This is a genomic window from Escherichia sp. E4930 (genome assembly GCF_005845405.1).
GTDB lineage: Bacteria > Pseudomonadota > Gammaproteobacteria > Enterobacterales > Enterobacteriaceae > Escherichia.
In genome coordinates, this window is the sequence record NZ_VCDZ01000007.1 from 1 (window position 1) to 57671 (window position 57671).

Annotated in this window: 56 protein-coding genes and 2 pseudogenes (1 of these 58 running past the window's edge); 16 read left to right on the forward strand and 42 right to left on the reverse strand. The window is 50.7% G+C overall.

Translation table 11 applies throughout. From position 1 onward, the window contains the following. From FFT88_RS25405 to yobA, 4 genes are all read right to left on the reverse strand, one after another. On the reverse strand, nucleotides 1–254 hold a 254-nt coding region (locus FFT88_RS25405; protein ID WP_205714157.1), incomplete at its 3' end, for a hypothetical protein. 118 nt (nucleotides 255–372) lie between these two features. Beyond that, the gene (locus FFT88_RS10220; RefSeq protein ID WP_130208467.1) at nucleotides 373–714 is read right to left on the reverse strand and encodes a YebY family protein; all 342 of its coding nucleotides are present in this window, start codon (nucleotides 712–714) and stop codon (nucleotides 373–375) included. 13 nt (nucleotides 715–727) lie between these two features. Next, a complete protein-coding gene (gene copD / locus FFT88_RS10225; RefSeq protein WP_130223529.1) occupies nucleotides 728–1600 on the reverse strand; it encodes a copper homeostasis membrane protein CopD in 873 nt (290 codons plus the stop codon). 3 nt (nucleotides 1601–1603) lie between these two features. Continuing rightward, a complete protein-coding gene (gene yobA / locus FFT88_RS10230) occupies nucleotides 1604–1978 on the reverse strand; it encodes a CopC domain-containing protein YobA (protein ID WP_130218726.1) in 375 nt (124 codons plus the stop codon). 138 nt (nucleotides 1979–2116) lie between these two features. Between yobA and holE the strand changes: the two genes are divergently transcribed. The 3 genes from holE (at nucleotide 2117) to exoX (ending at nucleotide 3791) form a co-directional block, all read left to right on the forward strand. After that, on the forward strand, nucleotides 2117–2347 hold the full coding sequence (holE, locus tag FFT88_RS10235; RefSeq protein WP_135405188.1) for a DNA polymerase III subunit theta: 231 nt from the start codon (nucleotides 2117–2119) through the stop codon (nucleotides 2345–2347). A 100-nt stretch (nucleotides 2348–2447) separates the two neighbouring features. Further along, nucleotides 2448–3104, forward strand: a complete 657-nt coding sequence (gene yobB / locus FFT88_RS10240; protein ID WP_135405186.1) for a carbon-nitrogen hydrolase family protein YobB — start codon at nucleotides 2448–2450, stop codon at nucleotides 3102–3104. 24 nt (nucleotides 3105–3128) lie between these two features. Continuing rightward, the gene (exoX, locus tag FFT88_RS10245) at nucleotides 3129–3791 is read left to right on the forward strand and encodes an exodeoxyribonuclease X (RefSeq protein WP_130208475.1); all 663 of its coding nucleotides are present in this window, start codon (nucleotides 3129–3131) and stop codon (nucleotides 3789–3791) included. On the opposite strand, the gene ptrB is transcribed toward exoX, so the two are convergent. The 4 genes from ptrB to yebG form a co-directional block, all read right to left on the reverse strand. Further along, a complete protein-coding gene (gene ptrB / locus FFT88_RS10250) occupies nucleotides 3788–5848 on the reverse strand; it encodes an oligopeptidase B (RefSeq protein WP_135405184.1) in 2061 nt (686 codons plus the stop codon). The two genes, exoX and ptrB, sit on opposite strands and share 4 nt — an antisense overlap. Nucleotides 5849–6056: 208 nt before the next feature. Further along, on the reverse strand, nucleotides 6057–6713 hold the full coding sequence (locus tag FFT88_RS10255) for a tellurite resistance TerB family protein (protein WP_064529265.1): 657 nt from the start codon (nucleotides 6711–6713) through the stop codon (nucleotides 6057–6059). 295 nt (nucleotides 6714–7008) lie between these two features. Further along, nucleotides 7009–7365 carry a protein YebF gene (gene yebF, locus FFT88_RS10265; RefSeq protein WP_135405181.1) on the reverse strand — a complete coding sequence of 119 codons (357 nt, stop codon included), beginning with the start codon at nucleotides 7363–7365 and terminating at the stop codon, nucleotides 7009–7011. A gap of 66 nt (nucleotides 7366–7431) precedes the next feature. Next, entirely contained in the window at nucleotides 7432–7722 is a 291-nt protein-coding gene (yebG, locus tag FFT88_RS10270) for a DNA damage-inducible protein YebG (protein WP_130208483.1), read from the reverse strand. Nucleotides 7723–7863: 141 nt separating this feature from the next. On the opposite strand from yebG, the gene purT reads away from it, so the two are divergent. Beyond that, nucleotides 7864–9042, forward strand: coding sequence for a formate-dependent phosphoribosylglycinamide formyltransferase (gene purT / locus FFT88_RS10275; RefSeq protein ID WP_135405178.1), 1179 nt, complete (start codon nucleotides 7864–7866; stop codon nucleotides 9040–9042). Nucleotides 9043–9095: 53 nt separating this feature from the next. On the opposite strand, the gene kdgA is transcribed toward purT, so the two are convergent. The 3 genes and pseudogenes from kdgA to zwf form a co-directional block, all read right to left on the reverse strand. Beyond that, a complete protein-coding gene (kdgA, locus tag FFT88_RS10280) occupies nucleotides 9096–9737 on the reverse strand; it encodes a bifunctional 4-hydroxy-2-oxoglutarate aldolase/2-dehydro-3-deoxy-phosphogluconate aldolase (RefSeq protein ID WP_130257657.1) in 642 nt (213 codons plus the stop codon). 37 nt (nucleotides 9738–9774) lie between these two features. Beyond that, on the reverse strand, nucleotides 9775–11586 hold the full coding sequence (edd, locus tag FFT88_RS10285; RefSeq protein ID WP_130208487.1) for a phosphogluconate dehydratase: 1812 nt from the start codon (nucleotides 11584–11586) through the stop codon (nucleotides 9775–9777). A 234-nt stretch (nucleotides 11587–11820) separates the two neighbouring features. Continuing rightward, nucleotides 11821–13295 (reverse strand): annotated as a pseudogene (gene zwf / locus FFT88_RS10290) (glucose-6-phosphate dehydrogenase). Nucleotides 13296–13631: 336 nt separating this feature from the next. Between zwf and hexR the strand changes: the two are divergent. Both hexR and pyk read left to right on the forward strand, forming a co-directional pair. Then, complete coding sequence (hexR, locus tag FFT88_RS10295) at nucleotides 13632–14501, forward strand: DNA-binding transcriptional regulator HexR (protein ID WP_105289041.1); 870 nt, start codon at nucleotides 13632–13634, stop codon at nucleotides 14499–14501. 125 nt (nucleotides 14502–14626) lie between these two features. Beyond that, complete coding sequence (gene pyk, locus FFT88_RS10300) at nucleotides 14627–16069, forward strand: pyruvate kinase (RefSeq protein ID WP_130218706.1); 1443 nt, start codon at nucleotides 14627–14629, stop codon at nucleotides 16067–16069. A gap of 131 nt (nucleotides 16070–16200) precedes the next feature. Here the strand turns inward: pyk and lpxM are convergent, their stop codons facing one another. From lpxM to znuA, 3 genes are all read right to left on the reverse strand, one after another. After that, nucleotides 16201–17172: a lauroyl-Kdo(2)-lipid IV(A) myristoyltransferase gene (gene lpxM, locus FFT88_RS10305; protein ID WP_130208491.1), complete on the reverse strand. Its 972-nt coding sequence runs from the start codon at nucleotides 17170–17172 to the stop codon at nucleotides 16201–16203. 118 nt (nucleotides 17173–17290) lie between these two features. Then, on the reverse strand, nucleotides 17291–18613 hold the full coding sequence (gene mepM, locus FFT88_RS10310; RefSeq protein WP_130218704.1) for a murein DD-endopeptidase MepM: 1323 nt from the start codon (nucleotides 18611–18613) through the stop codon (nucleotides 17291–17293). A gap of 15 nt (nucleotides 18614–18628) precedes the next feature. Further along, nucleotides 18629–19561 carry a zinc ABC transporter substrate-binding protein ZnuA gene (znuA, locus tag FFT88_RS10315; RefSeq protein ID WP_074399578.1) on the reverse strand — a complete coding sequence of 311 codons (933 nt, stop codon included), beginning with the start codon at nucleotides 19559–19561 and terminating at the stop codon, nucleotides 18629–18631. 78 nt (nucleotides 19562–19639) lie between these two features. Here znuA and znuC point away from each other — a divergent pair, with 78 nt between their 5' ends. After that, nucleotides 19640–20395: a zinc ABC transporter ATP-binding protein ZnuC gene (gene znuC, locus FFT88_RS10320; protein WP_130208493.1), complete on the forward strand. Its 756-nt coding sequence runs from the start codon at nucleotides 19640–19642 to the stop codon at nucleotides 20393–20395. Then, nucleotides 20392–21177: a zinc ABC transporter permease subunit ZnuB gene (gene znuB / locus FFT88_RS10325; RefSeq protein ID WP_130208494.1), complete on the forward strand. Its 786-nt coding sequence runs from the start codon at nucleotides 20392–20394 to the stop codon at nucleotides 21175–21177. Before znuC ends, znuB begins: the two co-directional genes overlap by 4 nt. A 285-nt stretch (nucleotides 21178–21462) precedes the next feature. Here znuB and ruvB read toward each other — a convergent pair whose 3' ends face one another. Both ruvB and ruvA read right to left on the reverse strand, forming a co-directional pair. Beyond that, a complete protein-coding gene (gene ruvB, locus FFT88_RS10330) occupies nucleotides 21463–22473 on the reverse strand; it encodes a Holliday junction branch migration DNA helicase RuvB (protein WP_000568522.1) in 1011 nt (336 codons plus the stop codon). Between the two features lie 8 nt (nucleotides 22474–22481). Beyond that, entirely contained in the window at nucleotides 22482–23093 is a 612-nt protein-coding gene (gene ruvA / locus FFT88_RS10335; RefSeq protein WP_130223547.1) for a Holliday junction branch migration protein RuvA, read from the reverse strand. 273 nt (nucleotides 23094–23366) lie between these two features. On the opposite strand from ruvA, the gene FFT88_RS10345 reads away from it, so the two are divergent. Next, nucleotides 23367–23966, forward strand: a complete 600-nt coding sequence (locus tag FFT88_RS10345) for a YebB family permuted papain-like enzyme (protein WP_130218702.1) — start codon at nucleotides 23367–23369, stop codon at nucleotides 23964–23966. Between the two features lie 4 nt (nucleotides 23967–23970). On the opposite strand, the gene ruvC is transcribed toward FFT88_RS10345, so the two are convergent. From ruvC to aspS, 4 genes and pseudogenes are all read right to left on the reverse strand, one after another. Further along, nucleotides 23971–24492: a crossover junction endodeoxyribonuclease RuvC gene (ruvC, locus tag FFT88_RS10350; protein ID WP_010350951.1), complete on the reverse strand. Its 522-nt coding sequence runs from the start codon at nucleotides 24490–24492 to the stop codon at nucleotides 23971–23973. Between the two features lie 34 nt (nucleotides 24493–24526). Beyond that, the gene (locus tag FFT88_RS10355) at nucleotides 24527–25267 is read right to left on the reverse strand and encodes a YebC/PmpR family DNA-binding transcriptional regulator (protein WP_000907234.1); all 741 of its coding nucleotides are present in this window, start codon (nucleotides 25265–25267) and stop codon (nucleotides 24527–24529) included. 28 nt (nucleotides 25268–25295) lie between these two features. Continuing rightward, a complete protein-coding gene (nudB, locus tag FFT88_RS10360; RefSeq protein ID WP_001300367.1) occupies nucleotides 25296–25748 on the reverse strand; it encodes a dihydroneopterin triphosphate diphosphatase in 453 nt (150 codons plus the stop codon). Between the two features lie 117 nt (nucleotides 25749–25865). After that, nucleotides 25866–27637 (reverse strand): annotated as a pseudogene (gene aspS / locus FFT88_RS10365) (aspartate--tRNA ligase). Between the two features lie 310 nt (nucleotides 27638–27947). On the opposite strand from aspS, the gene FFT88_RS10375 reads away from it, so the two are divergent. Genes FFT88_RS10375 through cmoB form a run of 5 tightly spaced genes read left to right on the forward strand, consistent with a single transcriptional unit; the run spans nucleotide 27948 to nucleotide 31529 of the window. Continuing rightward, nucleotides 27948–28514: a hydrolase gene (locus FFT88_RS10375; RefSeq protein WP_135405173.1), complete on the forward strand. Its 567-nt coding sequence runs from the start codon at nucleotides 27948–27950 to the stop codon at nucleotides 28512–28514. Then, nucleotides 28511–29329 carry a DUF72 domain-containing protein gene (locus FFT88_RS10380; protein WP_135405171.1) on the forward strand — a complete coding sequence of 273 codons (819 nt, stop codon included), beginning with the start codon at nucleotides 28511–28513 and terminating at the stop codon, nucleotides 29327–29329. Before FFT88_RS10375 ends, FFT88_RS10380 begins: the two co-directional genes overlap by 4 nt. A gap of 52 nt (nucleotides 29330–29381) precedes the next feature. Next, entirely contained in the window at nucleotides 29382–29777 is a 396-nt protein-coding gene (locus FFT88_RS10385; protein ID WP_130218694.1) for an MAPEG family protein, read from the forward strand. Nucleotides 29778–29817: 40 nt separating this feature from the next. Further along, on the forward strand, nucleotides 29818–30561 hold the full coding sequence (cmoA, locus tag FFT88_RS10390; protein ID WP_135405168.1) for a carboxy-S-adenosyl-L-methionine synthase CmoA: 744 nt from the start codon (nucleotides 29818–29820) through the stop codon (nucleotides 30559–30561). Beyond that, entirely contained in the window at nucleotides 30558–31529 is a 972-nt protein-coding gene (gene cmoB / locus FFT88_RS10395) for a tRNA 5-methoxyuridine(34)/uridine 5-oxyacetic acid(34) synthase CmoB (protein WP_119457715.1), read from the forward strand. Before cmoA ends, cmoB begins: the two co-directional genes overlap by 4 nt. A 164-nt stretch (nucleotides 31530–31693) precedes the next feature. Here cmoB and torZ read toward each other — a convergent pair whose 3' ends face one another. The 4 genes from torZ to FFT88_RS10415 form a co-directional block, all read right to left on the reverse strand. Continuing rightward, complete coding sequence (gene torZ / locus FFT88_RS10400; protein WP_135405166.1) at nucleotides 31694–34123, reverse strand: trimethylamine N-oxide reductase TorZ; 2430 nt, start codon at nucleotides 34121–34123, stop codon at nucleotides 31694–31696. A gap of 24 nt (nucleotides 34124–34147) precedes the next feature. Then, nucleotides 34148–35248 carry a NapC/NirT family cytochrome c gene (locus FFT88_RS10405; RefSeq protein ID WP_135405164.1) on the reverse strand — a complete coding sequence of 367 codons (1101 nt, stop codon included), beginning with the start codon at nucleotides 35246–35248 and terminating at the stop codon, nucleotides 34148–34150. 387 nt (nucleotides 35249–35635) lie between these two features. Next, nucleotides 35636–36382, reverse strand: a complete 747-nt coding sequence (cutC, locus tag FFT88_RS10410) for a copper homeostasis protein CutC (protein ID WP_130218688.1) — start codon at nucleotides 36380–36382, stop codon at nucleotides 35636–35638. 13 nt (nucleotides 36383–36395) lie between these two features. After that, on the reverse strand, nucleotides 36396–36962 hold the full coding sequence (locus FFT88_RS10415; protein ID WP_130218686.1) for a VOC family protein: 567 nt from the start codon (nucleotides 36960–36962) through the stop codon (nucleotides 36396–36398). 215 nt (nucleotides 36963–37177) lie between these two features. On the opposite strand from FFT88_RS10415, the gene argS reads away from it, so the two are divergent. Continuing rightward, a complete protein-coding gene (gene argS / locus FFT88_RS10420; RefSeq protein ID WP_135405161.1) occupies nucleotides 37178–38911 on the forward strand; it encodes an arginine--tRNA ligase in 1734 nt (577 codons plus the stop codon). 52 nt (nucleotides 38912–38963) lie between these two features. Here the strand turns inward: argS and flhe are convergent, their stop codons facing one another. From flhe to flhD, 14 genes are all read right to left on the reverse strand, one after another. After that, nucleotides 38964–39359, reverse strand: coding sequence for a flagellar protein FlhE (gene flhe / locus FFT88_RS10425; protein WP_135405222.1), 396 nt, complete (start codon nucleotides 39357–39359; stop codon nucleotides 38964–38966). Further along, on the reverse strand, nucleotides 39359–41437 hold the full coding sequence (flhA, locus tag FFT88_RS10430; protein WP_130218682.1) for a flagellar biosynthesis protein FlhA: 2079 nt from the start codon (nucleotides 41435–41437) through the stop codon (nucleotides 39359–39361). The genes flhe and flhA overlap by 1 nt, the downstream gene beginning before the upstream one ends. Beyond that, nucleotides 41430–42578 carry a flagellar biosynthesis protein FlhB gene (gene flhB, locus FFT88_RS10435; RefSeq protein ID WP_135405158.1) on the reverse strand — a complete coding sequence of 383 codons (1149 nt, stop codon included), beginning with the start codon at nucleotides 42576–42578 and terminating at the stop codon, nucleotides 41430–41432. Before flhB ends, flhA begins: the two co-directional genes overlap by 8 nt. Nucleotides 42579–42771: 193 nt before the next feature. After that, nucleotides 42772–43416 (reverse strand): protein phosphatase CheZ, encoded by a 645-nt coding sequence (gene cheZ, locus FFT88_RS10440; protein WP_135405156.1) that lies wholly within the window; start codon nucleotides 43414–43416, stop codon nucleotides 42772–42774. A 10-nt stretch (nucleotides 43417–43426) separates the two neighbouring features. Then, nucleotides 43427–43816: a chemotaxis response regulator CheY gene (cheY, locus tag FFT88_RS10445; RefSeq protein WP_000763855.1), complete on the reverse strand. Its 390-nt coding sequence runs from the start codon at nucleotides 43814–43816 to the stop codon at nucleotides 43427–43429. Between the two features lie 14 nt (nucleotides 43817–43830). Further along, entirely contained in the window at nucleotides 43831–44880 is a 1050-nt protein-coding gene (gene cheB, locus FFT88_RS10450; protein WP_135405153.1) for a protein-glutamate methylesterase/protein glutamine deamidase, read from the reverse strand. A 2-nt stretch (nucleotides 44881–44882) separates the two neighbouring features. After that, complete coding sequence (gene cheR, locus FFT88_RS10455; protein WP_135405151.1) at nucleotides 44883–45743, reverse strand: protein-glutamate O-methyltransferase CheR; 861 nt, start codon at nucleotides 45741–45743, stop codon at nucleotides 44883–44885. 162 nt (nucleotides 45744–45905) lie between these two features. After that, nucleotides 45906–47567, reverse strand: a complete 1662-nt coding sequence (gene tar, locus FFT88_RS10460) for a methyl-accepting chemotaxis protein II (RefSeq protein WP_135405149.1) — start codon at nucleotides 47565–47567, stop codon at nucleotides 45906–45908. Between the two features lie 145 nt (nucleotides 47568–47712). Beyond that, nucleotides 47713–48216: a chemotaxis protein CheW gene (gene cheW / locus FFT88_RS10465; RefSeq protein WP_130218676.1), complete on the reverse strand. Its 504-nt coding sequence runs from the start codon at nucleotides 48214–48216 to the stop codon at nucleotides 47713–47715. Nucleotides 48217–48237: 21 nt separating this feature from the next. Continuing rightward, nucleotides 48238–50202, reverse strand: a complete 1965-nt coding sequence (gene cheA, locus FFT88_RS10470; RefSeq protein WP_135405146.1) for a chemotaxis protein CheA — start codon at nucleotides 50200–50202, stop codon at nucleotides 48238–48240. Between the two features lie 4 nt (nucleotides 50203–50206). Continuing rightward, nucleotides 50207–51133: a flagellar motor protein MotB gene (gene motB / locus FFT88_RS10475; RefSeq protein ID WP_130208525.1), complete on the reverse strand. Its 927-nt coding sequence runs from the start codon at nucleotides 51131–51133 to the stop codon at nucleotides 50207–50209. Further along, on the reverse strand, nucleotides 51130–52017 hold the full coding sequence (gene motA / locus FFT88_RS10480; protein ID WP_130208527.1) for a flagellar motor stator protein MotA: 888 nt from the start codon (nucleotides 52015–52017) through the stop codon (nucleotides 51130–51132). Before motA ends, motB begins: the two co-directional genes overlap by 4 nt. 125 nt (nucleotides 52018–52142) lie before the next feature. After that, nucleotides 52143–52721 (reverse strand): flagellar transcriptional regulator FlhC, encoded by a 579-nt coding sequence (gene flhC, locus FFT88_RS10485; protein WP_064529301.1) that lies wholly within the window; start codon nucleotides 52719–52721, stop codon nucleotides 52143–52145. Nucleotides 52722–52723: 2 nt separating this feature from the next. Beyond that, nucleotides 52724–53074, reverse strand: a complete 351-nt coding sequence (gene flhD, locus FFT88_RS10490) for a flagellar transcriptional regulator FlhD (protein WP_130218670.1) — start codon at nucleotides 53072–53074, stop codon at nucleotides 52724–52726. 780 nt (nucleotides 53075–53854) lie between these two features. Between flhD and uspC the strand changes: the two genes are divergently transcribed. Beyond that, nucleotides 53855–54283, forward strand: coding sequence for a universal stress protein UspC (gene uspC / locus FFT88_RS10495; RefSeq protein ID WP_130208531.1), 429 nt, complete (start codon nucleotides 53855–53857; stop codon nucleotides 54281–54283). A gap of 6 nt (nucleotides 54284–54289) precedes the next feature. On the opposite strand, the gene otsA is transcribed toward uspC, so the two are convergent. The 4 genes from otsA to araG form a co-directional block, all read right to left on the reverse strand. Then, a complete protein-coding gene (gene otsA / locus FFT88_RS10500) occupies nucleotides 54290–55714 on the reverse strand; it encodes an alpha,alpha-trehalose-phosphate synthase (RefSeq protein ID WP_135405144.1) in 1425 nt (474 codons plus the stop codon). After that, a complete protein-coding gene (gene otsB, locus FFT88_RS10505) occupies nucleotides 55689–56492 on the reverse strand; it encodes a trehalose-phosphatase (RefSeq protein ID WP_130218666.1) in 804 nt (267 codons plus the stop codon). The genes otsA and otsB overlap by 26 nt, the downstream gene beginning before the upstream one ends. Before the next feature lie 162 nt (nucleotides 56493–56654). Further along, nucleotides 56655–57641 (reverse strand): arabinose ABC transporter permease AraH, encoded by a 987-nt coding sequence (gene araH / locus FFT88_RS10510; RefSeq protein ID WP_130208537.1) that lies wholly within the window; start codon nucleotides 57639–57641, stop codon nucleotides 56655–56657. Nucleotides 57642–57655: 14 nt separating this feature from the next. Beyond that, nucleotides 57656–57671, reverse strand: partial view of an arabinose ABC transporter ATP-binding protein AraG gene (gene araG / locus FFT88_RS10515; RefSeq protein ID WP_130218664.1) — the 3' end only. The gene runs 1499 nt beyond the window's last position; 16 of the gene's 1515 nt are visible here — the last part of the coding sequence; its start codon lies off the right edge, out of view; the stop codon is at nucleotides 57656–57658.

Genomic DNA, 57671 nt, shown 5'->3' on the forward strand with positions numbered 1-57671 from the left:
TTAACATAAATGTTAAAAAGGCTGGACTGAAGCAGTAGAGTGTGTGTTATGGTTGATTGTGAAGTCAGCACAGGGAAAACAGTGATGTATTCATCCGCTGGCTTAATAGATAAAAAGAGACCGAATACGATTCCTGTATTCGGTCCAGGGAAATGGCTCTTGGGAGAGAGCCGTGCGCTAAAAGTTGGCATTAATGCAGGCTTAGTTGCCTTGCCCTTTAAGAATAGATGACGACGCCAGGTTTTCCAGTCCACACGAAAAGTGGTCAGAAAAAAGCGTCTTTATCATCGTTTTAAAAGTAAAAAAAAACGCCCGATCTGATAAAAGATCCTGGGCGTTTTTTTTGGCAAATCAAAAAGCTAACTCAGGTAACTAGCAGAGTTTTTCAGCTCGTTCTATAAATGGCATCAAGCTCATTTTTTCACCGGGTTTGTTGGGATCTTCAATCTGGATCACCGAAATAGGCTGGGCCTTAGTCTTCCCACTGGAAACTTCTTTTTGCGCAACATCGTTCAAAGGGTATTGCACCAGGGTGCTGGGGTTGATGACATACAGCGCATTACCCGGTCGGCATGTCAACATCACTTCTTCGCGATTAAACGCCCATTTGTCTTTGCCAATTTCAAAACGGCTGACGGTAATCACCTGAGGAGCCGCCAGCGCCGCAGTGGAACTGGTGAGCAACAAAAACGCCAATATACTTTTTTTCATCATTTATCGTAATCCATCAAAACGGTTCCAGAGTCGCTAGCAGGCTGATAATCACCAGTACCACCGCGCCTATCGCCCATTCGAGTTGAGTCATCCATACAAACCAGGGAACAGCCCGGACTTCATCATGCCGCATTCTTGGGACCAGAACATAACGATTTGCCAGCGCGATAACCACCATAATCATAACCAGTATGACTTTGAGCAATAAGAGCTGGCCCCAGTAAGAGGCAAGCGTGGGGGGAAATCCCGTGATGAGTAATGCATTGAGCACACCACTCACTAGCACGCCAATGACAGCAAAATGTCCGCACCAGGAAAAACGCATCAGCGCATGAATGGCCGGGCGTTTCCAGCGCCCTTTCACCAGCCGCATACACCAGACAACCGGCAGTAGCCCTCCAAACCATGCGGCAGCACAGATAAGATGTACGGCGTGATTGGTCTGATGAATTTTTGCGGTTAATCCTTCATTTAATGTCGCGTGTCCCATACCCGCCATCAGGATAAATTGCGCGGTAGTCAGCATAAACAGTAACCGCAACATATTCCGTGGTTGCATCAGAACGACGGTCAACGTAACGAGAGCGAGAACGATTTGCCAAATCCAGACGCCTCCGAAGTGCGTTTGTAACACCGACTGCCAGATGCTCAGCGAAACGACATCTGGCCATCCCGCGCCCATCAACCCACCCTGAACGGCGAACATCGCTGCGGCACTGATCAAACTCCATGCGGCTGCGTGCTGTTGTAAACGCAAAAAACGCTTCGTCAATAATCGACGAATCGTCACTGGTGCCAACCATGCCCCGTACATCGCGAAGCCAAAAACCAGCATCAGAGAGATAAAATGGATAAATCGCAGTGTGACCCAGGTAAGCGCTAGCATGCTTTATTTCACAGTAAAGGTGTACTGCCCTTTGGTTTTATGCCCGTCCACCGAAACAACATGCCAGTCAACGGTATAACTTCCGGGATTCAGGGCGTCGGCAAGCGGAACGATCAATTGCTTTTTGTCTTGTTCATTACGCTTCGCGGGTAATGTTTTAACATTTTCATTCTTCGGGCCGATGATTTTGGCCCCACTGAATCCAGGTTCAATATCTTCAGAGAAATTTAAAGTAACGGCCTGTGGGGCAGCGGTGACCGCCGCATTCGCCGCAGGATACTGGTGAGTCAGGTGCGCATGAGCCCAGACGGAAGGGGCCGCCAGCAAACCGGCAATGATTGCCAGCGTATAACGAAGAGAACGCGCAGTTGAAACCATATTATCTATTCCTTTTTGTAATGAGTTTTTTACAGAGCATAACCTTGTCTAATGAGAGAGTCGAGGATCATCAATTCAGGCTTGCCATCCTGGCTGACTCTTAGTAACTTTTGCCCGCAATTAACGAGGAGACACCGTATGCTGAAGAATCTGGCCAAACTGGATCAAACTGAAATGGATAAAGTAAATGTCGATCTGGCCGCTGCCGGAGTGGCATTTAAAGAACGGTACAATATGCCGGTGATTGCTGAAGCGGTTGAACGTGAACAACCGGAACACTTGCGTGGCTGGTTTCGTGAGCGCCTTATCACCCACCGTCTCGCCTCTGTAAATCTGTCACGTTTACCTTACGAGCCCAAACTTAAATAAACCTTATATTAAGTTACACTTTCTTACATGGTGCCTGCTAAATTATAAGTATTTTCTCATACACACCATTATTCGCAGACACTATGAAAAGGAAGTCATCATGTCGTACTGGAAAGTTGCAGCAGCACAATATGAGCCTCGTAATGCTTCACTCACTGAACAGGTAGCCCATCATCTGGAGTTCGTGAGGGCTGCCGCCAGACACCAGTGCGAACTGTTGGTTTTTCCCTCACTTTCTCTACTGGGATGTGATTACAAACGACGTGCGCTTCCGTCTCCGCCCGATCTCTCGCTTTTAGACCCGCTTTGTTATGCAGCAACAACCTCGCGAATGACCATTATTGCTGGCCTTCCCGTTGAATATAATGAGCGTTTTATTCGCGGTATTGCCGTATTCGCCCCCTGGATGAAAACGCCAGGAATTTATCATCAAAGTCATGGCGCATGCCTGGGTCAACTTTCTAAAACCATCACTGTAGTGGATGGACAACCGGAAGGTATTGATATGGATCCGAGCTATTCACTCTTCACCACAGGCCAGTGCATCAGCGAGCCTGATTTGTCGGCTTCCACTCGACGCTTAGAGTTTTTCTCACATCAATACTCCATCGCCGTACTAATGGCGAACGCCCGCGGGAACAGCGCGCTGTGGGATGAACATGGCCGCCTTATCGTCCGCGCCGATCGCGGTTCGCTTTTGTTGGTTGGCCAGCGCTCTTCCCAGGGTTGGCAAGGCGATATCATTCCATTACGCTAGGCGTTTTCTTCCTGGAGCATGACCATGTTGCGCATTATCGATACAGAAACCTGCGGTTTGCAGGGAGGGATCGTTGAAATTGCCTCTGTTGATGTTGTTAACGGGAAAATCGTCAACCCTATGAGCCACCTGGTGCGTCCCGACCGTCCCATCAGTCCACAAGCCATGGCGATTCACCGTATCACAGAGTCCATGGTTGCCGACAAACCGTGGATTGAAGAAGTTATCCCGCACTATTACGGTAGCGAATGGTATGTCGCCCACAATGCCAGTTTTGACCGCCGGGTATTGCCAGAAATGCCCGGTGAGTGGATTTGCACCATGAAACTGGCTCGTCGTTTGTGGCCTGGAATCAAGTACAGCAATATGGCACTGTATAAATCGCGCAAGCTGAATGTCCAGACACCATCGGGTCTGCATCACCACCGCGCGCTGTATGATTGCTATATTACCGCAGCCCTGCTTATCGATATTATGAACACATCAGGCTGGACGGCGGAGCAGATGGCGGATATCACCGGGCGGCCGTCGTTGTTGACGACGTTCACGTTTGGCAAGTATCGCGGTAAAGCCGTATCAGACGTTGCAAAGCGCGATCCGGGCTATCTGCGCTGGTTGTTTAACAACCTTGACAGTATGAGCCCGGAGTTACGTTTAACCTTGAAGCATTATCTGGAGAGTGTTTAACCCGCTGATTGGCCTGGTAATGTCCCCTGCGCCAGGGCTATCAGAAAAGCATATTCCATCGCCACACCTTCGTAGGATTTAAAACGTCCGGATTTACCGCCATGCCCTGAATCCATGTCGGTACAAAGCAATAATAGATGGTTATCAGTTTTAAGCTCGCGCAGCTTAGCCACCCATTTTGCCGGTTCCCAGTATTGCACCTGTGAATCGTGTAATCCGGTCGTTACCAGCAGATGCGGATAAGCCTGAGCCGTGACATTGTCATACGGGCTGTAGCTTTTCATATACTCATAATATTGCGGATCCTGCGGATTTCCCCACTCTTCAAATTCGCCGGTAGTAAGAGGAATCGACTCATCAAGCATCGTTGTTACAACATCAACAAACGGTACCTGGGCAATCACGCCGTGGAATAACTCGGGGCGCTCATTAATAGCAACGCCAATCAACATACCGCCAGCACTGCCCCCCATCGCATAACAGAGTGAAGGTGAACCGTAGCCCAGTTTTAACAATGCGTCGCAGGCATCGAGATAGTCATTAAAGGTATTTTTCTTTTTCAGGAATTTACCGTCTTCGTACCATTGCTGCCCCAGCTCGCCGCCGCCACGGACATGGACAATGGCGTAGACAAAACCGCGATCCAACAAACTCAGGCGGCTAAAACTAAAATCGGCATCAATGCTTGCGCCGTAAGAGCCATATCCATATACCAGCAGCGGGTTGTGGCCTTTCTGGAAATGCTTGCGATGGTAGACCAGCGAAACAGGCACTTCGACGCCATCACGGGCGGTGATCCACAAGTGTTCGCTGCGGTAATTCGCCGCATCGAAACCAGGGACTTCCGTTTGTTTTAATACCCGACGCTCTCCGGTATCCATATCCAGTTCAAACAATGTATCTGGCGTAGTCATGGAGGAATAGCCATAACGCAATCGTGAGGTTTCAGGTTCCGGGTTATAGGCAATCCAGGTAACGTAAGCCGGATCATCAAAGGCAATGCCGATAACCTCCCGCGTTTTGCGGTTGATTTGCCGCAGACTGGTTAACCCACGCTGACGCTCTTCAACCACCAACCAGTCAGTAAACAGCGTAAAGCCTTCGAGCATGATGTTATCGCGCGGAGGGATTAACTCTTCCCACGCTTGCTCATCACGCATACGGGTACGGTATAAGCCAAAATTTTTGCCGTTGCGGTTGGAGCGCAAATAAAACCGATGCTGGTAGTGATCAAGACTGTATTCGTGATCTTTGCGACGCGGTAAAAAGACAAACGGCTCGGCATCGGCCAGCTCTGCATCCAGCAGCCGAACTTCACTGGTAGTTGCGCTGGCAAGGTGAATAACCACATAGTGTTTCGACGTCGTTTTATGTAGGCTGACGTAAAAGGTATCGTCTTTTTCTTCGTAAATCAGTTTGTCTTCAGATGCTGGAGTGCCAATGGCATGCCGCCAGACCTGATACGGCAACAACGTCACCGGATGCTTGCGAACATAATAAAATGTCCATGAGTCATTCGCCCAGACGAAGCTGGGTTCCACGTTATCCAGCAGTTCAGGATACCAGTTGCCCGTTTCCAGATTGCGAAAACGGATACCGTACTGGCGTCGGGAAAGAAAATCTTCTGCAAGTGCCATAATCGTGTTATCGGGCGTAATCGCCATTCCGCCCATTGAATAAAATTCACTGTGCGCCGCCCGTTTGTTCGCATCGAGCAGAGTCTCCCATTCGTCCCACTCTTCACTGAACGCTGACTGACGCTGGTAGATTGCATATTCACAACCAGGTTCATAAATTTGCCGGTAGCGATAGCCATTTTTGACGTAAGGTGCAGAGACTTCTCTTTGCGGTATGCGGTCAATGATTTCTTTTAATATCCGATCCTGCAAAGCTTGTTGCGACGCCATGACCTGATGACCGTAGCTATTTTCTTGTTGCAGGTAATCCAGCACTTCCGGCTGCGAGCGTGTGTCGTCCCGCAGCCAGTAGTAATTATCGATGCGCGTGTCGCCATGAAGCGTCATGGCATGGGGGATGCGGGCGGCTTTTGGTAGCATGTTATTGTTCTTTCTGGTTGAAACATCTTATAAGGGTGGCAAAACTCACCCGGGATGCAAGCGAAACAGGGCGGTCATTGTATAGATGATGACAGGTAATGGTGTGAAAATCGAAAGGATGTCGCCAGCGAAAATTAATTCGCTCAAATAGCTGTGCGGTTTTGTATAGCCCGATAAACAGGCATATCAGGCTATACGGAGTGAGATATTATTCAGACAAAGTGCGTTTTTGCTGTTCGAGATCGCGTTCAATTCCTTCACGGACTTCCTGGGGAATTTTCAGCGCATCCCCCAGTGCATTCAGGTAACTGCGCTCCATAAAATGGTCAATATCAATAGCCGCACAGCTCAGGAAATAGATCTCCAGTGCCTCTTCTTCGTTGCGAATCCCCTGGGCCAGGCGCTGCGGATCCAATGGTTGCTCGATTGCCTGTTCGATAAGTACACGCCCCTGCTCTTCAACACCAGCTTCACGCAATTGCTGGTCGATAGCCGCGCGTTCTTTACTATCAATATGACCATCGCTTTTGGCAGCAAAAACCAGGGCGAGGATTAAACGTTCTGTACGTTCATCCAGCGGCGTACTTTGGGTGCCGAATTGCGGTTCGTTCTGATGCGCCGCACGAATTTTATCTTTGTATTTGTTCCACAGTACTGTACCGGCGACCGCTCCGCCACCTACCAGCAATGCGTTTGTACCGTATTTCGTTAATAGTTTACGTGCTGATTTATTCGCAACCAGCAGCCCTGCCAACCCGCCTAATGCGCCGGGTACTAAAAGTTTTCCCAATCCCTGATCTGTAGACGAAGAGGAAGAACTGCTTTGCCCAAGAAGGGATTGCAGTTGATTTAACCAGTTAGCCATTTTTGCTCCTCAATTCACCATTTTAATGGCAATAGCATAGCGAATGAGGATGTCAGAAAGTGTATATAGAGACAAAAGATGCGCAAATAAGCGGGACGGGAGGCAGTCCTCACAGGAAATTCACGTCAGGTAAGGTGCCGGGTGATGTGATTAATTTGAGGCTTGTAGATTTGATTGTGATTGTCTTATGCGAACCTGGCGTTTCTTATCAGGATTCTGGGGAGTTAGTGCATTGTTGGGCGGATAAGGCGCTCGCGCCGCATCCGCCAGCGGTAAACCGAATTATCAGAAGCCATTAGCGCCGCTGATATTCCGCCATTCCCGCTTTACAATCCACATTAACCAGATAATGAATATCGGCACTTTTACCACGCACGGTCAGCGGTACCGACCATTTATCATCTTTCCCCTGAATATCCTGCAAACTAACCCACGCCACCGGATCGGCCTGACCGACGATTTTTTGATCGTCGGCCCAGCGCGCCACGCGGTTTTGCTGATAATCACGTTTTACACTCGCAGCGATTCCGGCTGCATCTAAACCTTCACATTTGGGGAAAGTTACCAACTTGCTGGTTTCGTTATTGGCAGCGAAAACTGATGCACAGACGGATACCAACAACAGCCCCAACAACGCTCCTCTTTTTTTCATGTTTTTCTCCATAGCACAATGATTCAGGAGAAAGCATGGTACAAATTATCAGGAGCGCAAGTTGCTTCAGGCGGCGTGAGTTTCACCTTCCCCATCCGTGTCAGTATCGACCACCTGGGGAGAAGGTAATTTGCCGGTTTTCAGAATGGTACTAAGCACATCTTTTTGTTCTGCCAACCACAAAGAAAGAGCCTCACGCTGCTCGTCTTCCATTGTCACCGGAGAATTCGCCAACCATGTGTCGAGTAGATCCGCTGTATCGAGCATTTTGTCATAAGCATCGGCTTCCTTTTTGCTGGTAAACGACATCTTCTCTTCGCCCTCACGAATGACTACGTATTTAATTTCAACCGCCATTTGCAGCCTCTCATCATAACTGTAATTTTATACAGTATATTTCTTTTCAGTCGAGAAATCAACGCAAGCAATCAAGCAATAAAGACACGCGCAAACGTTTTCGTTTATACTTCACGCGGAATTAATCAGGGGATATTCGTTATGACGTTATTAGGCACTGCGCTGCGTCCGGCAGCAACTCGCGTGATGTTATTGGGCTCCGGTGAACTGGGTAAAGAAGTGGCTATCGAATGCCAACGCCTCGGCGTAGAGGTGATTGCGGTCGATCGCTACGCCGACGCGCCCGCCATGCATGTCGCTCATCGCGCCCATGTCATTAATATGCTGGATGGCGACGCATTGCGCCGTGTTGTTGAACTGGAAAAACCACATTATATCGTGCCGGAGATCGAGGCTATTGCTACCGATATGCTGATCCAGCTTGAAGAGGAAGGGCTAAATGTTGTCCCCTGCGCGCGTGCAACACAATTGACGATGAACCGCGAAGGTATTCGTCGTCTGGCTGCGGAAGTGCTTCAGCTTCCCACTTCAACTTATCGTTTCGCTGATAGCGAAGACCTTTTCCGCGAGGCGGTCGCCGCCATTGGCTATCCTTGCATTGTTAAACCGGTGATGAGCTCTTCCGGCAAGGGGCAAACGTTTATTCGCTCTGCCGAACAACTGGCTCAGGCATGGGAGTACGCCCAGCAAGGTGGTCGCGCCGGAGCGGGTCGCGTGATTGTTGAAGGCGTCGTTAAGTTTGATTTCGAAATTACCCTGCTGACCGTCAGCGCGGTGGATGGTGTTCATTTCTGTGCGCCTGTAGGTCATCGCCAGGAAGATGGTGACTATCGTGAATCCTGGCAACCGCAGCAAATGAGCCCACTGGCCCTCGAACGTGCGCAGGAGATTGCCCGCAAGGTGGTGCTTGCACTGGGTGGTTATGGTCTGTTTGGTGTCGAGTTGTTTGTCTGTGGTGATGAGGTGATTTTTAGTGAAGTCTCCCCTCGCCCGCATGACACCGGGATGGTGACGTTAATTTCTCAGGATCTTTCTGAGTTTGCCCTGCATGTGCGTGCTTTCCTGGGACTGCCGGTGGGCGGGATTCGCCAGTATGGTCCTGCCGCTTCAGCCGTTATCCTGCCGCAACTGACCAGCCAGAATGTCACGTTTGACAACGTGCAGGAGGCCGTTGGCGCAGGTTTGCAGATTCGTTTATTTGGTAAGCCGGAAATTGATGGTAGCCGTCGTCTGGGGGTTGCGCTGGCTACAGCAGAAAGTGTTGATGAAGCGATTGAACGCGCGAAGCACGCCGCCGCACAGGTAAAAGTACAAGGTTAAATCTGGCAAAAACGCGACAAAAATGCCCGATCCACGATCGGGCATTTTGACTGTTACAGCTTCGCGCCTTCTACTGCTTCACGCGCAAGCTTAGTAATGCGCTCGTAATCGCCCGCTTCCAGCGCATCTGCCGGAACCAGCCAGGAACCACCAATGCACAGTACGCTTTTCAGCGCCAGGTAATCACGGTAGTTAGCCGGAGAAATACCGCCAGTCGGGCAGAAACGAACCTGAGAGAACGGACCCGCAATTGCCTGCAGTGCTTTCACGCCGCCATTAGCTTCTGCCGGGAAGAATTTGAACTCTTTCAGGCCGTAGTCCATACCCAGCATCAGTTCGGAAACAGTGCTGATACCTGGAATCAGAGGAATAGTCCCTTCTGTCGCCGCTTTCAGCAGTGGTTCAGTCAGACCTGGGCTGATTGCGAACTGTGCTCCCGCTTCAGTCACTTCTGCCAGTTGCTGCGGATTCAGCACCGTACCGGCACCGACAATCGCTTCCGGCACTTCTTTGGCGATAGCGCGGATAGCATCAACTGCACACGCCGTACGCAGAGTCACTTCCAGAACGCGCACCCCACCAGCAACCAACGCTTTTGCCATTGGCACCGCGTGTTCCAGTTTATTTACCACGATAACCGGTACAACCGGGCCGGTGGTCAGGATTGATTCTGCACTTGTTTTCCAGTTTTTCATCAGAGTTTTCTCTCGCCTGATTACAAATTTTGTCGTCTTAAAAAGTGATACAGGTTGCGCCCTGTTCGGCACCGGACAGTTTTTCGCGCAAGGCGCTGAATAATTCACGTCCTGTTCCCACGCGTGAAGCGCTCAGGTCAGGAATGTGCGGTTCGCGAGCAGCCAGTTCAGCTTCGTCTACCAGCAGCGTCAGTTCGCCTGTCTGTCCATTCACACGAATGATGTCCCCATCGCGCACTTTTGCCAGCAGCCCACCATCGTAGGCTTCTGGTGTTACGTGGATAGCTGACGGCACTTTACCTGAAGCACCAGAGAGTCGTCCATCGGTAACTAACGCAATTTTGAAACGCCGGTCCAATAATACACCAAGTGGCGGCATGAGTTTATGTAATTCTGGCATTCCGTTCGCTTTTGGCCCCTGATGGCGGACAACAACCACACAATCACGGTCCAGCATACCTGCTTCAAAAGCAGGCATAACGTCATGCTGGCTCTCGAAAACAACAGCAGGCGCTTCAATCACCTGGTTTTCAACCGGCACTGCAGAGGTTTTCATGACGGCACGGCCCAGGTTGCCGCTTAACACTTTTGTCCCGCCATGATGCGAGAAAGGTTGTTCAAAGGAAGCAATCACATTGCTGTCGAGCGATTTGTCTGCACCTTCGCGCCAGTCCAGCTCGCCGTTATTCAGCCATGGTTCGAGGGTATAGCGCGAAAGACCAAAGCCCGCCACCGTATTGACATCTTCATGCAACAGGCCCGCCTTGAGCAGTTCACGCACCAGAACCGGTACACCACCCGCCGCCTGGAAGTGGTTAATATCGGCCGGACCGTTTGGATACAAACGCGCCATCAGAGGTACGACATCAGAAAGGTCAGAGAAGTCATCCCAGTTGATCTGAATACCGGCCGCACGCGCCATCGCCACCAGGTGCATCGTGTGGTTAGTAGAACCACCGGTCGCCAACAGCGCAACAATACCGTTCACCACCACTTTCTCGTCGATCATCTTACCGATCGGCATCCATTCATTACCGTTGCCAGTCATGCGTGTAACCTGGCGCGCAGCGGCTGCGGTTAATGCATCACGTAACGGGGAGTCTGGATGAACAAAAGAAGAGCCCGGCAACTGCATCCCCATAAACTCCACCACCATCTGGTTGGTGTTGGCAGTACCGTAGAAAGTACATGTACCAGGGGCATGATAAGACGCAGCCTCTGACTCCAGCAGTGCCATTCGATCCACCTTCCCTTCGGCATAAAGCTGGCGAATGCGCACTTTTTCTTTATTTGGCAACCCGCTTGCCATCGGACCTGACGGCACAAATACCGCAGGCAGATGACCGAACGACAGCGCGGCCATCGTCAGCCCCGGGACAATCTTATCGCACACGCCGAGGAACAGCGCGCCATCAAACATGTTATGGGACAGCCCCACCGCCGCAGACATCGCAATCACTTCACGGCTTAACAGAGACAGTTCCATACCATCCTGCCCCTGGGTGACACCATCACACATCGCCGGAACACCACCTGCAACCTGGCCAACCGCATTAGCTTCATGCAGTGCTTTACGAATGATCTCGGGATAATGTTCATAAGGCTGGTGGGCGGAGAGCATGTCGTTGTAGGAGGTGATGATGGCGATATTGTTACGCAACATGCTTTTCAGGGAGGCTTTGTCTTCTGGCTGGCAAGCGGCGAAACCGTGAGCCAGGTTACCGCATGCCAACTGCGAACGATGAACGGTCGAAGTTTTCGCTTGTTCGATCCGGGCGAGGTAAGCAGAGCGAGTCTCGCGCGAACGTTCAATGATTCGATTTGTTACGCGTAACAATTGTGGATTCATAAAGGCTCCTGAAATTGAGTTGTCAGAGCAGGATGATTCACAACGCGTTTCATACATGGGTATTATGATTGAAACGCCTGTAACCGGAGCTCATAGGGCAAAAACGTTTCAGTCAGTGTAATAAAAAAAGCCTCGTGGGTGAATCCGCACGAGGCCTGAAAGTGTAAAAATTGTTCTACAATCTGTGCAAGATCATGTTACCGGTAAAATAACCATAAAGGATGAGTGCAGATATTACTCAAACTCATTCCAGGAACGGCCATCACGGGTAATCATCGCCACCGAAGCAACCGGTCCCCAGGTTCCGGCCTGATACGGTTTCGGCGCATCGTTATCCATCGCCCATGCTTCAGTAATGGAGTCCACCCATTTCCAGGCTTCTTCCACTTCATCACGACGTACAAACAGCGCCTGAATACCGCGCATGGTTTCCAGCAGCAGACGTTCATAAGCATCTGCCAGATGCGTCTGATTAAAGGTTTCTGAATAGCTCAGATCCAGCTTGGTGATTTGCAGGTTATGTTTGTGATCAAGACCCGGGACCTTGTTCAACACTTGAATATCCACGCCTTCATCAGGTTGCAGACGGATAGTCAGTTTGTTCTGCGGCAGGTCCTGCCACGACTCTTTAAACAGATTGAGCTCTGGCGTTTTAAAATAGACCACCACTTCAGAGCATTTGGTCGCAAACGTTTACCGGTACGCAGGTAGAACGGTACGCCAGCCCAGCGCCAGTTGTCGATATCGACACGGATAGCCACGAAGGTTTCCGTGTTACTGCTTTTGTTCGCGCCCTCTTCTTCCAGGTAACCCGGAACTTTTTTGCCCTGGGCGAAGCCCGCAGTGTATTGCCCGCGTACGGTTTTTTCGCGTACGTTGGAGCGGTCAATGCGGCGCAGAGACTTCAGTACTTTCACTTTTTCATCGCGGATGCTGTCTGCGCTCAGATCAGACGGCGGAGACATCGCAATCATGCAGAGAATTTGTAGCAGGTGGTTCTGGATCATGTCGCGCATCTGACCGGCTTTATCAAAATAGCCCCAGCGCCCTTCGATCCCCACTTCTTCTGCCACGGTAATCTCAACATGATCAATAGTGCGGTTGTCCCAGTTGTTCACAAACAGGGAGTTAGCAAAACGCAGCGCCAACAGGTTCAGCACCGTTTCTTTACCAAGGTAATGGTCGATACGGTATACCTGGCACTCCTCGAAATATTCACCGACCTGATCATTGATTTCCTGCGAGGTCGCCAGCGACGTCCCCAGCGGTTTTTCCATCACCACGCGCGCCGGTTTGCCGTTAAGTTTCGCCTCACCAAGCCCTTTGCAGATTGCGCCAAAAGTGCCTGGCGGCATGGCAAAGTAGTTAATGGTGATACGATTTTTTTGATCCAGCATCGCACCAAGACGGCTGAATGCAGCGGTGTCATTGACATCGAGATTACAAAAATCCAGACGTGCACTCAGGGTGTCCCATAAACCTTCATCAATAGTTTCTTTCATGAAAGTTTCCAGCGCTTCGCGGACTACTTTGGTATATGCCGCTTTATCCCAGTCAGCACGCCCTACGCCGATAATACGGGTATCCGGGTTGAGCTGACCGGCTTTTTCCAGTTGATACAGGGAAGGCAGCAATTTACGACGCGCAAGGTCGCCTTTCGCGCCGAAAATGACCAGGTCACAAGCCTGGGCTGTTTGCGTTACCGCCATGTCATTCTCCTTAAGTTAACTAACCCGGTACTTAAGCCTGGGTATACTTGTAATTTTCTTACGGTGCACTGTACTGCTTTTACGAGCTTGCGAAAACTGTAAACGCTTATCCACCTGTGCGATTACGGCAAAAGCGCGCAAAGTGCGGCAAAACTGATAAAAAAATCATCGTTTTCCATTGGGTAAAAATCTGACACTGATCATGTTATGAAAAAAAATGACAACTTTTTTATCCGCTTTTGTCATTAATACGACACACAGGCGTAATATCAGACCAAACTGCATTTCGATTTCTTTCAGTGTGGAAATCGTCATTACCGTGAGTCTCTTTACATCATGAATATGCTGGAAAAAATCCAGTCTCAACTGGAACATTTGAGCAAATCAGAACGAAAAGTCGCCGAGGTCATTCTTGCTTCGCCTGACAACGCGATCCATTCGAGTATTGCTGCTCTGGCGCTTGAGGCCAATGTTAGCGAACCAACGGTGAATCGTTTCTGTCGCAGCATGGACACCCGCGGTTTTCCTGATTTTAAACTCCATCTGGCACAAAGCCTGGCAAATGGCACGCCCTATGTTAATCGCAACGTTAATGAAGATGACAGCGTTGAATCATACACGGGGAAAATATTTGAGTCGGCAATGGCCACGCTCGATCACGTCCGTCACTCGCTGGACAAATCTGCCGTCAACCGGGCCGTCGATCTCCTGACTCAGGCCAAAAAAATCGCCTTTTTCGGTCTGGGCTCTTCTGCCGCCGTCGCCCACGATGCGATGAATAAGTTTTTTCGCTTTAATGTTCCAGTGGTTTACTCCGACGATATTGTGTTGCAACGCATGAGTTGTATGAATTGTAGCGACGGAGACGTGGTTGTGCTGATTTCTCACACCGGAAGAACCAAAAATCTGGTTGAACTGGCGCAGTTAGCACGGGAAAACGACGCGATGGTAATTGCCCTCACCTCCGCCGGTACACCACTCGCCCGGGAAGCAACGCTGGCAATTACCCTCGACGTACCGGAAGATACTGACATTTATATGCCCATGGTGTCTCGACTTGCGCAGTTGACCGTGATAGATGTGCTGGCAACAGGATTTACTTTGCGACGCGGCACAAAATTCAGAGATAACTTGAAGCGGGTCAAGGAAGCGCTCAAGGAATCGCGCTTTGATAAGCAGTTACTTAAATTGAGTGACGATCGCTAAATCGATTATCACTGTTCTATCCTTATACGATATTCGCATGTGTTTAAATTACAACCATAATGGTTTTAGTTTATGCGAATTCATGTTCAAGCAACACCTGGTTGTTTCAGTCAACGGAGTATTACATGTCCAGAAGGCTTCGCAGAACCAAAATCGTTACCACGTTAGGCCCGGCTACCGATCGCGATAATAACCTTGAAAAGGTCATCGCAGCAGGTGCAAACGTCGTACGAATGAACTTTTCTCACGGCTCGCCTGAAGACCATAAAATGCGCGCGGATAAAGTTCGTGAAATTGCCGCAAAACTGGGTCGTCATGTGGCTATTCTCGGTGACCTTCAGGGGCCAAAGATTCGCGTATCAACTTTTAAAGAAGGTAAGGTTTTCCTCAATATTGGGGATAAATTCCTGCTGGATGCCAACCTGGGCAAAGGTGAAGGCGATAAAGAAAAAGTCGGTATCGACTATAAAGGTCTGCCTGCTGACGTCGTGCCTGGCGACATTCTGCTGCTGGACGACGGTCGCGTACAGTTAAAAGTACTGGAAGTTCAGGGCCTGAAAGTGTTCACCGAAGTGACCGTCGGCGGCCCTCTTTCCAATAATAAAGGTATCAACAAACTCGGTGGTGGTCTGTCTGCTGAAGCGCTGACAGAGAAAGACAAAGCAGACATTAAAACTGCGGCATTGATTGGCGTAGATTATTTGGCTGTCTCTTTCCCACGCTGCGGCGAAGATCTGAATTATGCTCGTCGTCTGGCGCGCGATGCAGGTTGTGATGCGAAAATTGTCGCCAAAGTTGAACGTGCAGAAGCCGTTTGCAGCCAGGATGCAATGGATGACATCATCCTCGCTTCTGACGTGGTGATGGTCGCACGTGGCGACCTCGGCGTAGAGATTGGCGATCCGGAACTGGTTGGGATTCAGAAAGCGCTGATTCGTCGCGCGCGTCAGCTGAACCGCGCAGTCATTACTGCTACCCAGATGATGGAATCGATGATTACCAACCCAATGCCGACGCGTGCAGAAGTCATGGACGTGGCGAACGCCGTTCTGGATGGTACTGACGCCGTAATGTTGTCTGCGGAAACCGCCGCAGGTCAGTATCCATCTGAAACCGTTGCTGCAATGGCGCGTGTTTGCCTGGGTGCCGAAAAAATCCCGAGCATCAATGTGTCTAAACACCGCCTGGACGTTCAGTTCGACAATGTGGAAGAAGCTATCGCGATGTCCGCAATGTACGCGGCTAACCACCTGAAAGGTGTTACCGCGATCATCACCATGACCGAATCCGGTCGTACCGCGCTGATGACTTCCCGTATCAGCTCCGGTCTGCCGATTTTCGCCATGTCTCGTCATGAACGCACTCTGAACCTGACTGCGCTTTATCGTGGTGTTACGCCGGTCTATTTTGACAGTGCAAATGAAGGCGTGGTTGCTGCCAGCGAAGCAGTAAATCTGCTGCGCGATAAAGGCTACCTGATGTCTGGTGATCTGGTGATTGTCACCCAGGGCGACGTGATGAGTACCGTGGGTTCGACGAATACCACGCGTATTTTAACGGTAGAGTAAGTACGTTGCCGGATGTGGCGAAAACGCCTCATCCGGCCTACAGCTCAATGATAATTCAATAGATTTCTAATCTTCTGAAGCAAACTTGAACTTATCATCAGGCGAAGGCCTCTCCTCACGAGAGGCTTTTTTTATTTGATGGGATAAAGATCTTTACGCTTATACGGCTGGATTTCGCCCGGTTTGCGCGTTTTCAGCAATTTTAAAATCCAGGTGTACTGCTCTGGTCGCGGACCAACAAAAATCTCGACTTCTTCATTCATACGCCGCGCAATGGTAGCGTCATCCGCCTCTAACAGGTCATCCATCGGTGGACGAACCTGAATCGTCAGACGATGGGTCTTGCCATCATAGATTGGGAACAGCGGAACGACACGCGCGCGACATACTTTCATCAGGCGACCAATTGCTGGCAGCGTTGCTTTATACGTTGCGAAGAAATCAACAAATTCGCTGTGTTCAGGTCCATGATCCTGATCCGGTAAATAATAGCCCCAGTAGCCCTGACGAACCGACTGGATGAAAGGTTTAATACCATCATTTCTCGCGTGCAGACGACCGCCAAAACGACGACGCACCGTGTTCCAGACATAATCAAAAACCGGGTTGCCCTGATTATGGAACATCGCTGCCATTTTCTGCCCTTGTGAGGCCATCAGCATAGCGGGGATATCAACTGCCCAGCCGTGCGGTACCAGAAAAATCACTTTTTCGTTGTTACGCCGCATCTCTTCGATGATCTCCAGCCCCTGCCAGTCGACGCGAGGCTGGATTTTCTCCGGCCCACGTATCGCCAGTTCAGCCATCATTGCCATCGCTTGCGGCGCGGTGGCAAACATCTCATCCACAATCGCTTCGCGTTCGGCTTCGCTACGTTCTGGAAAGCAGAGAGACAGATTGATCAACGCCCGACGACGTGAGCTTTTACCCAGTCTTCCGGCAAAACGCCCCAACCGCGCAAGAATGGGATCACGGAATTTCGCTGGTGTTAAGGCAATACCGGCCATTGCCGCCACGCCCAACCAGGCTCCCCAGTAACGAGGGTGACGAAAGGATTTATCAAACTCAGGAATATATTCGCTATTATTTTTTTTCGTTTCCATGCTTTTCCAGTTTCGGATAAGGCAATAATCAATCTGGTGGTAGTGTAACGGCGCAACTTGCCCCGCACCAAATAAAAAAGCCGGCACTGACTGCGTACCGGCTGCCAATGGGTATTAATCAATCAAACTGTAGCTGCGGTACAATCTCCTTGGCCTTCGCCAGGAAATCGGTACGATCTGAACCGGTCAGCCCTTCAGTACGCGGCAGTTTCGCTGTCAACGGGTTCACCGCCTGCTGGTTAATCCATACCTCATAATGCAGATGTGGCCCAGTTGAACGCCCGGTGTTACCGGAAAGCGCGATACGATCGCCACGCTTCACTTTCTGCCCCGGTTTAACCAGAATCTTACGCAGGTGCATATAACGCGTGGTGTAGCTGCGACCATGACGAATCGCGACATAATAACCAGCGGCGCCACTGCGTTTAGCAACTACCACTTCACCGTCTCCCACCGAAAGCACCGGCGTACCCTGCGGCATCGCAAAATCAACGCCTCTGTGCGGCGCAACGCGAGCGGTTACCGGGTTCAGACGACGCGGGTTAAAGTTAGACGAAATGCGGAACTGTTTTGCCGTCGGGAATCGTAAGAACCCTTTCGCCAGGCCAGTGCCGTTGCGGTCGTAGAATTTGCCATCTTCAGCGCGAATAGCATAGTAATCTTTGCCTTCTGAACGCAAACGCACGCCCAGCAGTTGGCTTTGTTCACGTTTGCCATCAAGCATCTCACGTGACATTAATACCGCAAATTCGTCACCTTTTTTCACTTTGCGGAAGTCCATCTGCCACTGCATTGCTTTAATCACCGCGCTCACTTCAGCACTGGTTAAACCTGCATTTTTGGCGCTGGCAACAAAACTTGTCCCAACGGTTCCTTTCACCAGATTGTTAACCCACTCCCCTTGCTGCATTTCGCTGGTCATTTTAAAACCATTAGCGGCGGTGCGGTCATAGGTACGGGTTTCGCGGCGAGACACTTCCCAGGTCAGACGCTGTAACTCGCCTTCAGCGGTTAATGTCCAGGAAAGTTGTTGACCAATTTTCAGGTTACGCAGATCTTTATCAGCAGCAGCCAGTTGGGTGATATCACCCATCTCAATACCATATTGATTAAGGATGCTACTTAACGTATCGCCCGTAGAAACGACATATTCATGAACGCCGGCTTCACCAGCGATTTTGTCGTCCAGTTCGTCCTGTGGAATGGCTTCATCTTCTTGCGCAGCTTGATCAATCGGCTCACTGGCCTCAGGTAAGAGAGAACGAATTTCGTTCTGTTCAAGCTCAATGGTTTTGACAATAGGCGAGGCGTCTCGGTGGTAAACATAAGGCCGCCAGACAGCGACGGCCAGAGTAAGAACGGTAAGCGACCCCAACATAACGCGGTGTGGTCGCGGTAAATTATTAAACGCCAGGGCGACAGAGCGGGCTATCTGTTGCACGTAATCACTTCCTCATTAATCTCCTTTCAGGCAGCTCGCGTACTGGTTAGCTAATTGATTCAGGAATTCTGAATAGCTTGTTTTGCCCAGTTTGATATTCGTCCCAAGGGGATCCAACGTTCCCATACGAACGGATGTCCCTCGTGCGACGCTTTCAACGACCGCAGGCCTGAACTGTGGCTCAGCAAAAACGCAGGTTGCTTTTTGCTCAACCAACTGTGTTCTTATTTGATGTAAACGCTGCGCGCCAGGTTGAATCTCAGGGTTTACGGTAAAGTGACCAAGCGGTGTCAGTCCGAATTGTTTTTCGAAGTAGCCGTAAGCATCATGAAAAACGAAATAACCTTTTCCCTTGAGCGGCGCGAGCTCGTTACCAACCTGTTTCCTACTTGAAGCTAATTGTGCCTCAAATTCCATCAGGTTGGCGTCAAGTTTGGCTCGACTTTGCGGCATAAGTTCCACTAATTTCCCATGGATTGCAACCGCTGTAGCCCGCGCTATCTCTGGGGAAAGCCAAACGTGCATGTTGAAATCGCCGTGATGGTGATCTTCGTCACTTTTTTCCGCATGGTCATGATCATCATCAGCGTCGTGAATGCTTTTCATCAGCAGCGGTTTTACACTCTCAAGCTGCGCAATGGTTACCTGCTTCGCCTCGGGTAATTTACTCACGGGCTTTTGCATAAACGCTTCCATTTCCGGTCCAACCCAGACAACTAAGTCCGCGTTCTGTAAGCGTTTTACATCAGATGGACGCAGTGAATAATCATGTTCAGAGGCCCCATCAGGAAGTAACACCTCCGTCTCTGTTACCCCATCAGCAATAGCGGAAGCAATGAATCCAACAGGTTTAAGCGAAGCGACAACGGCAGCTTCTGCTACCTGAGTTGCACTGCCCCAGAGAGCAGCAGATAATGCTGCGAAAAGAAGCGTTTTTTTATGTAACATAATGCGACCAATCATCGTAATGAATATAAGAAGTGTGATATTATAACATTTCATGACTACTGCAAGACTAAAATTAACATGACAAGTCTGGTTTCCCTGGAAAATGTCTCGGTTTCATTTGGCCAACGCCGCGTCCTCTCTGATGTGTCGCTGGAACTCAAGCCTGGTAAAATTTTGACCTTACTTGGGCCGAACGGCGCAGGTAAGTCGACATTGGTTCGGGTTGTACTCGGGCTGGTAACACCAGATGAAGGAGTTATCAAGCGCCACGGAAAACTGCGCATTGGTTATGTGCCGCAGAAGCTGTATCTCGACACCACGTTGCCACTGACCGTAAACCGTTTTTTACGCTTACGCCCCAGAACACATAAGGAAGATATTCTGCCTGCACTAAAACGCGTTCAGGCTGGGCATCTTATTGACGCGCCAATGCAAAAGCTCTCTGGCGGTGAAACGCAGCGTGTACTACTAGCGCGCGCATTGTTAAATCAACCCCAGTTATTAGTTCTGGACGAACCCACCCAGGGCGTGGATGTGAATGGTCAGGTGGCGTTATATGACCTTATTGACCAGTTACGTCGCGAACTGGACTGTGGCGTTTTAATGGTGTCTCACGATCTGCATCTGGTAATGGCAAAAACCGATGAAGTACTTTGCCTTAACCATCACATCTGTTGTTCTGGCACACCAGAAGTCGTTTCCCTGCATCCGGAATTTATTTCGATGTTCGGGCCTCGCGGAGCTGAACAGCTGGGTATTTATCGCCATCATCATAATCACCGCCACGATTTACAGGGGCGAATTGTTCTGCGTCGGGGAAGTGATCGCTCATGATTGAATTATTATTTCCCGGTTGGTTAGCCGGGATTATGCTGGCCTGTGCCGCAGGTCCTTTGGGTTCTTTTGTTGTCTGGCGTCGTATGTCTTATTTCGGCGATACGCTGGCCCATGCGTCTTTACTTGGAGTGGCGTTTGGTCTGTTGCTGGACGTGAATCCCTTCTATGCAGTGATTGCCGTTACGCTGCTGCTGGCGGGCGGTCTGGTATGGCTGGAGAAGCGTCCACAGCTGGCGATCGATACGTTATTGGGAATTATGGCGCACAGTGCCTTGTCGCTGGGCCTGGTCGTTGTCAGTCTGATGTCTAACATTCGCGTTGACTTGATGGCATACCTGTTCGGTGATTTGCTGGCAGTGACGCCGGAAGATCTCATCTCCATCGCCATTGGCGTGGTCATTGTGGTGGCAATTCTGTTCTGGCAATGGCGTAATTTACTGTCGATGACCATTAGCCCGGACCTGGCATTTGTCGATGGCGTGAAATTACAGCGCGTGAAATTGCTGTTGATGCTGGTAACAGCATTGACGATTGGTGTGGCAATGAAATTTGTCGGGGCGTTGATTATTACCTCGCTGCTGATCATTCCGGCTGCTACCGCACGTCGTTTTGCCCGCACGCCGGAACAGATGGCAGGTGTCGCCGTTTTAGTGGGGATGATTGCTGTAACTGGCGGTTTAACTTTTTCAGCGTTTTACGATACGCCTGCGGGTCCGTCAGTGGTGCTGTGCGCTGCGCTGTTGTTTATTTTGAGTATGATGAAAAAACAGGCCAGCTAATTTGTACCTAAACACAATTGTCGGATAAGACGCGAACGACGTCGCATCAAGCACATTGCCAGTGTCGGATGCGGCGCGAGCGCCTTATCCGACCTACGGTTCGCTATATCAGGTAGGCCTGATAAGACGCGAACGACGTCGCATCAGGCATATTGCCAATGTCGGATGCGGCGTGAACGCCTTATCCGACTTACGGCTCTATACCTGGTAGGCCTGATAAGACGCGAACAGCGTCGCATCAGGCACACTGCCAATGTCGGATGCGGCGCGAGCAACCGAACCGACTTACGGCATTTCTGGCGGCGTAATTCCAAAGTGGTTCCACGCCCGCACTGTCGCCATACGCCCGCGCGGTGTACGCTGCAAAAAGCCTTGTTGAATCAGATAAGGCTCCAGCACATCCTCAATGGTTTCACGTTCTTCGCCAATAGCCGCCGCCAGGTTATCCAGACCTACAGGCCCACCAAAGAATTTATCGATTACCGCCAGCAACAATTTGCGGTCCATATAATCGAAACCCTCGGCATCGACATTCAGCATATCCAGCGCCTGGGCGGCGATATCTGCCGAGATGGTGCCATCGTGCTTCACTTCGGCGAAATCACGCACTCGACGCAGCAGGCGGTTGGCAATACGTGGCGTACCACGCGCCCGACGCGCCACTTCCAGCGCGCCGTCATCACTCATCTCAAGCCCCATAAAGCGTGCACTACGACTAACGATATATTGCAGATCCGGCACCTGATAAAACTCCAGACGTTGCACAATACCAAAACGGTCGCGCAACGGTGATGTCAGCGAACCTGCGCGCGTGGTTGCGCCAATCAGTGTAAACGGGGGCAAATCAATTTTAATGGAGCGTGCAGCCGGACCTTCACCAATCATGATATCTAACTGGTAGTCTTCCATTGCCGGATACAACACCTCTTCCACCACTGGTGAAAGACGGTGGATCTCATCAATAAACAGCACGTCATGCGGTTCAAGGTTAGTGAGCATTGCTGCCAGATCGCCCGCCTTTTCCAGCACCGGACCGGAAGTCGTGCGTAAATTAACGCCCATTTCATTGGCGACAATATTAGCAAGCGTGGTTTTACCTAAACCCGGAGGGCCAAAAATCAACAGATGATCGAGGGCGTCGCCGCGCAGTTTCGCTGCTTTGATGAAAATCTCCATCTGTGAACGAACCTGCGGCTGACCAACATACTCTTCCAGTAATTTGGGGCGAATGGCGCGATCTGCTACATCTTCCGGCAAAGTCGTACCGGCAGAAATCAGACGGTCTGCTTCAATCATCCTTTACCTCATAACGCGGCGCGTAGGGCTTCGCGAATTAATGTTTCACTGCTGGCGTCAGGGCGAGCGATTTTGCTCACCATGCGGCTGGCTTCTTGTGGTTTATAGCCCAGCGCCACCAGCGCAGCAACCGCTTCCTGTTCAGCATCATCGGTTGCCGGGCTGGCAGGCGACGTGAGCACCAGATCGGCGGCTGGCGTAAAGAGATCGCCGTGCAAACCTTTAAATCGGTCTTTCATTTCGACAATTAAACGCTCGGCGGTTTTTTTACCAATGCCCGGCAGTTTCACCAGTGCTCCCACTTCTTCACGTTCAACGGCATTAACGAACTGCTGCGCTGACATTCCGGAGAGGATCGCCAGCGCCAACTTCGGGCCGACGCCGTTGGTTTTGATCAACTCTTTAAACAACGTGCGCTCTTGCTTATTGTTAAAGCCGTACAGCAGCTGCGCGTCTTCACGCACCACAAAGTGGGTGAAAACGATCGCTTCCTGTCCCGCTTCAGGGAGTTCATAAAAACAGGTCATCGGCATATGCACTTCATAGCCTACGCCGCCCACTTCAATTAACACCAGCGGGGGTTGTTTTTCCAGAATGATGCCTCTCAGCCTGCCTATCACATGACGCTCCTGCGTAACGAATCAAAGATAATGCTGTATGATAAAAAAATGCTGGATAGATATCCAGCGAAGGATGAAGAAAACTTGCGAGGCGTCCCGATGTTCTGAAAAATGGCACAGTATAATTTATTCTACAAGTTATATTGGAAGCAAATATTTTAATATTACATATTCAGTGAGTTAATGCGTAAAAAAATATACATTTCGACTCCTGAAAAATAAACTTTTTTATGTTATTACGTGTATTCATATTTATTTCAATGGAATGACAACGTGAATATTAATTACCCTGCTGAATATGAAATTGGTGATATCGTCTTTACATGTATAGGTGCTGCCTTATTTGGTCAAATATCAGCAGCATCAAATTGCTGGAGTAATCACGTCGGGATCATTATCGGTCATAACGGTGAAGACTTCCTGGTTGCAGAAAGCCGTGTTCCCCTCTCAACCATCACTACTCTATCCCGTTTTATTAAACGTTCTTCTAACCAACGCTATGCTATAAAGCGATTAGACGCAGGGCTAACAGAACAACAAAAACAACGAATTGTTGAACAGGTTCCCTCCCGGCTACGCAAACTCTACCACACCGGTTTTAAATACGAATCTTCACGCCAGTTCTGTTCAAAATTTGTCTTTGATATTTATAAAGAGGCGCTATGTATTCCGGTTGGCGAAATAGAGACATTTGGAGAATTGTTAAATAGCAATCCGAATGCAAAACTCACTTTCTGGAAATTCTGGTTCTTAGGTTCTATTCCGTGGGATCGTAAAACGGTTACGCCAGCGAGTTTGTGGCATCATCCGAGTCTAATGTTGATTCATGCGGAGGGAGTAGAAACGCCTCAGCCTGAACTGACTGAAGCGTGATAATTTAGCGCAGTCGCCCTCTCGCCAGGTTCAGCCGCGATTCGCTCATCTGCATCGCATTCTGGCTGACATGGCAGTGGGTGATGGCAATCGCCAGCGCATCGGCGGCATCCGCCTGTGGATTAGCAGGTAATTTCAGCAAGGTACGCACCATATGCTGCACCTGGCTTTTTTCGGCGCTACCAATGCCCACCACTGTTTGCTTCACCTGACGCGCAGCATATTCAAACACCGGCAATTCCTGATTCACCGCTGCCACAATCGCCACGCCTCGTGCCTGCCCCAGTTTCAGGGCAGAGTCAGCGTTCTTCGCCATAAAGACTTGTTCGATTGCGAAATAATCGGGCTGGAACTGGGTGATGATTTCCGTCACGCCCGCATAGATCAGTTTCAGACGAGACGGTAAATCATCCACTTTGGTGCGTATGCATCCGCTACCCAGGTAGGACAGTTGCCTACCTACCTGGCGGATGACGCCGTAGCCGGTCACGCGCGAACCCGGGTCAATACCGAGAATAATAGACATCACGCGTCTCCGTTTTGTTGTTTAGCCGGCCTCATCAGAGGGTCGCTGCAACCTCATCAGAGATCTCACCGTTATGGTAAACTTCCTGCACGTCGTCACAATCTTCCAGCATATCGATCAGACGCATCAGTTTCGGTGCAGTTTCTGCATCCATATCGGCTTTGGTTGACGGGATCATGGAAACTTCTGCGCTGTCTGCTTTCAGACCTGCCGCTTCCAGAGCGTCGCGTACTTTACCCATCTCTTCCCATGCAGTGTAGACGTCGATTGCGCCGTCATCATAGGTCACAACGTCTTCAGCACCTGCTTCCAGTGCTGCTTCCATGATGGTGTCTTCGTCGCCTTTCTCGAAGGAGATCACGCCTTTTTTGCTGAACAGATAAGCTACGGAACCGTCAGTGCCGAGGTTACCGCCACATTTGCTGAATGCGTGACGCACTTCAGCAACGGTACGGTTGCGGTTGTCAGACAGACATTCAATCATGATTGCCGTGCCGCCAGGACCGTAACCTTCGTAGATGATGGTTTCCATGTTTGCATCATCATCACCGCCCACACCACGTGCAATTGCGCGGTTCAGGGTGTCACGGGTCATGTTGTTAGACAGTGCTTTATCAATTGCTGCACGCAGACGCGGGTTAGCGTCCGGATCGCCACCGCCCAGCTTAGCCGCGGTTACCAGCTCACGAATGATTTTAGTGAAGATTTTACCGCGCTTAGCATCCTGCGCAGCTTTACGATGTCTGGTGTTGGCCCATTTACTATGACCTGCCATAAAAATATCTCCAGATAGCCCTGCCTGTTCAGGCAGCGTTAATAACAAACTGTTCAATCGCCTGCCGGTTGCTCCATGACTTAGTGAGCGCCGCCGCAGCAGGCGCATCAAGCCACTTGTAAGCCAGATGTTCAGTGAAAACAATCTGGCGCTCGTGCGGGAGCGCAAGACAGAACCATGATTCTGTATTACGCGTCACGCCCGGCGCATAGCGATGACGTAAATGTGAAAAAATTTCAAACTCTACCGTGCGCTGACAGTCAATTAAGGTCAGTTGTTCAGCGACAACATCGATGGTGACCTCTTCCTTTACTTCGCGCATGGCAGCTTGCGGCGCGGTTTCACCCTCTTCCACACTGCCGGTTACCGACTGCCAGAAATCGGGATCGTCACGCCGCTGCAACATCAGCACCCGTTTCGTATCTTGTGCATAGATGACCACTAAGATCGAAACGGGACGCTTATACACTTTATCCTTCACGCTGCCTCTTCGTTGACTGCCTTTGCTCATCCCATTCACATAGTTATCTATGCTCATGGGAGTTCACTCAGTTGCCGCCTCGATGCAACGCGAATGATTTCGTGTATTTGAGTCATATCAGTTATTCTCAGCCTTCTTCACAACCTGAATGCTCAGCTCAGCCAGTGCAGTCGGGTTAGCAAAGCTCGGTGCTTCAGTCATCAGACACGCTGCCGCCGTGGTTTTCGGGAAGGCGATAACGTCACGGATGTTGTCGGTGCCGGTCAGCAGCATGGTCAGACGGTCAAGACCGAATGCCAGACCTGCGTGCGGCGGAGTACCGTATTTCAGGGCGTCGAGCAGGAAGCCGAATTTCTCACGCTGTTCCTCTTCAGTGATCCCCAGAATGCCAAACACCGTCTGCTGCATATCACCATTATGGATACGCACTGAACCACCGCCCACTTCGTAACCATTGATGACCATATCGTAAGCGTTCGCCACCGCATTTTCCGGTGCAGCTTTCAGCTCTGCCGCCGTCATGTCTTTCGGCGCGGTGAACGGATGGTGCATTGCCGTCAGGCGCCTTCACCGTCGTCTTCAAACATCGGGAAGTCGATAACCCACAGCGGCGCCCATTTGCTTTCGTCGGTCAGGCCAAGGTCTTTACCCACTTTCAAACGCAGTGCGCCCATCGCGTCGGCAACAATTTTCTTGTTGTCGGCACCGAAGAAAATCATATCGCCATCTTGCGCGGCAGTACGATCCAGGATGGCTTCGATGATTTCCGCATTAAGGAACTTCGCTACCGGGCTGTTGATACCTTCCAGACCTTTCGCGCGTTCGTTAACTTTGATGTAAGCCAGACCTTTCGCGCCATAGATTTTAACGAAGTTACCGTATTCGTCGATCTGCTTACGGGTCAGCGATGCGCCACCCGGAACACGCAGAGCGGCAACACGGCCTTTCGGATCGTTCGCCGGACCCGCAAATACCGCGAATTCAACGGATTTCAGCAGATCGGCAACGTCGGTCAGTTCCATCGGGTTACGCAGGTCCGGTTTGTCGGAGCCGTAACGGCGTTCAGCTTCCGCAAAGGTCATTACCGGGAAATCGCCCAGATCAATGCCCTTCACTTCCAGCCACAAATGACGCACCAGCGCTTCCATCACTTCACGCACTTGCGGCGCGGTCATGAAAGAGGTTTCCACATCGATCTGAGTAAATTCAGGCTGACGATCAGCGCGCAGGTCTTCGTCACGGAAGCATTTAACGATCTGATAGTAGCGGTCAAAACCGGACATCATCAGCAGCTGTTTGAACAACTGCGGGGATTGCGGCAGCGCGTAGAATTTACCTTTGTGCACACGAGAAGGCACCAGGTAGTCACGCGCGCCTTCCGGCGTGGCTTTAGTCAGCATCGGAGTTTCGATGTCGAGGAAGCCGTGGTCGTCCATAAAACGACGCACCAGGCTGGTGATTTTCGCACGGGTTTTCAGACGCTGAGCCATTTCCGGACGACGCAGGTCGAGGTAGCGGTACTTCAGGCGCGCTTCTTCGGTGTTGACGTGGTTGGAGTCAAGTGGCAGAACGTCTGCGCGGTTGATGATGGTCAGCGAGGAAGCCAGCACTTCGATTTCGCCAGTCGCCATATCGCGGTTGATATTTTTTTCGTCACGCGCACGTACGGTGCCCGTGACCTGAATGCAGAACTCATTACGCAGTTCAGAGGCCAGCTTTAACGCGTCCGCACGATCCGGATCGAAAAATACCTGCACGATACCTTCGCGGTCGCGCATATCGATAAAGATCAAGCTACCAAGATCACGACGACGGTTGACCCAACCACACAGAGTCACCTGCTGCCCCACGTGGGACAAACGGAGCTGTCCACAATATTCTGTACGCATGAGATATCCCTTAACTTAGCTGCTGGCGGATGTCCCCTGCTGTGCAGGTGACCTGAGTCGCAGCGTTAGCTGTATGTCACAACTGAATGAAAAAAGGCGGCTATTATACTGGAAATTCTGCCGCACCGTAAGAGCCTGGCCCGCGCTGGAACGCCTCGTTACCACTTTATGTCGGGCCTGGATTCAGACTCTACGCCAGTTTGCTATAAAGGTGTTGCCCGAACTCATAAAAATTAACAAAATTTGTCGTTCCGCCATCGGCTAATCGCATTAAGGTGAGAGGCACTATTTTGTTTTATCTGGAGTGATCATGCTTGAACTTAATGCCAAATCCACAGCGCTAGTGGTGATTGATTTACAGGAAGGCATCTTGCCTTTTGCCGGTGGTCCGCATACTGCCGAAGACGTGGTAAATCGCGCCGGGAAGCTGGCGGCGAAATTTCGCGCGAGCGGTCAGCCCGTGTTTCTGGTGCGTGTTGGCTGGTCTGCCGATTACGCCGAAGCATTAAAACAGCCGGTTGATGCCCCCTCTCCCGCTAAAGTGTTGCCCGAAAATTGGTGGCAACATCCTGCTGCATTAGGTACAACCGACAGCGATATCGAAATCATCAAACGTCAATGGGGTGCGTTTTACGGTACGGATCTGGAGTTGCAATTACGCCGCCGAGGTATCGATACAATAGTGTTATGTGGGATCTCGACCAATATCGGCGTTGAGTCCACCGCCCGCAATGCCTGGGAACTCGGTTTTAATCTGGTGATTGCCGAAGATGCCTGTAGCGCCGCCAGTGCCGAGCAGCACAATAACAGCATCAACCATATCTATCCACGCATCGCCCGTGTGCGCAGTGTGGAAGAGATCCTCAACGCGTTATGATTTACATCGGTCTACCGCAATGGTCGCATCCTAAATGGGTGCGGTTGGGGATAACCAGCCTGGAAGAGTATGCCCGCTACTTTAATTGCGTGGAGGGCAACACCACGCTATACGCCCTGCCGAAACCCGAGGTAGTCCTGCGCTGGCGGGAGCAGACCACAGATGACTTCCGCTTCTGTTTTAAGTTTCCGGCGACCATTTCGCATCAGGCAGCGTTGCGTCATTGCGATGATTTAACCAGTGAATTTTTGACCCGTATGTCACCGCTGGCTCCGCGCATTGGGCAATACTGGCTGCAACTGCCTGCCACCTTCGGCCCACAGGATTTGCCTGCGCTTTGGCATTTTCTCGATTCTCTTCCCGGCGAATTTAATTATGGTGTGGAAGTGCGTCATCCGCAGTTTTTCGCCAAAGGGGAAGAAGAACAAACGCTTAATCGCGGTTTACATCAGCGCGGCGTTAATCGGGTAATTTTAGACAGCCGCCCGGTTCATGCAGCACGTCCGCATAATGAAGCCATACGCGACGCTCAACGGAAGAAACCGAAGGTTCCGGTACATGCCGTACTAACGGCGACAAATCCGCTGATCCGTTTTATCGGCAGCGATGATATGGCGCAAAACAGGGAATTATTTCAGGTCTGGTTACAAAAATTAGCGCAGTGGCAGCAGAACACCACGCCTTATCTTTTTCTGCACACGCCAGATATTGCTCAGGCCCCGGAACTGGTACATACACTGTGGGAAGACTTACGTAAAATGCTTCCAGAGATCGGAGCAGTCCCGGCTATTCCACAGCAATCTTCTCTTTTCTGAATTTGCCACCTATCATAGACAAGTGCCATCGGCCATTTTAAAGGGAGTTTGTATGGTAAGCGCGCTGTATGCCGTTTTAAGTGCGTTGTTATTAATGAAGTTCTCTTTTGATGTTGTTCGCCTGCGAATGCAGTATCGCGTTGCCTATGGCGACGGCGGTTTTAGCGAACTACAAAGTGCTATTCGTATTCATGGCAATGCGGTGGAATATATTCCTATCGCGATTGTATTGATGCTATTTATGGAAATGAATGGTGCTGAAACCTGGATGGTGCATATTTGCGGCCTCGTTTTGCTCGCTGGTCGTCTGATGCATTATTACGGTTTCCATCACCGTCTGTTTCGCTGGCGACGTTCTGGTATGAGCGCCACCTGGTGTGCGCTATTGCTGATGGTGCTGGCGAATCTTTGGTATATGCCCTGGGAGTTGGTTTTCTCCCTGCGTTAGCGCACAATACGCCACTTTCTTTTTCCCGGATTTTTACGTTATGTCTCACCGCGACACGCTATTTTCTGCTCCTATCGCCAGACTGGGCGACTGGACCTTTGATGAACGGGTAGCTGAAGTCTTCCCGGATATGATCCAACGTTCCGTTCCCGGCTACTCCAATATTATTTCCATGATTGGTATGTTAGCTGAACGCTTCGTTCAACCGGGTACGCAGATTTACGATCTGGGCTGTTCTTTGGGCGCGGCGACGCTCTCAGTGCGTCGCAACATTCATCATGATAATTGTAAAATTATCGCCATCGACAACTCCCCGGCAATGATTGAACGCTGCCGTCGTCATATTGACGCCTATAAAGCGCCTACGCCTGTTGACGTTATTGAAGGTGATATTCGCGATATTGCCATTGAAAACGCGTCGATGGTGGTACTGAATTTTACCCTGCAATTCCTGGAACCTTCCGAGCGCCAGGCGTTACTGGATAAAATTTATCAAGGGCTAAACCCGGGCGGCGCGCTGGTGCTTTCGGAAAAATTCAGTTTCGAAGATGCCAAAGTTGGTGAACTGCTGTTCAACATGCACCACGATTTTAAACGTGCCAACGGTTACAGCGAGCTGGAAATCAGCCAGAAGCGCAGCATGCTGGAAAACGTGATGCTGACCGATTCCGTGGAAACCCACAAGGCACGCCTGCATAAAGCCGGTTTTGAGCATAGCGAGCTGTGGTTCCAGTGCTTTAATTTTGGTTCACTGGTGGCATTAAAAGCAGAGGACACTGCATGATCGACTTTGGTAACTTTTATTCTCTGATTGCCAAAAATCATCTTTCACACTGGCTGGAAACCCTGCCCGCGCAGATTGCCAGCTGGCAGCGCGAACAGCAGCACGGTCTGTTTAAACAGTGGTCCAATGCGGTGGAATTTCTGCCTGAAATTAAACCGTATCGTCTTGATTTACTGCATAGCGTGACGGCAGAAAGCGAAGAGCCACTGAGCGCCGGGCAGATTAAACGCATTGAAACGCTGATGCGTAACCTGATGCCGTGGCGCAAAGGGCCGTTCTCACTGTATGGCGTCAACATCGATACCGAGTGGCGTTCCGACTGGAAATGGGATCGTGTTCTGCCCCATCTTTCTGATTTAACCGGGCGCACCATTCTTGATGTCGGCTGCGGCAGCGGCTATCACATGTGGCGCATGATTGGCGCAGGCGCACACCTTGCGGTGGGTATCGACCCTACGCAACTCTTCCTCTGCCAGTTTGAAGCAGTGCGTAAACTGTTAGGTAACGACCAACGGGCGCATCTGCTGCCGTTAGGGATTGAACAACTTCCGGCACTGAAAGCCTTTGATACCGTCTTTTCGATGGGCGTGCTTTATCATCGTCGTTCACCGCTGGAGCATCTCTGGCAGTTGAAAGATCAACTGGTGAATGAGGGTGAACTGGTGCTTGAAACGCTGGTTATTGATGGCGACGAAAACACGGTGCTGGTACCAGGCGATCGTTACGCACAAATGCGTAATGTTTATTTCATCCCTTCCGCGCTGGCGCTGAAAAATTGGCTGAAGAAGTGTGGTTTTGTTGATATTCGCATTGCGGATGTGAGCGTCACCACTACAGAAGAGCAGCGTCGTACCGAGTGGATGGTCACCGAATCGCTGGCAGATTTTCTTGATTCACATGATCCGGGTAAAACGGTGGAAGGTTATCCTGCGCCTAAACGCGCGGTACTGATTGCGCGCAAGCCGTAAAGGTCTGGTATTACTGCCGGATGCGGCGTGAACGCCTTATCCGGCCTACAAAACCTTGTTAATTCAATACATTGCAGGGACTATGTAGGCCTGATAAGCATAGCGCATCAGGCAGTTTTGCGTTTGCATAACCTCAGCGCCCGTTTCCGGGCGCTATTCACTTCTTATGCCTGAATAGCTGGCTGATCAAACGCCGTTAACTTCGGCGCATTGCCCGTATATTTTTCGATATACACCAGCGCAGAGTTACCGGCACAGGCATTCGCCAGCTGCGAGCTGGGGATATCAGCCGTTAACACGTTCGCACTGCCGTTTTTACACAAACCATTTTCCAGATCCGGCCATGCACCTTCATGCACGCATACCACGCCTTTTTTGATCCCGTCAGTCACCACAGCGCCTGTCAGGATCTGACCACGTTTATTCCAGACACGGACCAGATCGCCATTCTCAATACCAAAGCGAGCAGCATCTTCGGTGTGAATTGTGATCGGCTCACGATCGGCAACCGCATATTTTTTACGCAGCTCCGCATAGTTAAGCTGACTGTGTAGACGATGTGCCGGATGCGCGGTCAGAAGCTGCAACTGCTTCTCGTCGGCGGTACCTTTCCACTCATCAGGAGCCAGCCAGGTCGGGTGTGCCGGGCAATCCTTATAGCCAAATTTTTCCAGCGTTTTTGAATAGATTTCAATTTTACCGCTTGGCGTACCCAGCGCATTTTTCACCGGATCGGCGCGGAAATCACCATAGCGAACATATTGCTCGTTCTTCTCGCTGCGGCGCATTTCAAGCAGTTTATTTTGCTGCCAGAAGGCATTAAACATTGGCATAGTCACGCGTTGCGCACGCGCACCTTTCTGAGCGGCATCATAGAAAAATTTCAGCCACGCCATTTCATCTTTACCTTCGGTATAGATCTCTTTTCCGCCAGGTTCCAGTAATTCCGCAAGATCGGCAAACACGTCAAAATCGTTACGCGCTTCAAATTGCGGAGCGACAGCTTGCTTCATCGGCACAATATGCTGGTTGCTGTAATCACCGGTCATCGTTAAGTCATTGCGCTCAAACGATGTGGTGATCGGTAATACGATATCTGCATGTTTAGCAGCTGCGGTCCAGTAGCATTCAGAAACGACGATCATCTCCGGTTTCTGCCATGCTTTGATCAGACGATTCGTATCCTGGTGATGGGTAAAGTTACCGCCACCCGCCCACCAGATCATTTTGATATTTGGGTACGTTTGCTCTTTACCGTTATGCTGATATTTGCCGCCAGGATTTTCCAGCGCATCGACAATACGGGCGACCGGAATCGCGGTCATTCCGCCATCATCAGCTTCCTCATTTGCCTGTCCGGCAATCGCCGCAGACATTTCTGGCAGTACGCCGCCAACTCGCGTCGGGTTGCCACCGTTGGAGTAATGATAAGAGAATCCAAAACCGCCGCCCGGTGTACCAATTTGCCCTAACATCGCCGCCAGCGTCACCAGCATCCAGTGTTTCTGTTCACCGTATTGCTGGCGTTGGATCCCCCAACCAGCCATCAGCATCGTGCGATTCGCCGCCATCAGTTCTGCAAGTTTGACAATCTGCGCTTCCGGTACGCCAGTAATTTCTGCCGCCCAGGCCGCGCTCTTCGGCGTATTATCATTCTTGCCGGTCAGATACTCTTCAAACTGCGAATAGCCGGTGGTGTATTTCTCAAGGAAGGCTTTATCGTGCTTACCTTGTGTCATCAGGGTATGCGCGATGCCTAACATCAGCGCCACGTCGGTCCCCATATTCGGTGCAATCCAGGTCGCGTTATCGCCAAAGAACTCGATTGTTTCGGAACGGATAGGGTCGATAGCAATCACTGGTTTGCCCGATTTTTTCAGCTGATGGAAGTATTCCAGCCCTTGCTCATCGGTACTGCTCCAGGCAATTTTTAAGGTATTCAGCGGGTTCATGCCCCACAACACCACCACCTGACTGTTTTCCAGAATCAGCGGCCAGGAAGTCTGCTGTTCATAGACCTCCACAGAACCGACAACGTGCGGCATGATCACCTGTGCCGCCCCGGTTGAATAATCGCCACTATGCCCGGAATATCCCCCCGCCAGATTCATATAACGTTGCAGTAAGGTTTGCGCTTTATGCAACACGCCAGAAGAGCGCCAGCCGTAAGACCCTGCAAAAATGGCCGATGGTCCGTTAGCTTTACGAATGCGATCGTGTTGCTCATGAATCAGTTTTAATGCTTGTTCCCAGCTCACCTGTACATAGGTATCTTCGCCACGACCTTTTGCCGGTTGCAATGGATTGTCGAGATAACTTTTTCTCACCATCGGATGCTGAATACGTGCCGTAGTGTGTACCTGATCCGCCGCCGTAGACTGTAAGGAGTTCGGGACGGTCTTCGCCAGTGCGCCTGTAGAAGAAACAATCTTACCGTCCTTCACTTCTACATTCATCGCTCCCCAACGACCCGCGGTGAAGATTTTTCCGCCCTTCTCTTCTGCCCATGCGGGTAACGGCGTAGCCGATGTCACCACCAGCGCCCCGGCAGCAATACCGCTATGTTTAATAAACTCACGTCTTGTTAATGTCATAACTTCCTCCCTGATCTACGAGGATCACTGTTTTTCGGTAATATCTTTGGCGTTGTACTGGAAGTACCGCGTCAAAATGTCCAGTTCGTTTTCGCTCATGCTGGTTCGCGCCCCCATTCCTTTGGCGATAGAGGGCCAGGCATTGACGGTGTAATGGTCAGCGGCAATAGTCGCATGGCAGCCAGCACAATAGGTGTCATCGAGTTTTTCAGCGTATTGCCATAACGGTTTACGATCCGCTAATACGGGATCGATTAGCGCCCCCTGTAATGACGCCTGACGCCATTGATTACCGTATTCGTCAGCCTGCCATTCCCCGTTTACCGTTAGCGCCTTGATACCTTCATCACTTAATGTGGCTAGCGCCAGACGTTGACCAGCCGCCAGGTAGAGCGTGTTTTCACTGCCCTGCATTTGATAACCCTGCAACAGAACGATCGGCTGTTTGCCACTGGCATCAACGACGGTGAGATCGGTACCAGGATTCACAGTGGCCAGTTCGCCTATGCGGGAAGGTTTGAAAGGATAAATATGTGCGCCATTGGTCACAGAAGTGGCAGCCTGACTTTCCAGTTCATGCGCCGCGTTGTCATCCATTTTTATTTCTGGCGGGAAATGGGCAATTCCTTTATGACAATCAATACACGTTTCACCGTCCTTTTGCGCTTTGTTGTGCATTTTCTGCGCAGCTTCACTTTGCGAGGCAATATCCATCGCATCAAAAGAATGGCAACTACGGCAGGTTGCAGAGTCAGTTGCTTTTAATTCTTTCCATACTGTTTCGGCCATTTCCTGGCGATGAGCTTCGAACTTATCGTCACTGTCTATTTTGCCGCTAACAAATTCATGATAAATATCTTTAGATGCTTTTAATTTAGCAAATAAATAATCCATCCCTGACTTTGGAATATGGCAATCGGCACATTCCGCACGTATCCCTTTCTGGTTCGAAAAGTGGACAGTTCCCTGATATTCCTCAAAAGGTTTACTCATCGAGTGGCAGGAGAGACAAAATGCTGTATCCGACGTTTTATGTAAGGCTTTTTGCGCAAGCAATAACCCGCCGCCACCAACCACAACCGCTATCAGCAGAAAAAATAACCCAATGCGTTTTTTCCCTCGCATAGATTCCTCTAATTAAATTCCAGGACACCGAAGTCATTATATAAATAAATATACAACGAATTGACTGCTTGCTTAATTCGGCACAACACTGCCTGAAATAATCGATAAAGAATATGATTTATTACAATGTAATCATTAATTGCGGAAGAATAACCCAGCCGTTATTTATAATATATATTTGTCAGTTTTAGTAATTTAAATCGCATAATTAATGTGAATATATAAAACATTTTAAGCACCACGCTATGCGCACTGTCACCCGTTCTACACATCACAGCAATCGTTCATTTTTTATACTGCCAGGGAATAAAAAAAGGCCCCTGTTGAAATTGCAGGGGCCTGGTACGAGCAAGCATCATATTGGGCGACATGATGCAACGGTAAAAATCATTTGGCCTGATGGCGTTCAATGATTCCTTTCATTTCAGCAACCGCCGCCCCGTCTACGACATAACGCGAATACTCGTCCGCGTGTGCATCTGATGACATGGACAATCCTTGATTACGATAACGCATCGGTGAGGCTTGCCACGCTCCCGCGGAGCTATGGACTTCCAGCACTCCGGCATCGAGGAAGTGGTGCAGGTTTTCTGCACGGACTCCTGCTCCGGCCATGATGATTGGAGTATCACCATAGGCAATAAGTTCCATAATTTTTGATAAACCTTGCAGAGCGTCTGATTTTTGCCCGGAAGTCAGTACCCGGGCAATGCCCAATTGCGCAAGATTATTCAGTGTATTTAATGGGTTAGCACACATATCGAAGGCACGATGAAAAGTAACGGCCAACGGACCGGCAGCAGACATTATTTTTTCCATTCGTGGCATATCGACATTACCGTCAACATCGAGAACGCCCGTCACCAGTCCCGGAAAGCCTAATTCGCGGACAGTACGCACATCCTCAAGAATGGCGGCAAACTCGCCGTCGCTGTAGCAAAAATCACCACCGCGCGGGCGGATGATCGGATGCACGGGAATCGTTATCTGCTGACGCACGGATTTAAGCACGCCCAGCGACGGCGTTAAGCCCCCTTCTTTCGGAGCCGCACACAATTCAATTCTGTCAGCGCCATTTTGCTGCGCCGTTAGTGCGCATTCCATGCTGTAACAGCAAATTTCCAGTAATGCCATTTTTGCTCCTTAATTACGCCGACTGCTCGCTGGCGACGATCTCTTCAATGGACCACGGATGAAATTTAATCGTCGTTTTGCCATCGGTGACCGCCAGCGTCGGATTCGGTAATCGCTCATGCTCACCTTTTGGCGAACTGGTTTTAACTGAGATCCCTGGCAGGCTGAGTCCTTCATCAGAAAGCAACGCCAGCGCACGGGCATTCAGCGTTTCTGGTTCGCCCGGCAGAACGATTTCAATATGTTCCCAACCTTCGTGCGGGTAACGTTTTTCCCCGGGCCACGGTAGCTCCACAATGGAAAACTGCCAGTGCGCAACCTGTACCGGTTCATGCAATTTAAACAGACAAATCGGCCTGCCATTGATCATATTTTCTGACAGGAGTTCGCCGCACTGTTCAAACCCGCGACGCCAGCGTTCAGCGGTGGCGTTTTGATGGCAACGCAAAGAAATGTGATCGGCAGTCAGCGGAGTGATATCCAGCCCCAGACGGCGGGAAAGTTCATCTAATGCGTGGGTAAATCGCGGTAAATCCGATGCAATATCCTGCAGCTCGTCGATAGATTGCCAGTTCGCCATAATCACTCTTCGTCTTTCAGTAAAAGCGTTAATTTACCCTGTTGCCCAGCGCCAACCAACCGCTGATTTCACGCCGCTTCTGATGCAATAGTGAAAACGGCAATACGCCACACGCACGTTGCTGACGAAAACAGCCATTTGCAGTATACTCCCGCCCTAATTTCTTTAACTGGTGCGGGCAATTTTTGCTCGCTTCATCAATGTAAGGTATTCCGGTGAATATTCAGGCTCTTCTCTCAGAAAAAGTCCGTCAGGCCATGATTGCGGCAGGCGCGCCTGCGGATTGCGAACCGCAGGTTCGTCAGTCAGCAAAAGTTCAGTTCGGCGACTATCAGGCTAACGGCATGATGGCAGTTGCTAAAAAACTGGGTATGGCACCGCGACAATTAGCAGAGCAGGTGCTGACTCATCTGGATCTTAACGGTATCGCCAGCAAAGTTGAGATCGCCGGTCCAGGCTTTATCAACATTTTCCTTGATCCGGCATTCCTGGCTGAACATGTTCAGCAGGCGCTGGCGTCAGATCGTCTCGGTGTTGCTACGCCAGAAAAACAGACCATTGTGGTTGACTACTCCGCACCGAACGTGGCGAAAGAGATGCACGTCGGTCACCTGCGCTCTACCATTATTGGTGACGCAGCAGTGCGCACTCTGGAGTTCCTCGGTCACAAAGTGATTCGCGCGAACCACGTCGGCGACTGGGGTACTCAGTTCGGTATGCTGATTGCGTGGCTGGAAAAACAGCAGCAGGAAAACGCCGGTGAAATGGAACTGGCTGACCTTGAAGGTTTCTACCGCGATGCGAAAAAGCATTACGATGAAGATGAAGAGTTCGCCGAGCGCGCACGTAACTACGTGGTAAAACTGCAAAGCGGTGACGAATACTTCCGCGAGATGTGGCGCAAACTGGTCGACATCACCATGACGCAGAACCAGATCACCTACGATCGTCTGAACGTGACGTTGACCCGCGATGACGTCATGGGCGAAAGCCTCTACAACCCGATGCTGCCGGGTATCGTAGCGGACCTGAAAGCCAAAGGTCTGGCAGTAGAAAGCGAAGGCGCAACCGTCGTATTCCTTGATGAGTTCAAAAACAAGGAAGGCGAACCGATGGGCGTGATCATTCAGAAGAAAGATGGTGGCTATCTCTACACCACCACTGATATCGCCTGTGCGAAATATCGTTATGAAACACTGCATGCCGATCGCGTGCTGTATTACATCGACTCCCGTCAGCATCAACACCTGATGCAGGCATGGGCGATCGTCCGTAAAGCAGGCTATGTGCCGGAATCCGTACCGCTGGAACACCACATGTTCGGCATGATGCTGGGCAAAGACGGCAAACCGTTCAAAACCCGCGCGGGCGGTACGGTGAAACTGGCCGATCTGCTGGATGAAGCCCTGGAGCGTGCACGTCGTCTGGTGGCAGAAAAGAACCCGGATATGCCAGCTGACGAGCTGGAAAAACTGGCCAATGCGGTGGGTATTGGTGCGGTGAAATATGCGGATCTCTCCAAAAACCGTACTACTGATTATGTCTTCGACTGGGACAACATGCTGGCGTTTGAGGGTAATACCGCGCCATACATGCAGTATGCTTACACGCGTGTTTTGTCTGTGTTCCGTAAAGCAGAAATTAACGAAGAACAACTGGCTTCAGCTCCGGTAATCATCCGTGAAGATCGTGAAGCGCAACTGGCTGCTCGCCTGCTGCAGTTTGAAGAAACCCTCACCGTGGTTGCCCGTGAAGGCACGCCGCACGTGATGTGTGCTTACCTGTACGATCTGGCTGGTCTGTTCTCTGGCTTCTACGAGCACTGCCCGATCCTCAGCGCAGAAAACGAAGAAGTGCGTAACAGCCGTCTGAAACTGGCACAACTGACGGCGAAGACGCTGAAGCTGGGTCTGGATACGCTGGGTATTGAGACTGTAGAGCGTATGTAATCGCGTTATGTGTCAAAGGCCGATGTCGCAGTTACGGACATCGGCTTTTTTATCACCGCCGATAATTCACAATCACTTCATTACGTTGTACTTTCAGCGGCGGAATTAACCGCCCACCGCCAGGCACTTCCCAGATAAAGCGCAACGGTTCTGCCGCCGGTATACCGAAAAAGGCCACGTTGGTTCCACTCTGCCCCTCTAATTCGACACAACGAGATTGTGAGCATAAACGTACCCGCAGTCCCGCGGGGGTCGGACCGATAAGCTGATAACGCCACGCCACCAGCGTCATCAATCCTGAAGCAGGTTGTCGCGAAGAAAGAGGCGCTGACGACATCGACTCACCGCGATGATTTAGCGTAATTCCGACACTACTTGCCTGCCACATCCCCTCCCCGGCGGCTTGCGCCAGCAGCGGAAACAATAATATTGCTAATAAGGTTCTCATCATTTACCGCCAATTGTCGCCGTCATGCGGATATGTCGGTTATCAGATAGTTCAAGATTCGACAGCACCACTAACTGCGGCAAGCTGCGGCGCAGGAAGCGAGACAATAATGGTCGCAGCGCGTGGTTCACCAACAAAACTGGCGGTGCCCCCAACATCTCCTGACGAGATAGCGCTTCCTGAGTTTGCGCCAGTAAACGATCCGCCAGCCCCGGCTCCAGTCCGCCCCCGCCCTGCAACGCCTGTAGTAACAAACGTTCCAGCGGTGTATCGAGGCCAATAACATGGACTTCATCTTTGCCAGGAAACCACTGCTGGGTAATCGCCCGTCCCAACGCCACGCGCACGACGGCGGTTAATTCATGTGGATCGCTTTGGATGGGCGCATGCTCCGCCAGCGCTTCCAGAATGGTGCGCATATCGCGAATCGGCACTTTTTCATCGAGCAGATTTTGCAGCACTTTATGTAGCGTGGTGAGTGTGACGACGCCAGGAACGAGATCTTCCGTCAGCTTTGGCATCTCCTGGGCGACGCGATCCAGCAGTTGTTGCGCCTCCTGACGACCAAACAGCTCTGCGGCATGCTGGCTAATGAGGTGGTTAAGATGCGTTGCTACCACCGTGCTGGCCTCAACCACAGTGTACCCCTGAATCTGCGCCTGTTCTTTTAGCGCACTTTCAATCCAGATAGCATTCAGGCCAAATGCCGGATCGACGGTCGCTTCACCAGGTAACGTCCCGGCAGCGGTACCAGGGTTAATTGCCAGCCAGCGCCCCGGATAAGCATCGCCACTGCCAATCTCTACGCCTTTCATTAAAATACGATAGCGGGCAGGTTGCAGATCCATATTGTCGCGAATGTGCACCACTGGCGGCAGGAAGCCCATTTCCTGAGCAAATTTCTTACGAATACTACGAATACGGCCCAGCAACTCGCCATCTTGTTGGAAATCAACCATCGGGATCAGTCGATAGCCCACTTCCATTCCCAGAGAATCTTCCAGTTGCACATCGTTCCACGTCGCTTCGACAACGGCATTATTCTCTGCCATTTTTACCGGTTTTGGTTCGGCAGGCGCTTTTTGTTCGCGTCCGCGGATCCACCAGGCCAGCCCGAGCAATCCCGCCGTGAACAGCAAAAATACCAGGTTCGGCATTCCAGGCACCAGGCCGAGTAAACCGAGCACGGCGGCGCTTAACAACATAACGCTTGGGTTACTGAAAAGCTGATTCACCATCTGCTCGCCAACATCCTGATCGGTGCTGACACGCGTAACGATGACCCCCGCGGCGGTAGAAATCACCAGCGCCGGGATTTGTGCCACCAGACCGTCGCCAATGGTCAATAGCGTATAACTTTCCGCCGCGTGTCCCATGCTCATGCCATGTTGCAGCACACCGACCAGCAATCCGCCGACAACGTTAATGACCATGATGAGGATCCCGGCGATGGCATCACCACGAACAAACTTACTTGCCCCGTCCATTGAGCCGTAAAAGTCGGCTTCCTGAGTCACTTCGGAGCGGCGTTTTTTCGCCTCATCTTCACCAATCAATCCAGCGTTAAGGTCGGCGTCAATCGCCATCTGCTTACCCGGCATACCATCGAGAACAAAGCGCGCGCCCACTTCCGCGATACGCCCGGCACCTTTGGTGATAACCATAAAGTTGATGATCACGAGAATGACGAACACCACGATACCGATAGCGAAATTGCCACCAACGAGGAAGTGACCGAACGCTTCGACCACCTTCCCTGCCGCCGCCGCGCCGGTATGGCCTTCCATCAAAATGATACGGGTTGAAGCCACGTTAAGAGCCAGACGCAACAGCGTGGTGAACAGCAGGATTGTCGGAAAAGCGGCAAACTCGAGCGTACGCTGGGTAAACATCGCCACCAGCAACACCATAATCGACAACGCGATATTAAAGGTAAACAGCAGGTCGAGAATGAATGCAGGCAATGGCAGCACCATCATCGACAAAATCAGCAAGATCAAAATCGGTCCGGCAAGGATCTGCCATTGTGTCGATTTCAGGTTTGCAGGCAGGCGCAGCATCGCGGCCAGATTACTCATGGGTCGGTTTCTCGTTAATAAAATCCAGGGCTTCCGGCACCGGAAGATGAGTTGGTTGTACAGGGCGCTGTCCACCAGCCAGACGCCAACGTTTCAGTTGCCAGACCCAGGCCAGCACTTCCGCCACGGCGGCATATAGTTGACCAGGTATTTGTTGACCGATTTCAGCATGTCGATACAGCGCACGCGCCAGCGGCGGCGCTTCAAGCGTCGGGACGTTATTTTCAGCGCCAATTTCACGAATGCGCAGCGCGACCAGCCCTGCACCTTTAGCGACCACTTTAGGTGCGCTCATTTTGTTTTCGTCGTACTGCAAAGCCACTGAGTAGTGAGTTGGGTTATTGACGATAACGTCCGCTTTCGGCACATCGGCCATCATCCGCCGCCGCGCCGCAGCTCGCTGCATCTGACGAATTCGCCCTTTGACATGAGGGTCGCCTTCGCTTTGTTTGAACTCATCACGAATATCCTGCCGTGACATACGCAGCTTTTTCAGGTGGCTGAAGATTTGGAAAAAGACGTCAAATCCCACCATTGGAATGACACCAAGCACCACCAGCAGTGCGCATAGCCCTACCAGATCCATCGCATTACCCATGGCGGTAATCGGAGACTCGGCCATTAAGCGCATCATTTGCGGCCAGTGGTGCCAGAGATAAAACCCCGTCACACTGCCGACCAGGATGGATTTCAAAATCGCTTTCAGCAACTCCGCACCGGTTTGTGCCGAAAACATCCGTTTAATGCCCGGTAACGGGTTGAGTTTGGAAAACTTCGGCTGCAAGGATATGCCGCTAAATACCAGGCCACCCAGCATCACCGGAGAAATGAGCGCCACCAGCACCACGCCGCTAATCAGCGGCAGCAGCGCCAGCATGGCTTCTCTGATCAGCAGAATAATCTGCCCGAGGATCAGATTCGGGTCATTGATGATGCTGTGATCAAAATGCAATCCCGCGGAGAGCATGCCCGACAATCGACGAGCCAGCGACACACCGCCAAACCAGATAACACACACGCCCACTAACAAAATCAGCAGCGACGTTAATTCACGGGAACGCGGGATTTGCCCCTCTTCCCGCGCTTTTTCAAGTCGGTGAGGTGTGGGGGCTTCTGTTTTGTCGTCGCTCTCGTCAGACACGTCGCCAATCCTGGAAAGAGTAATAAACGTGAATGATGCCAGAGCGCAAAGCGTTCAATGGTTTGAGTAAGGGGTAAAAAAGGCGGGATTTAGGGCTTTTGCTGCCACACATCATGCATAGTGTGCGTTTGTCGGATGCGGCGTCATCCGACCGCCTGATGTGACGCGGCCGCGTCACATCAGGCAATACAAATCAGAATCCAAGGCTATCCAACAAATCGTCGACCTGGTCCTGACTGGCTACCACACCGGCTTTGCTGGTATCAACCTGCGGTCCATTCAGCAAACTCTGGCTTTCACGTTTCGGACGTGCATCCTGCTCTGGGATATTTTCCAGCAGCACCATTAGCAACTGGCGTTCAATCTCCTGAATGACATCCATCATTCGTTTAATGACCTGCCCGGTGAGGTCCTGAAAATCCTGCGCCATCATGATTTCCAGCAACTGCGCATTGGTAAAACCGGTATGCGTCGGCACATCCCCCAGAAATTGCCGTGTATCGGTCACCAGTTCGCGAGCGTCGGCAAGGTCAATGGGATCGGCAAACCAGTCATCCCAGCGTTGGGTTAACGCTTTTGCTGATTTTTCCATGTGATCCTGATGCGGTTGTGAGGCCTCAACACTATTCAGCGCCCGCTCCGCAGCCTGGGCAGTCATCTGCACAACGTAGTACAAACGATCGCGGGCATCGGGGATGGCTTCCGCCGCTTCTGCAATGGCCTGGTCCAGCCCCAGCTCCCGCAGACTATCGCGCAGCATACGCGTCAGGCTGCCGATGCGCGCAATGATATCGCCAGCAGAATTTTCATCAGCAGGTTTAATTGATGGTTGCATCATAGTCGCATCCTCACATGCCCAGTTTCTCAAAGATTTTGTTGAGTTTTTCCTCCAGCGTCGCGGCGGTAAATGGCTTAACCACGTAGCCACTGGCCCCCGCTTGTGCTGCGGCAATAATGTTTTCTTTCTTCGCTTCCGCAGTCACCATTAACACCGGCAAGGCTGACATCGCGCCATCAGCACGAATCGTTTTCAGCAATTCCAGGCCGTCCATGTTTGGCATGTTCCAGTCGGAGATAACAAAACCATATCCTCCCGCCTGCAACTTATTGAGAGCATCGGCGCCATCCTCCGCTTCCTCAACATTATTAAATCCAAGCTCTTTCAGCAGGTTACGCACGATGCGTCGCATGGTGGAAAAGTCATCCACAACCAAAAATTTAAGCTCTTTATCCGCCATCTCACACTCCTGATTTAAATACGTATCGCCTGTCCGGCACTGATTTTTGCCAGCATTTGCTGGCTTACCTGGCTAAGGTCGACCACTTCGCAGACGCCACCCATATTGATGGCCTCGCGCGGCATGCCGAACACCACGCTGCTTGCTTCATTTTGCGCAAGAGTCCATGCCCCCGCCTGACGCATTGCTAACATTCCCGCCGCGCCGTCGTTGCCCATGCCTGTCAGGATCACCCCAACCGCATTACGCCCCGCCTGTTTGGCCACCGAATGGAACAACACATCTACCGATGGCCGATGGCGATTAACCGCCGGACCATCGTGAATTTTGATTTGATAATTCGCGCCGCTACGCGCCAGTTCCATATGCCGATCACCCGGGGCGATATAGGCATGCCCCGGCAAGACGCGTTCTCCGTCCTCGGCTTCTTTCACGCCGATTTGGCACAGCTTATTAAGTCTGTCAGCAAAAGAGCGGGTAAAACCGGGCGGCATATGCTGGGTAATTAACAGTGCCGGGCTGGTAAGCGGCAACGGTTGCAGTACGTGACGAATCGCCTCAGTTCCCCCCGTTGAGGCGCCAATCGCAATCAGCTTTTCTGAGCTCAAGAGCGGTCCGGCCTTCAGCGTTGTCGGTGCCGATAACGGTTTATGCGCAGTAAGGCTTGCCCTTGCTGCTGTACGCACCTTTTCGGCAATCATTTCGCTATACGCCAGCATTCCTTCGCGGATCCCCAGTTGCGGTTTGGTGACAAAATCTATCGCCCCCAACTCCAGAGCACGCAGCGTGACTTCGGAACCTTTGCCAGTCAGAGAAGAAACCATCACTACTGGCATCGGTCGCAAACGCATTAATTTTTCGAGGAAATCCAGTCCATCCATACGCGGCATTTCGACATCCAGCGTCAGCACATCAGGGTTGAATTTCTTAATCAAATCACGCGCGACCAGCGGATCGGGAGCCGTCGCTACCATTTCCATGTCACTATGGCTATTGATGATTTCTGTCATTATCTGGCGCATCAGTGCCGAGTCATCGACCGACAACACCCTGATTTTGCTCATCGTTAATCCTTACTTAGCGCATACACCGTCTGTCCACGCAATGTGAAGCTGCGCTCAAGGTGGCTAAAGTTTTCAGAGTGACCCGCAAACAATATTCCGTCGGGCTTAAGCAGCGGTACAAAGCGGCGCAAAATCTCCTGCTGGGTCGTTTGATCGAAGTAGATCATGACGTTACGACAGAAGATCGCATCGAACGGCCCCGGCGCAGCGTACTGTTTTGCCAGCAAATTCAGCGGGGAAAAATCGATGTAGTTCGCCAGTGCCTGACGCACACGCACCAGCCCTTGATGCGGCCCTGTGCCGCGCATGAAGTAGCGCTGGAGTTGTTGCGGCGTCAGGTTTTTCAGCTCTTCATGGCGATAAATGCCGCTTCTGGCTTTCTCCAGCACTTCGGTGTCGATATCGCTGGCGAACACTTTCCAGCGTCCGGGCGCGGAGCCCAGCGTGTCCGCCAGTGTAATGGCAATGCTGTACGGTTCTTCACCTGTCGATGCCGCCGCACTCCATACGCGATATTCACCAGAGGCGTGGCGGGCGTGCTCCGCGAGCAATGGGAAATGATGCCCCTCGCGGAAAAATGCCGTCAGGTTTGTGGTCAGCGAATTAATAAACGCCTGCCACTCGCCGCTGTGCTGATTAGATTCCAGTAAATTCAGATAATGGCCGAAGTCTGCAAGCCCCAGCGAGCGCAAACGGCGCACCAGACGGTTGTAAACCATGTCGCGTTTGTGGTCCGCCAGGACTATCCCCGCACGTTGATAGATCAATTGACTTATCCGCCGAAAATGCGCGTCGGAAAGCGCCAGGCGCTCGGTCATCTGTAACAATAAAGACGTTTGCCCGCAGGGCAGAGATGATGTCATAGCGCCTTTCTCAGTCACTTCAGGATACCCCTGGCGCAGCCTGTAACTGCGCCAGTTGTGTTGTATAACGACCTATAAATAACGCCACCAGAGATGATAAGCGCGAGGTTCTGTTGCATCATCAGCCTCATCTGGCGGCGATGGTTCTTGAGCAAAAAACCATCAAAATGTTTCCCAGTTTGGATCTTGTTCAGTAATACGCAATCGCGGCTGTGCGGGTGGTTGTTCAGTACCAGGGCGGGATTGTGATTGTGGTTTATTCGTTTGCGAGCGGGCAGTCAGACGGAACGCGGAAACCGCTTGCGTTAAACGACTGGCCTGTTCTTCCAGCGCAGCTGCGGCGGCAGCTGATTCCTGCACCAGCGATGCGTTTTGTTGGGTGACGCGATCCATTTCCGACACTGCCAACGCCACTTGATCGATACCGCGACTCTGTTCGTCCGATGCCGAGGCAATCTCGCCCATAATGTCGGTAACACGGGTGACGGCATTGACAATATTAGTCATGGTTTCTCCGGCACTTTCTACCAGCACCGAACCGGTATCAACGCGGGAGGCGGAATCTTCAATCAGCGCTTTGATCTCTTTTGCCGCCTGGGCGCTGCGACTGGCGAGATTACGCACCTCGCCCGCCACCACGGCAAAACCACGCCCCTGCTCCCCTGCTCGGGCGGCTTCAACAGCCGCGTTCAGTGCCAGGATATTGGTCTGGAAAGCAATGCCATCAATAACGCTAATAATGTCGGCAATTTTCTGCGAACTGTCGGCAATTTCGTGCATGGTTTTCACCACACCGTCCACGACTTTGCCACCATGCTGAGCAGTATCGGAGGCACTTTGCGCCAGTTGCGAGGCTTGGCGGGCGTTATCGGCGTTCTGTTTCACTGTTGCTGTGAGCTGTTCCATGCTGGCGGCCGTTTCTTCCAGCGCCGATGCCTGCTGTTCAGTACGGGAGGAAAGATCGGTATTCCCCGCAGCAATCTCACGAGTACCAGCATAGATAGCGTCTGAACCTTCTCGCACATGGTTGACCGTGTCAGTCAGAGAGCGTTGCATATGTGAAACGCTCTGTGCCAGGTCGCCCATTTCACTGCGCCCGGCAATGCTGAGGGTATTCGCCAGATTGCCACCAGCAATTTCCCGGATGTGAGAAATGATCTTCGCTAACGGGTTAAGTAGCATGCGGCGGATGCCGTACCACGCCACCAGCAGAATCAATACCACCACCAGCGCGATAACCGCCAGTTGCCACTGGGCAAATCGGTAATCATCCGCGTTGTCAGTGACGATATCTTGATACCGTTTTTCACTACTGAGGGCGTACTGGGCAAAGGCTTCGCCCATCGCATTTTGCATTCCCTGGGTTGGCTGAGCGAAATAGGCTCCAGTATTGCCATAATCAAGATAATCAATCAGTTCTGTTAATGCTGTGTGATAGTTTTTATATTTTTCGTCGATATTACGACTGGTAGCGACCATTTCAGGTAACGGTGCCATGCTTTTGAATTTTTTATAATGGATTGCAGCCTGGACCAATGTTTTCCTGGCGCTATCAAGTAATTCAACTTTGGCGTTACTTTGTTGATTGGATGAATCCATCATCATCCGCACCGCTGAACGACTCAGATTAATGCGCGTTTGCAGCATTAAATCCCAGGTTGAGGTCAACTCGCTCTGTTGTTCCCGTAATTGATTGGAAACCACAAAACTTTTCTGGCTATGGTGAAGAGAAGAAAAAAACAGACTTCCGGAAATAAGCTGTAACAGTGCGAATACCCCCAGCACCATTACCAACAGCGTGACTACGCGGATACGGTTAATCATAAGGCACCTTCCTGAAAACAAGTTGATTCCGTTATCGGCAGGAAGGAGGGAAACTTTATTTCTGATGCCAGTCATGGCGAAATTAAAATGAAAAACCCGATCCGCAGGGTATCGGGCTCATTTCATTTGAGTACAGCGGGATAAATTATGCGACTTCTGATGCCGTGCTATCCAACAGAGCCATCTCTTCGCTATTCAGCAATTTTTCGATATTAACCAGAATTAGCATGCGATCGCCCAGTGCGCCCAGGCCGGTGAGGTATTCTGTGGAAAGCGTCACAGCAAATTCCGGTGCCGGGCGAATTTGTTCCGTCGTCAACGAAAGAACATCTGAAACGCCATCTACCACAATGCCGACCACCCGCTGCCCAAGATTCAGAACGATAACCACCGTGTTATCGTTGTACTCCACATCTACCTGGCTGAACTTAATACGCAAATCGATAATTGGCACAATCACGCCGCGCAGATTAGTGACGCCTTTGATAAACGCGGGTGTATTGGCAATCCGCGTAACCTGATCGTAGCCACGGATCTCCTGCACTTTCAGAATATCGATGCCGTACTCTTCGTCACCGAGGGTAAATACCAGAAACTCCTGGCCTGACGGTTCGCTGGCCAGCTTTGTTACATTTGTCATACCGGTCATATTTATTCCCTTTTTACTCAATCAGGCGGCGGTATTCGCCATACGTTGTTCGCGGTTTATCGCCTGCAAGGCGGAAACATCAATAATCAGTGCCACGCTGCCGTCGCCAAGAATGGTTGCAGCAGAAATGCCAGGGACTTTGCGATAGTTACTTTCAAGGTTTTTAACCACCACCTGATGTTGACCAATTAACTGATCCACCAGCAAGGCGTAGCGGCGACCGCCACTTTGCAGAATGACAACAATCCCCTCTGTAGCTTCGGTTTTCGCGCCTGCGACGTTGAACACTTTCCACAGTTCGACGATGGGCAGATATTCACCACGCACTTCCAGTACTCGCTCGCCGCCTGCCAGTGGATGGAGATCGGCTTCACGAGGTTGTAGTGACTCCATGACGGCGTTCAGCGGCAGAATGAAAACTTCGTCAGCAACGCGTACCGACATGCCATCGAGGATCGCCAGCGTTAGTGGCAGTAAAATGCGGATTGTGGTGCCAACGCCCTGCTTCGACTGGATTTCAACGTGGCCACCCATCTCCTGGATATTACGTTTAACGACATCCATGCCGACGCCGCGCCCGGAAACATCGGTGACCTGCTCCGCCGTGGAAAAACCAGGGGCGAATATCAACATCGCCACTTCGTCGTCAGTCATATTGTCGCTAACGCTCAGACCTTGTGAGACGGCTTTTGCCAGAATCCGCTCTCGATTAAGCCCCGCGCCATCGTCGGTCACTTCGATGCAGATGTTGCCGCCCTGATGTTCGGCAGACAGGATTAAATTTCCAACGCTATCTTTACCCACAGCGAGTCGTTTTTCTGGCAATTCAATACCATGGTCGAGGCTATTGCGTACCAGGTGGGTCAGAGGATCGATAATGCGTTCTATCAAACTCTTGTCGAGTTCGGTGGAACTGCCCACCAGCGTCAGCTCCACCTGTTTGCCAAGTTTACCCGCCAGGTCGCGCACCAGCCGGGGATAGCGACTAAAGACATATTCCATCGGCATCATGCGAATCGACATCACTGATTCCTGCAAATCGCGGGCGTTACGTTGTAACTGCCCCATGCTGGTAATCAAATCCCCATGATTCACCGGGTCCAGTTCACTGGAGCGCTGGGCCAGCATCGACTGAGTAATCACCAGTTCGCCAACGAGGTTAATCAGCTGATCAACCTTCTCAACCGCCACGCGGATACTGGTAGATTCACTACCGCGCGTCGGTTTTTCCCGTTCCACACGTTCTGCTGGCGCTTGTTCGGCTGCCAGTTTAAGTACCGGTGGCGGGGATATTTTTGGCGCGGATTCTACTGTTTCAAAGGCAATCTGATCGGCCTCAATCACAAAACAGAGCACCGCTTTAATATCATCTTCCGCGATGTCGCCCGGTAATATTGCCGAAAGAGAATCAGCGGCTTTCACCACATCAGTCAACGTTGTCAAATGACACAGCTCTTCTTCCAGGAGATCGACTTCTCCCGCTTTCAGACGCGAAAGTAGAATTCGTCGCGGCGACTCACTGTTACCCTGTTCATCTTGCGGTTCACTTTTGGCAACCACACTTAACCGGGCCATGGCGGGGGTCGATTCGCCTTTCGCTTCTATTGCCAGTTGACGTAAGGCCTGGCAGATATAGTCAAAACTGGCGGCATCCGGCTCTTGCGACTGTTTATAAGCGTCGAGCTGTTCCTGCATGATGTCCTTCGTTTCCAAAAACAGATTGATAATGTCGGTGTTAAGCAGCATTTCACCGCGTCTGGCTTCGTCGAGCAGGTTTTCCATCAGATGCGTGGTTTCCTGCAATACGCTAAAGCCAAAGGTTCCCGCCCCTCCTTTGATAGAGTGGGCCGCACGAAAGATGGCATTCAATTGTTCGGCATCTGGCGCTTCTGGCTGTAAATTCAGCAGATGCTGCTCCATATCGGCCAACAGTTCGTCCGCTTCATCAAAAAATGTCTGATAAAAATCGCTTATATCCATGCTCACGCTGTCACCTCGGTTCGGCTGATGGCATTGTGGAAACACTGACCTGCGGTGTTACCCCAGGTTTTTCCAGGACGCTTACTGGCTCATTCTGGCTTTCGGCGTTTTCATGCAAAATGGCCTGTTCGGCTTGTTTATTCAGTACCAACAGACTGATTCGACGATTAACGGCATCATCCGGGCCGCGATCGCTTAAGCGCATGGTCGCCGCCATGCCGACAACACGTAAAATTTTGCCATCAGCCAGACTTCCCACCATTAGCTCACGGCGCGACGCATTGGCGCGTTCAGTGGAAAGCTCCCAGTTGCTGTAACCTTTCTCACCATTGGCGTAAGGGAAATCATCGGTATGGCCTGAAAGGCTGATACGGTTAGGAATACCGTTCAGCACCGGCGCAATGGCGCGCAGAATGTCGCGCATATAGGGCTCGACATCAGCACTACCGGTTTTAAACATCGGGCGATTCTGGCTATCAATTATCTGGATACGTAAACCTTCCTGTACCAGATCGATTTTGAGATGTGGACGCATCGCCCGTAGTTTCGGGTCTGATTCAATAAGCTGGTCGAGATCGCCACGCAATTTCCGCAGCCGACTTTGCTCCATGCGTTTTTTAAGTTCTTCAATGTTCGGCTGCTTATTCACTTCTCCCTGGCTTTGGGTGAAATCATCACCGCCGCCGGGAATTGGGCTTTCACTATTAGAAATGCGATCGCCGCCCGTAACCGCTGTCGCCAGCGGCGTACGGAAGTATTCCGCAATCTGAATCAGCTCTTTTGGGCTGGAGATGGAGATAAGCCACATCACCAGAAAAAAAGCCATCATCGCGGTCATAAAGTCAGCATAAGCAATCTTCCACGAACCATGTGCTGCGCCGTGGGATTTCGCTTTGCGTCGTTTGACGACAATAATCGGGTGCGCTTGATTCTTCATGCTTCCTCGGTTGTCGTCTGCTGCTGCGGATTTTTCACCGCGCGCACATGCTCTTCCAGTTCAACAAACGACGGACGTTCACTGGAATAGAGCGTTTTGCGACCAAATTCAACGGCGATAGGCGGTGCGTAACCGTTCAGATTAGAAAGCAGTGTGACTTTGACGCACTGCATCATTTTGCTGGTTTCGGCGCTTTTCTGGCGCAAAACACTCGCCAACGGGGAAATAAATCCGTAAGCCAATAAGATACCGAGGAAAGTCCCCACCATCGCATGTGCAATGAGCGCCCCCAACTCGGCGGCAGGACGATCGGCTGATCCTAGTGCGTGCACCACCCCCATTACAGCCGCAACAATACCAAACGCAGGAAGAGAGTCTCCGACCAACGCCAGGCTGTTCGCCGGGACTTCCGCTTCGTTTTCGTGCGTTTCTATCTCTTCGTCCATCAGGGCTTCAATTTCGAAGGTATTCATGTGGCCGCTGATAATCAGGCGCAGATAATCGACGATAAAATCCAGCATAACGGCATCCGCGAGGATGCGCGGATAACTGGCGAAGATCTCGCTCTCTCGTGGATTTTCAATATCGCGTTCCAGTGAGAACATGCCCATTTGCCGCGATTTCGCCATCAGGCGGTAAAGCAGCGCCAACAAATCCATATACATTGCTTTGGTATATTTAGAGCGACGAAACAATAATGGCAGCGCCTTCAGCGTACCTTTGATTGCTTTGCCATTATTGCCGACGATAAACGACCCAATGCCTGCACCGGCAATAATCACCAGTTCAGCGGGTTGATAGAGTGCTCCAAGGCTTCCACCGGTCATCAAATAACCGCCGAAAACTGTACCGAGAACAACCAGGTAACCTAATAAGATAAGCACGACATCATCCTTCCACTGTTGACCATGACAGGATGTTCAGTCGGCAGACGTTACCTTACGGCTGGAGAAAAAAAAGCAGCGGCAATTGCTTACCGCTGCTGGAGTGTTTCGCCACACCGTATGAGTTAAACAGCCTGTATTCTCTGTTCATCCAGCAGTTGAGGGATAATATCGGCAGGGTTCTGAGAAAGTTTACGTCTTTTTACGGCGCGCGATGGCGGTTGACATAAGCTGCAGGCAAAACTGCCGACAGGTTGATGAGCATGGGTGATAAAATTACCGCCGCAGCAGTTGCAACTGGAAAGTTGTAGTAAATCACTTTCGACAAATCGCACCAGAGTCCAGGCGCGGGTTAGCGCCAGCAGTGGTCCGTTTTCGGCTTGTGGGCACTGTTCAAGGTATAAACGATAGGCTTTGATTACCGCATCAACGCCATTACATAGCCCGGTTTTCAGTAAAAACTGCCATGCATTACAGAACATCGACGCATGGACATTTTGTTCCCAGGTCATAAACCAGTCGGTGGAAAACGGCAACATACCTTTCGGCGGCGGGCTTCCGCGCAGCTCTTTATAGAGTTTGATCAGACGTCCGCGACTTAATTGTGTTTCGCTTTCCAGCATCTGCAAACGAGCACCGAGGGTTATCAACTCCATGGCGAGTTGAATATCACGGGCTTCCTGAACAATGCTTTTTTCACTCATGATCAGGCCCTTTTCTTACGTTGTACTTCTTCGGGCTGATTAACATCATTCAACAAACGCGTGGAGAGCATAATACCGGTATGAATTTGCTGGAGATCGTCAACACGGGAATCCTGCGTCAGTTGGTTAACAGTCTGGTGGCTGTCAAAGCGGAATTGACAAATCAGTTGATTGGTTTCGGCCAGTTTAACCATTTGTGGAAGAGTCAGCGTCGCCAGCGTTGTTGCCATTTCTTCATTAATACCGAGACGAAACATGGCGGACGCTTTGTCCTGAACGATCAGACGCTGTGCAAGAAGTAAATATGACAAATTGATGTCATAAATATGTTTCAGCAACTCGGAGGTATGCATTATTCCCACCCAGAAGAACTAACTTTATTTTTTATGCGGTATCACCGCACCCCGTGATGTCGCCGGGAAATCCCGGTAAAAAGTAAATAAAAATGGAATAGTAGCGATCAACGAAAAAACACACAGACATCATAAGAGGTGAAACACGTCTTACACAGAGTGATGCTTTTTACACTTATCTAAGATTTTTCCTAATTCGACGCAACTGTACTCGTCACCACTCATACATACAACGGAGCGGAGCTGCGATTTTCGACAATGTGTGACACGGATCACACAAAACACTCAATTACTTAACATTAATGTATAAGTCATACTTTTGTTTTGCGTATATTTCATTCTGTTAAAAAGTTTTTCAGCTTATCTGTCAGCAAAAATGATGAGAAGGGATAAAATTGAGATGTTGCGCACTGTTAATATAAATCACCGTGAATAACCATATCCCGGATATGGGATAAATATCTATGCTCTCTGTAAATCATTAAAAAAACAGTCAATTAAATAATAAGATTCCATTTAAGAAAAATTAAGGCAGCCATTAACACCAATGTTAACAAGATGTTTTGTTAATATTAACCATTTGTTTAATGAGAGAAATCAATTTATCCACTTCCTCATCATCCCCCGCATGACTACACAGTAACACTACGCAATTGATTAAATATATTTATTAATGACCATGCTAATATTTGCTTTTTTGACCAAGTTGTTATTGCATCTGTACCTCATTCAGGGTAAAGCTGTGATCTCACCTGAAGTTCATAGAATAAGGAGCAGGTTATGAGTTACGCCAATATTCTTGTTGCCGTTGCTGTCTCACCGGAAAGCCAGCAACTGTTAGCAAAAGCGGTATCTATCGCCCGTCCCGTGAATGGGCGTATCAGTTTAATCACCCTCGCGTCCGATCCAGAAATGTACAATCAATTAGCCGCGCCGATGCTTGAGGATTTACGCAGTGTGATGCATGAAGAAACACAAAACTTTCTGGACAAATTAATTCAGGATGCTGGATATCCCGTTGAAGAAAAGTTTATAGCTTACGGAGAGTTGAGCGAACATATTCTGGCGGTATGCCGTAAACATAAATTCGATTTGGTGATTTGTGGTAATCATAATCACAGTTTCTTTTCGCGAGCATCCTGCTCTGCGAAAAGTGTGATTGCTTCAAGTGAGGTTGATGTGCTGTTGGTTCCGCTTAAGGGAGATTAAGCGCAATTACGCCAGCTTTGGAAAGGTCGCAACTTTATCGCGCTGCTGGCTTTCCGCGCTGCGCGGAACTATCAGCTTTAGGTCGCTAATAAAGCACTCCTGCCAGTGGTTAATATCGTTTTTCACGATAATTTCCAACATTTCTGCATGACGGGAAATACGTTCTGCCAGCGACATAGTCAATGCCCGATTCAACGCCGCCGCGACTTCATCACGATCGTATGGGTTAACGATTAACGCTGACGTCAGTTCATTTGCCGCCCCCGCAAATTGTGAAAGCACCAGTACACCGGGATTGGCAGGATCCTGGGCGGCGACATATTCTTTCGCCACCAGATTCATCCCGTCACGCAGCGGCGTCACTAATCCGACATCGGAATAGCGGAAGATTTTCATCAGTAATTTACGGTCGAAATGCTGGTTCAGATAATAAAGCGGTGTCCAGCCTAATTGCCCATATTTTCCGTTAATTCTCCCGGCTTCATTTTCCAGCTGATGACGAATATCCTGATACGCCTGCACATCACCACGCGAGGTTGGCGCTATCTGGGTATAACGTATTTTGCCATGATGCTGCGGATATTTTTCCAGCAAGGCTTCATAGGCAAGAAAACGCTCAGGCAGACCTTTGGAATAATCCAGTCGTTCGACAGAAAAGATATTTTGTACGCTTTTCAGCTCCGCTTTTAATTGCGCCAGTTTGGCCGGCAGCGGTCCGGCAGCCTGTTTGGCTATTTCATCCGGTTCAATACCAATAGGGTAAACTTCGGTGCGAAATGCCTTGCCCCAGGCCGTATGATTGCGCGAACTTCGCGTCGCGACGCGCGTCAGGTTGGAAAGGCAATCCAGAAACGCCAGGCGATCGTTTTCTGTCTGAAACCCCAGCAAATCATAATCACAAAGCTGTTCAAGCAACGTGTTATAAGTCGGCAGCGCGTTGAAAATTTCCGGCGTCGGGAAAGGAATATGCAGGAAGAAACCAATACGATTATTCACGCCACGTTTACGGAGTTCATGCGCAAATGGCAACAGGTGATAATCGTGGATCCAAATAATGTCATCGTCTTCCAGCAACGGCAGTAATTTATCTGCCAGCAATGCATTCACGCGTAAATAACCTTCCCAGGCGGAACGCTGAAATTGCACCAGATCGAGTCGATAATGAAATGCGGGCCAGAGAACAGCATTGGAGAATTGGTTGTAGTATTCGTCGAGATCCTTTTCACTGAGGTTAAAAGAGGCCCAGGTGATATTTCCTTTTTTCACCTTTTTTAGCGGCTGATCTTCATTCCCTGTTTCGCCACTCCAGCCAAACCACAGTCCACCTGCGGCTTTCAGCGCCCCCAGTATACCGACAGCAAGGCCACCGGCACTGGCGGCGTGCTCGTCTGGTGGTGCAATCCGGTTAGATACTACGACTAAACGGCTCATAGTCATCACTCCTGTTATTGTCTCTTTTTAGTTGTTGTAATGCGTTGGTTATCATTTCAAGCCAGCGCCAGACATCCGGCACGCCCGCCAGCCGCCATGATGCCTGAGTTGCGCCTGTGCCAATTTTCACTGACATTCCGCCCAGCCTGTTAACGACCGAGAAGCCAGATTCATCGGTTAAGTCATCGCCTAAAAAAATAGGCTTGCGGCCAATAAAGGGAACTTCCTGCATAAATGCGGCAATCGCGTCCCCTTTGCTGGTGCCTCTCGGTTTTATCTCAACGACACACTTTCCCTGTTGTAACGCCATTTGCGGCCAAATCTGGGTAATGCGCTGCGCTAATGTCAATAAGGCGTCCTCATGCTGCGGTGCCTGACGATAATGCAGCGCAAACGCCATCCCTTTAGCCTCAATCTCCACACCGGGAAGCCTGGCGATAGCCGTATGCAGTTGAACGCTAATATCGCGGGCAATCGCTTCCGGCAAATGAACAATATGCGTTTTACCATTGATGTCACGGCGCTCCGCCCCATGCACACCCGCTAACGGGAAGCGATAAGGTTTCGCCAGTGCGTCAAGCTCTACCATTGAGCGCCCTGATATCAATGCCAATGCACCATCACTTGCGGTTGCCAGCAGCTGGAGTCCTTGCAGAATATTTTCAGGTACGACGACCTGATCGGGATGCGGTTTGATTTCCGCCAGCGTTCCATCGAGATCAAAAAACCAGGCATAATTCGCGGATAGTTCAGGGGGTTCGGTTAACGGTTCTGTCACCCGGTACTCCTCCTTATCTTTTTATTGTTCGCGCAGAACGCGCTTTACAGACATGTAAGTATAGACAGTGTGACGAGGCTCGCCATTGACAAAAAGAACAGCCAACCGTTGTGGCGGTTGGCTGTGGAGGATTTTGGAACTAAATAATTATCGTATAAAGCATCAAACAGTGCGTTTCGCTTTTTGCTTATAACGGTCGAAGATCACCGCAGCCAGCAGGATTAAGCCACGAACAACATACTGTGCGAACGGAGAAATATTAAGCAGGTTCATGGCGTTTTCCACGGTGCCTAAAATTAAGATACCCGCCACTACATATGAGATTTTTCCGATGCCGCCTTTCAGAGAAACGCCACCTAAAACGCAGGCAGAGATAACAATCAACTCATAACCAATAGACGTCATTGGCTGGCCGCTGGTCATACGAGAAGCCAGAATGATCCCGGCAATCGCCGATACCAGACCAGAGAGAACGAAGATAATAATTTTGGTTCGGACTACCGGTACACCCGCGAGACGTGCCGCCTCTTCGTTACCGCCAATTGCCAATGTATTACGACCAAACGTGGTTTTGTTCAGCAGCAAACCAAAGACGACCAGGCAAGCCACAGTGAGCCAGATTGGCGCAGGCAGGCCGAACCAGTTGGCATAACCGAGTGCAAAGAAGCTTTCATCTTCGATGCCCACCGCTTTACCGTCAGAGATAATATACGCCAGACCACGGACAATCTGCATCGTCGCCAGCGTGGTAATCAGGGCGTTGATTTTCAATTTAGCGATAACAAAGCCATTCACCAGGCCGCAGAGAACGCCCAGCAGTAGACCTGCCGCCACGCCAATCCACAAACTTTCGGTCAGGTTAATAACCACCGCAGTGGTTACGCCTGCGCAGGCAATCACCGAGGCAACAGAAAGGTCAAAGTCACCTGAGGCCAGGCAAAACAACATACCGCAAGCCACCATCCCCGACATGGAGATTGCCAGTCCCAGCCCTTTCATATTAATAAAGGTGGCAAAGTTCGGCACGAAGATGGCACAGGCGATAAAAAGCACTGCGAACACCACCAGCATACCGTACTGATCCCAGATACGCCCGAGGCTGAATGACGACTTAGGTGCGCCAGAACCCGATGTAGAAACAGAAGACATCTTATTCTCCTTACTCAGGCAACTGCCTGG

Coding starts and splice junctions, on each gene's coding strand:
- flhA (WP_130218682.1), bottom strand. CDS start 41,437: ATGAGTAATCTGGCCGCGATGCTGCGCCTGCCTGCAAACCTGAAATCG.
- FFT88_RS10355 (WP_000907234.1), bottom strand. CDS start 25,267: ATGGCAGGTCATAGTAAATGGGCCAACACCAGACATCGTAAAGCTGCG.
- FFT88_RS10415 (WP_130218686.1), bottom strand. CDS start 36,962: ATGGCGAACTGGCAATCTATCGACGAGCTGCAGGATATTGCATCGGAT.
- FFT88_RS10385 (WP_130218694.1), top strand. CDS start 29,382: ATGGTAAGCGCGCTGTATGCCGTTTTAAGTGCGTTGTTATTAATGAAG.
- cheZ (WP_135405156.1), bottom strand. CDS start 43,416: ATGATGCAACCATCAATTAAACCTGCTGATGAAAATTCTGCTGGCGAT.
- motB (WP_130208525.1), bottom strand. CDS start 51,133: ATGAAGAATCAAGCGCACCCGATTATTGTCGTCAAACGACGCAAAGCG.
- yebG (WP_130208483.1), bottom strand. CDS start 7,722: ATGGCGGTTGAAATTAAATACGTAGTCATTCGTGAGGGCGAAGAGAAG.
- cheR (WP_135405151.1), bottom strand. CDS start 45,743: ATGACATCATCTCTGCCCTGCGGGCAAACGTCTTTATTGTTACAGATG.
- cheW (WP_130218676.1), bottom strand. CDS start 48,216: ATGACCGGTATGACAAATGTAACAAAGCTGGCCAGCGAACCGTCAGGC.
- lpxM (WP_130208491.1), bottom strand. CDS start 17,172: ATGGAAACGAAAAAAAATAATAGCGAATATATTCCTGAGTTTGATAAA.
- FFT88_RS10255 (WP_064529265.1), bottom strand. CDS start 6,713: ATGGCTAACTGGTTAAATCAACTGCAATCCCTTCTTGGGCAAAGCAGT.
- flhD (WP_130218670.1), bottom strand. CDS start 53,074: ATGCATACCTCCGAGTTGCTGAAACATATTTATGACATCAATTTGTCA.
- cheB (WP_135405153.1), bottom strand. CDS start 44,880: ATGAGCAAAATCAGGGTGTTGTCGGTCGATGACTCGGCACTGATGCGC.
- exoX (WP_130208475.1), top strand. CDS start 3,129: ATGTTGCGCATTATCGATACAGAAACCTGCGGTTTGCAGGGAGGGATC.
- flhC (WP_064529301.1), bottom strand. CDS start 52,721: ATGAGTGAAAAAAGCATTGTTCAGGAAGCCCGTGATATTCAACTCGCC.
- FFT88_RS10405 (WP_135405164.1), bottom strand. CDS start 35,248: ATGCGAGGGAAAAAACGCATTGGGTTATTTTTTCTGCTGATAGCGGTT.
- uspC (WP_130208531.1), top strand. CDS start 53,855: ATGAGTTACGCCAATATTCTTGTTGCCGTTGCTGTCTCACCGGAAAGC.
- araH (WP_130208537.1), bottom strand. CDS start 57,641: ATGTCTTCTGTTTCTACATCGGGTTCTGGCGCACCTAAGTCGTCATTC.
- znuC (WP_130208493.1), top strand. CDS start 19,640: ATGACAAGTCTGGTTTCCCTGGAAAATGTCTCGGTTTCATTTGGCCAA.
- hexR (WP_105289041.1), top strand. CDS start 13,632: ATGAATATGCTGGAAAAAATCCAGTCTCAACTGGAACATTTGAGCAAA.
- edd (WP_130208487.1), bottom strand. CDS start 11,586: ATGAATCCACAATTGTTACGCGTAACAAATCGAATCATTGAACGTTCG.
- ruvB (WP_000568522.1), bottom strand. CDS start 22,473: ATGATTGAAGCAGACCGTCTGATTTCTGCCGGTACGACTTTGCCGGAA.
- yebF (WP_135405181.1), bottom strand. CDS start 7,365: ATGAAAAAAAGAGGAGCGTTGTTGGGGCTGTTGTTGGTATCCGTCTGT.
- cmoA (WP_135405168.1), top strand. CDS start 29,818: ATGTCTCACCGCGACACGCTATTTTCTGCTCCTATCGCCAGACTGGGC.
- kdgA (WP_130257657.1), bottom strand. CDS start 9,737: ATGAAAAACTGGAAAACAAGTGCAGAATCAATCCTGACCACCGGCCCG.
- FFT88_RS10220 (WP_130208467.1), bottom strand. CDS start 714: ATGATGAAAAAAAGTATATTGGCGTTTTTGTTGCTCACCAGTTCCACT.
- FFT88_RS10380 (WP_135405171.1), top strand. CDS start 28,511: ATGATTTACATCGGTCTACCGCAATGGTCGCATCCTAAATGGGTGCGG.
- yobA (WP_130218726.1), bottom strand. CDS start 1,978: ATGGTTTCAACTGCGCGTTCTCTTCGTTATACGCTGGCAATCATTGCC.
- copD (WP_130223529.1), bottom strand. CDS start 1,600: ATGCTAGCGCTTACCTGGGTCACACTGCGATTTATCCATTTTATCTCT.
- yobB (WP_135405186.1), top strand. CDS start 2,448: ATGTCGTACTGGAAAGTTGCAGCAGCACAATATGAGCCTCGTAATGCT.
- cutC (WP_130218688.1), bottom strand. CDS start 36,382: ATGGCATTACTGGAAATTTGCTGTTACAGCATGGAATGCGCACTAACG.
- purT (WP_135405178.1), top strand. CDS start 7,864: ATGACGTTATTAGGCACTGCGCTGCGTCCGGCAGCAACTCGCGTGATG.
- flhe (WP_135405222.1), bottom strand. CDS start 39,359: ATGAGAACCTTATTAGCAATATTATTGTTTCCGCTGCTGGCGCAAGCC.
- znuA (WP_074399578.1), bottom strand. CDS start 19,561: ATGTTACATAAAAAAACGCTTCTTTTCGCAGCATTATCTGCTGCTCTC.
- tar (WP_135405149.1), bottom strand. CDS start 47,567: ATGATTAACCGTATCCGCGTAGTCACGCTGTTGGTAATGGTGCTGGGG.
- ptrB (WP_135405184.1), bottom strand. CDS start 5,848: ATGCTACCAAAAGCCGCCCGCATCCCCCATGCCATGACGCTTCATGGC.
- cmoB (WP_119457715.1), top strand. CDS start 30,558: ATGATCGACTTTGGTAACTTTTATTCTCTGATTGCCAAAAATCATCTT.
- holE (WP_135405188.1), top strand. CDS start 2,117: ATGCTGAAGAATCTGGCCAAACTGGATCAAACTGAAATGGATAAAGTA.
- znuB (WP_130208494.1), top strand. CDS start 20,392: ATGATTGAATTATTATTTCCCGGTTGGTTAGCCGGGATTATGCTGGCC.
- torZ (WP_135405166.1), bottom strand. CDS start 34,123: ATGACATTAACAAGACGTGAGTTTATTAAACATAGCGGTATTGCTGCC.
- ruvC (WP_010350951.1), bottom strand. CDS start 24,492: ATGTCTATTATTCTCGGTATTGACCCGGGTTCGCGCGTGACCGGCTAC.
- otsA (WP_135405144.1), bottom strand. CDS start 55,714: ATGAGCCGTTTAGTCGTAGTATCTAACCGGATTGCACCACCAGACGAG.
- FFT88_RS10375 (WP_135405173.1), top strand. CDS start 27,948: ATGCTTGAACTTAATGCCAAATCCACAGCGCTAGTGGTGATTGATTTA.
- cheY (WP_000763855.1), bottom strand. CDS start 43,816: ATGGCGGATAAAGAGCTTAAATTTTTGGTTGTGGATGACTTTTCCACC.
- pyk (WP_130218706.1), top strand. CDS start 14,627: ATGTCCAGAAGGCTTCGCAGAACCAAAATCGTTACCACGTTAGGCCCG.